This window comes from Microcoleus sp. D3_18a_C4, assembly GCF_036702415.1.
In the GTDB taxonomy this organism is placed as follows: domain Bacteria; phylum Cyanobacteriota; class Cyanobacteriia; order Cyanobacteriales; family Microcoleaceae; genus Microcoleus.
On sequence record NZ_JAUBTI010000011.1, the window covers coordinates 55,741 to 113,411 of the forward strand.

The 57,671-nt window shown below is 46.3% G+C and carries 49 protein-coding genes and 1 pseudogene (1 of these 50 running past the window's edge); 29 read left to right on the forward strand and 21 right to left on the reverse strand.

Going from position 1 to position 57,671, the window contains the following annotated elements:
* From gor to QUB16_RS08390, 10 genes are all read left to right on the forward strand, one after another.
* On the forward strand, positions 1 to 1,016 hold the 3' portion of the coding sequence (gene gor / locus QUB16_RS08345) for a glutathione-disulfide reductase (protein WP_333315442.1). Its footprint begins 328 nt before the window's first position; only the last 1,016 of its 1,344 coding nucleotides appear in the window; its start codon lies beyond the left edge, outside the window; it ends in the stop codon at positions 1,014 to 1,016.
* Between the two features lie 228 nt (positions 1,017 to 1,244).
* On the forward strand, positions 1,245 to 1,781 hold the full coding sequence (locus tag QUB16_RS08350; RefSeq protein ID WP_333315444.1) for an opioid growth factor receptor-related protein: 537 nt from the start codon (positions 1,245 to 1,247) through the stop codon (positions 1,779 to 1,781).
* A 55-nt stretch (positions 1,782 to 1,836) separates the two neighbouring features.
* The gene (locus QUB16_RS08355; protein ID WP_333315446.1) at positions 1,837 to 2,799 is read left to right on the forward strand and encodes a MoxR family ATPase; all 963 of its coding nucleotides are present in this window, start codon (positions 1,837 to 1,839) and stop codon (positions 2,797 to 2,799) included.
* A gap of 69 nt (positions 2,800 to 2,868) precedes the next feature.
* A complete protein-coding gene (locus QUB16_RS08360) occupies positions 2,869 to 4,155 on the forward strand; it encodes a DUF58 domain-containing protein (RefSeq protein ID WP_333315448.1) in 1,287 nt (428 codons plus the stop codon).
* A gap of 2 nt (positions 4,156 to 4,157) precedes the next feature.
* A complete protein-coding gene (locus tag QUB16_RS08365) occupies positions 4,158 to 6,203 on the forward strand; it encodes a transglutaminase domain-containing protein (protein WP_333315450.1) in 2,046 nt (681 codons plus the stop codon).
* Positions 6,204 to 6,753: 550 nt separating this feature from the next.
* Positions 6,754 to 7,467, forward strand: a complete 714-nt coding sequence (locus QUB16_RS08370; RefSeq protein WP_333315452.1) for a sigma-70 family RNA polymerase sigma factor — start codon at positions 6,754 to 6,756, stop codon at positions 7,465 to 7,467.
* Positions 7,464 to 7,910 carry a hypothetical protein gene (locus QUB16_RS08375; RefSeq protein WP_333315454.1) on the forward strand — a complete coding sequence of 149 codons (447 nt, stop codon included), beginning with the start codon at positions 7,464 to 7,466 and terminating at the stop codon, positions 7,908 to 7,910. Before QUB16_RS08370 ends, QUB16_RS08375 begins: the two co-directional genes overlap by 4 nt.
* A gap of 19 nt (positions 7,911 to 7,929) precedes the next feature.
* Positions 7,930 to 8,415, forward strand: coding sequence for a Spy/CpxP family protein refolding chaperone (locus tag QUB16_RS08380; RefSeq protein ID WP_333315456.1), 486 nt, complete (start codon positions 7,930 to 7,932; stop codon positions 8,413 to 8,415).
* 294 nt (positions 8,416 to 8,709) lie between these two features.
* Positions 8,710 to 9,399 carry a YqiA/YcfP family alpha/beta fold hydrolase gene (locus QUB16_RS08385; RefSeq protein WP_333315458.1) on the forward strand — a complete coding sequence of 230 codons (690 nt, stop codon included), beginning with the start codon at positions 8,710 to 8,712 and terminating at the stop codon, positions 9,397 to 9,399.
* 32 nt (positions 9,400 to 9,431) lie between these two features.
* Entirely contained in the window at positions 9,432 to 10,139 is a 708-nt protein-coding gene (locus QUB16_RS08390) for an ROK family protein (RefSeq protein ID WP_333212401.1), read from the forward strand.
* A gap of 157 nt (positions 10,140 to 10,296) precedes the next feature.
* Here QUB16_RS08390 and QUB16_RS08395 read toward each other — a convergent pair whose 3' ends face one another.
* A complete protein-coding gene (locus QUB16_RS08395) occupies positions 10,297 to 10,581 on the reverse strand; it encodes a WGxxGxxG family protein (RefSeq protein WP_333311532.1) in 285 nt (94 codons plus the stop codon).
* Positions 10,582 to 10,763: 182 nt separating this feature from the next.
* Between QUB16_RS08395 and QUB16_RS08400 the strand changes: the two genes are divergently transcribed.
* The 3 genes from QUB16_RS08400 (at position 10,764) to QUB16_RS08410 (ending at position 13,096) form a co-directional block, all read left to right on the forward strand.
* A complete protein-coding gene (locus tag QUB16_RS08400) occupies positions 10,764 to 11,936 on the forward strand; it encodes a histidinol-phosphate transaminase (protein ID WP_333315459.1) in 1,173 nt (390 codons plus the stop codon).
* Positions 11,937 to 11,989: 53 nt separating this feature from the next.
* Positions 11,990 to 12,385 (forward strand): VOC family protein, encoded by a 396-nt coding sequence (locus tag QUB16_RS08405; RefSeq protein WP_333315461.1) that lies wholly within the window; start codon positions 11,990 to 11,992, stop codon positions 12,383 to 12,385.
* A 168-nt stretch (positions 12,386 to 12,553) separates the two neighbouring features.
* Positions 12,554 to 13,096: an REP-associated tyrosine transposase gene (locus tag QUB16_RS08410; RefSeq protein WP_333315463.1), complete on the forward strand. Its 543-nt coding sequence runs from the start codon at positions 12,554 to 12,556 to the stop codon at positions 13,094 to 13,096.
* A gap of 130 nt (positions 13,097 to 13,226) precedes the next feature.
* Here QUB16_RS08410 and QUB16_RS08415 read toward each other — a convergent pair whose 3' ends face one another.
* Positions 13,227 to 13,799: a hypothetical protein gene (locus tag QUB16_RS08415; protein ID WP_333315465.1), complete on the reverse strand. Its 573-nt coding sequence runs from the start codon at positions 13,797 to 13,799 to the stop codon at positions 13,227 to 13,229.
* Between the two features lie 58 nt (positions 13,800 to 13,857).
* Here QUB16_RS08415 and QUB16_RS08420 point away from each other — a divergent pair, with 58 nt between their 5' ends.
* Positions 13,858 to 14,283: a DUF2358 domain-containing protein gene (locus QUB16_RS08420; protein WP_333315514.1), complete on the forward strand. Its 426-nt coding sequence runs from the start codon at positions 13,858 to 13,860 to the stop codon at positions 14,281 to 14,283.
* A 165-nt stretch (positions 14,284 to 14,448) separates the two neighbouring features.
* The gene (locus QUB16_RS08425) at positions 14,449 to 14,862 is read left to right on the forward strand and encodes a fasciclin domain-containing protein (RefSeq protein ID WP_333315467.1); all 414 of its coding nucleotides are present in this window, start codon (positions 14,449 to 14,451) and stop codon (positions 14,860 to 14,862) included.
* A 189-nt stretch (positions 14,863 to 15,051) separates the two neighbouring features.
* Here QUB16_RS08425 and QUB16_RS08430 read toward each other — a convergent pair whose 3' ends face one another.
* Positions 15,052 to 16,518 (reverse strand): glycoside hydrolase family 13 protein, encoded by a 1,467-nt coding sequence (locus QUB16_RS08430; protein WP_333315469.1) that lies wholly within the window; start codon positions 16,516 to 16,518, stop codon positions 15,052 to 15,054.
* Positions 16,519 to 17,280: 762 nt separating this feature from the next.
* Between QUB16_RS08430 and QUB16_RS08435 the strand changes: the two genes are divergently transcribed.
* Both QUB16_RS08435 and QUB16_RS08440 read left to right on the forward strand, forming a co-directional pair.
* Entirely contained in the window at positions 17,281 to 18,570 is a 1,290-nt protein-coding gene (locus QUB16_RS08435) for a glucose-1-phosphate adenylyltransferase (protein ID WP_333315471.1), read from the forward strand.
* 1,323 nt (positions 18,571 to 19,893) lie between these two features.
* Positions 19,894 to 20,904 (forward strand): J domain-containing protein, encoded by a 1,011-nt coding sequence (locus QUB16_RS08440; protein WP_333315473.1) that lies wholly within the window; start codon positions 19,894 to 19,896, stop codon positions 20,902 to 20,904.
* A gap of 163 nt (positions 20,905 to 21,067) precedes the next feature.
* On the opposite strand, the gene QUB16_RS08445 is transcribed toward QUB16_RS08440, so the two are convergent.
* Positions 21,068 to 21,343: a DUF1816 domain-containing protein gene (locus QUB16_RS08445; RefSeq protein ID WP_333315474.1), complete on the reverse strand. Its 276-nt coding sequence runs from the start codon at positions 21,341 to 21,343 to the stop codon at positions 21,068 to 21,070.
* 205 nt (positions 21,344 to 21,548) lie between these two features.
* Here QUB16_RS08445 and QUB16_RS08450 point away from each other — a divergent pair, with 205 nt between their 5' ends.
* Positions 21,549 to 21,716, forward strand: coding sequence for a hypothetical protein (locus QUB16_RS08450; RefSeq protein WP_333315476.1), 168 nt, complete (start codon positions 21,549 to 21,551; stop codon positions 21,714 to 21,716).
* On the opposite strand, the gene QUB16_RS08455 is transcribed toward QUB16_RS08450, so the two are convergent.
* From QUB16_RS08455 to QUB16_RS08470, 4 genes are all read right to left on the reverse strand, one after another.
* Positions 21,713 to 22,003 carry a DUF1816 domain-containing protein gene (locus tag QUB16_RS08455; protein WP_333109629.1) on the reverse strand — a complete coding sequence of 97 codons (291 nt, stop codon included), beginning with the start codon at positions 22,001 to 22,003 and terminating at the stop codon, positions 21,713 to 21,715. The genes QUB16_RS08450 and QUB16_RS08455 overlap by 4 nt on opposite strands.
* Before the next feature lie 666 nt (positions 22,004 to 22,669).
* Positions 22,670 to 23,425 (reverse strand): DUF2993 domain-containing protein, encoded by a 756-nt coding sequence (locus QUB16_RS08460; protein WP_333035730.1) that lies wholly within the window; start codon positions 23,423 to 23,425, stop codon positions 22,670 to 22,672.
* Positions 23,426 to 23,552: 127 nt separating this feature from the next.
* Complete coding sequence (locus tag QUB16_RS08465; RefSeq protein WP_333315478.1) at positions 23,553 to 24,146, reverse strand: pentapeptide repeat-containing protein; 594 nt, start codon at positions 24,144 to 24,146, stop codon at positions 23,553 to 23,555.
* Between the two features lie 255 nt (positions 24,147 to 24,401).
* Positions 24,402 to 25,811 carry an HD domain-containing phosphohydrolase gene (locus tag QUB16_RS08470; RefSeq protein ID WP_333315480.1) on the reverse strand — a complete coding sequence of 470 codons (1,410 nt, stop codon included), beginning with the start codon at positions 25,809 to 25,811 and terminating at the stop codon, positions 24,402 to 24,404.
* A gap of 766 nt (positions 25,812 to 26,577) precedes the next feature.
* Between QUB16_RS08470 and QUB16_RS08475 the strand changes: the two genes are divergently transcribed.
* Together QUB16_RS08475 and QUB16_RS08480 are read left to right on the forward strand one after the other, a co-directional pair.
* Positions 26,578 to 27,315 (forward strand): DUF2993 domain-containing protein, encoded by a 738-nt coding sequence (locus QUB16_RS08475; RefSeq protein WP_333315481.1) that lies wholly within the window; start codon positions 26,578 to 26,580, stop codon positions 27,313 to 27,315.
* A gap of 500 nt (positions 27,316 to 27,815) precedes the next feature.
* A complete protein-coding gene (locus tag QUB16_RS08480; protein WP_333315483.1) occupies positions 27,816 to 28,400 on the forward strand; it encodes a DUF6658 family protein in 585 nt (194 codons plus the stop codon).
* Positions 28,401 to 28,860: 460 nt separating this feature from the next.
* On the opposite strand, the gene psb35 is transcribed toward QUB16_RS08480, so the two are convergent.
* A complete protein-coding gene (gene psb35 / locus QUB16_RS08485; protein WP_333315515.1) occupies positions 28,861 to 29,073 on the reverse strand; it encodes a photosystem II assembly protein Psb35 in 213 nt (70 codons plus the stop codon).
* A 211-nt stretch (positions 29,074 to 29,284) separates the two neighbouring features.
* Here psb35 and QUB16_RS08490 point away from each other — a divergent pair, with 211 nt between their 5' ends.
* Positions 29,285 to 32,284 (forward strand): glycerol-3-phosphate acyltransferase, encoded by a 3,000-nt coding sequence (locus tag QUB16_RS08490; RefSeq protein WP_333315484.1) that lies wholly within the window; start codon positions 29,285 to 29,287, stop codon positions 32,282 to 32,284.
* 306 nt (positions 32,285 to 32,590) lie between these two features.
* On the opposite strand, the gene QUB16_RS08495 is transcribed toward QUB16_RS08490, so the two are convergent.
* The 4 genes from QUB16_RS08495 to QUB16_RS08510 form a co-directional block, all read right to left on the reverse strand.
* Positions 32,591 to 34,324, reverse strand: coding sequence for a chemotaxis protein CheB (locus QUB16_RS08495; RefSeq protein WP_333315486.1), 1,734 nt, complete (start codon positions 34,322 to 34,324; stop codon positions 32,591 to 32,593).
* Between the two features lie 325 nt (positions 34,325 to 34,649).
* Positions 34,650 to 35,870, reverse strand: coding sequence for an ABC transporter permease (locus QUB16_RS08500; RefSeq protein WP_333315517.1), 1,221 nt, complete (start codon positions 35,868 to 35,870; stop codon positions 34,650 to 34,652).
* Positions 35,871 to 35,985: 115 nt separating this feature from the next.
* Positions 35,986 to 37,203, reverse strand: a complete 1,218-nt coding sequence (locus tag QUB16_RS08505) for an ABC transporter permease (RefSeq protein WP_333315488.1) — start codon at positions 37,201 to 37,203, stop codon at positions 35,986 to 35,988.
* A gap of 202 nt (positions 37,204 to 37,405) precedes the next feature.
* Positions 37,406 to 39,292, reverse strand: coding sequence for an efflux RND transporter periplasmic adaptor subunit (locus QUB16_RS08510; protein WP_333315489.1), 1,887 nt, complete (start codon positions 39,290 to 39,292; stop codon positions 37,406 to 37,408).
* 516 nt (positions 39,293 to 39,808) lie between these two features.
* Here QUB16_RS08510 and QUB16_RS08515 point away from each other — a divergent pair.
* Complete coding sequence (locus QUB16_RS08515; protein ID WP_333315490.1) at positions 39,809 to 40,219, forward strand: hypothetical protein; 411 nt, start codon at positions 39,809 to 39,811, stop codon at positions 40,217 to 40,219.
* Positions 40,220 to 40,230: 11 nt separating this feature from the next.
* Here QUB16_RS08515 and QUB16_RS08520 read toward each other — a convergent pair whose 3' ends face one another.
* The 4 genes from QUB16_RS08520 to QUB16_RS08535 form a co-directional block, all read right to left on the reverse strand.
* On the reverse strand, positions 40,231 to 41,241 hold the full coding sequence (locus tag QUB16_RS08520) for an ABC transporter permease (protein ID WP_333315491.1): 1,011 nt from the start codon (positions 41,239 to 41,241) through the stop codon (positions 40,231 to 40,233).
* 365 nt (positions 41,242 to 41,606) lie between these two features.
* Positions 41,607 to 43,265 (reverse strand): ABC transporter substrate-binding protein, encoded by a 1,659-nt coding sequence (locus QUB16_RS08525; protein WP_333315492.1) that lies wholly within the window; start codon positions 43,263 to 43,265, stop codon positions 41,607 to 41,609.
* 491 nt (positions 43,266 to 43,756) lie between these two features.
* The gene (locus QUB16_RS08530; protein ID WP_333042238.1) at positions 43,757 to 44,371 is read right to left on the reverse strand and encodes a hypothetical protein; all 615 of its coding nucleotides are present in this window, start codon (positions 44,369 to 44,371) and stop codon (positions 43,757 to 43,759) included.
* Between the two features lie 321 nt (positions 44,372 to 44,692).
* Positions 44,693 to 46,174 carry a transposase gene (locus QUB16_RS08535; RefSeq protein WP_333315493.1) on the reverse strand — a complete coding sequence of 494 codons (1,482 nt, stop codon included), beginning with the start codon at positions 46,172 to 46,174 and terminating at the stop codon, positions 44,693 to 44,695.
* 67 nt (positions 46,175 to 46,241) lie between these two features.
* Between QUB16_RS08535 and tnpA the strand changes: the two are divergent.
* From tnpA to QUB16_RS08570, 7 genes and pseudogenes are all read left to right on the forward strand, one after another.
* A pseudogene (tnpA, locus tag QUB16_RS08540) lies at positions 46,242 to 46,633 on the forward strand (IS200/IS605 family transposase).
* Positions 46,634 to 47,098: 465 nt separating this feature from the next.
* On the forward strand, positions 47,099 to 48,667 hold the full coding sequence (locus tag QUB16_RS08545) for a protein kinase domain-containing protein (RefSeq protein ID WP_333315495.1): 1,569 nt from the start codon (positions 47,099 to 47,101) through the stop codon (positions 48,665 to 48,667).
* 886 nt (positions 48,668 to 49,553) lie between these two features.
* Positions 49,554 to 49,886, forward strand: coding sequence for a DUF6825 family protein (locus QUB16_RS08550; RefSeq protein ID WP_190660406.1), 333 nt, complete (start codon positions 49,554 to 49,556; stop codon positions 49,884 to 49,886).
* A gap of 111 nt (positions 49,887 to 49,997) precedes the next feature.
* Positions 49,998 to 51,764, forward strand: a complete 1,767-nt coding sequence (locus QUB16_RS08555; protein ID WP_333248853.1) for an AarF/ABC1/UbiB kinase family protein — start codon at positions 49,998 to 50,000, stop codon at positions 51,762 to 51,764.
* Positions 51,765 to 52,179: 415 nt separating this feature from the next.
* Complete coding sequence (locus QUB16_RS08560) at positions 52,180 to 52,911, forward strand: PP2C family serine/threonine-protein phosphatase (protein WP_333056054.1); 732 nt, start codon at positions 52,180 to 52,182, stop codon at positions 52,909 to 52,911.
* Between the two features lie 91 nt (positions 52,912 to 53,002).
* Entirely contained in the window at positions 53,003 to 54,205 is a 1,203-nt protein-coding gene (locus tag QUB16_RS08565; protein ID WP_333315497.1) for an anhydro-N-acetylmuramic acid kinase, read from the forward strand.
* Positions 54,206 to 54,285: 80 nt separating this feature from the next.
* The gene (locus QUB16_RS08570) at positions 54,286 to 54,735 is read left to right on the forward strand and encodes a hypothetical protein (RefSeq protein ID WP_242722026.1); all 450 of its coding nucleotides are present in this window, start codon (positions 54,286 to 54,288) and stop codon (positions 54,733 to 54,735) included.
* A 191-nt stretch (positions 54,736 to 54,926) separates the two neighbouring features.
* Here QUB16_RS08570 and QUB16_RS08575 read toward each other — a convergent pair whose 3' ends face one another.
* From QUB16_RS08575 to QUB16_RS08590, 4 genes are all read right to left on the reverse strand, one after another.
* Positions 54,927 to 55,100: a hypothetical protein gene (locus tag QUB16_RS08575; RefSeq protein WP_333315499.1), complete on the reverse strand. Its 174-nt coding sequence runs from the start codon at positions 55,098 to 55,100 to the stop codon at positions 54,927 to 54,929.
* Between the two features lie 67 nt (positions 55,101 to 55,167).
* Positions 55,168 to 55,365, reverse strand: a complete 198-nt coding sequence (locus QUB16_RS08580; RefSeq protein ID WP_006635253.1) for an NblA/ycf18 family protein — start codon at positions 55,363 to 55,365, stop codon at positions 55,168 to 55,170.
* A gap of 630 nt (positions 55,366 to 55,995) precedes the next feature.
* Complete coding sequence (locus tag QUB16_RS08585) at positions 55,996 to 56,721, reverse strand: biopolymer transporter ExbD (RefSeq protein ID WP_333315501.1); 726 nt, start codon at positions 56,719 to 56,721, stop codon at positions 55,996 to 55,998.
* Between the two features lie 15 nt (positions 56,722 to 56,736).
* Positions 56,737 to 57,522, reverse strand: coding sequence for a MotA/TolQ/ExbB proton channel family protein (locus QUB16_RS08590; protein WP_333315503.1), 786 nt, complete (start codon positions 57,520 to 57,522; stop codon positions 56,737 to 56,739).
* Between the last annotated feature and the right edge of the window lie 149 nt (positions 57,523 to 57,671).

The following is a 57,671-nucleotide window of genomic DNA, read 5'->3' on the forward strand; positions in this document are numbered from 1 at the left end:
TCTCAGGATACGCCAAATTTATTGACCCCCATACCGTCGAAGTTGGTGACAGAAAATATACCGCTGCCAAAATCTTAATTGCAGTCGGCGGAGAAGCGCAAAGAGTCCCAATTGTCGGCATAGAACACGCGATTACCTCTCGCGAAATCTTCCTACTAAAAGAGCAGCCAAAACGGTTGGCAATTTGGGGAGGAGGCTACATCGGCGTCGAATTTGCTTGCATTATGAACGGGTTGGGAAGCCAAGTAACTCAAATCATCCGCCGTGACTTAATTTTGAACGAATTTGACACAGAAATTCGCACGAACGTGCAAGAAGGAATGATTAAGCACGGCATAAACATTTTGACAGAAAGCTCGATCAACCACATTGAGAAAACCCCAGAAGGCTTAAAATTAACTCTGTCGGGAACATCCGAAGGAACGCTAATAGTAGATGCGCTGTTGTGCGCTACCGGGCGCAAACCCAACTTGGAAAAATTGGGTTTAGAAAATGCGGGAGTAGAAACAGATAAATGTGCGATCGCAGTTACCAAAGACAGCCGCACCAGTCAGCCGCACATTTTTGCAGTGGGAGATTGCACCAACCGCATCAATTTAACGCCAATTGCGATCGCCGAAGGAAGGGCTTTTGCAGATACTGAATTTGGCAACAATCCGAGAGCAATTACTCACGAAAATGTCCCGTCAGCGGTATTTTCCCAGCCGGAAGCGGCTACAGTCGGCTTAACAGAAAGCCAAGCCAGAGCACAGTTTCCCGAGTCAATTAAGTGCTACACAGCCAAGTTTCGGCCGATGTTTCACGCTTTGACAGGTGCAGATGAGAAAACTTTTGTCAAGTTAATCGTTGAGACTAATACTGACAGAGTTTTGGGCGTGCACATGGTGGGGAAAGACGCGGGCGAGATTATTCAAGGAATGGCGATCGCGGTTAATATGGGAGCTACCAAGAAAGACTTCGACGCGACTATTGGCATTCACCCATCGACTGCTGAAGAGTTTGTGACTCTGCGGTAAAGCGGGCGAAGCAGCCAGGGGTTTAAACCCCTGGCTAATAGCTAAAGTCGGTTAAAACTGACATCTTGCACCATTGTCAAGAACGGGCAAGATGCCCGTTCCACAAAGAGTAGATTTTCTTGTGGAACAGGCATCTTGCCTGTTCCTAAAAGGCTAATTGAGAATGGTGCAAGATGTCAGTTAAAACCGACTGAATATCATCTTTTTGATGTTTTGTATAGCAAATTTATGAGTAATTCAACCAAACAAAACAAAATTTTAGCATTCTACCTCGGCCAGCAGCCTGATTCACAAGGTCGTGCGATCGAGCATATTTGGTCGTGGGATTACCAGAAGCTGGAATCCGTGCACAATTACATTCAATGGCTGTTTCCCCTGAGAGAAAAGAGTCGCTTTAATTCCAGTGCTCCGACTTTAAATGATGAGGTAATTCAAGCTTTTAGAACAAGTGAAGAGTTGAAAAATCGCTTACTCCATTCGTTCAAAGTCATGCTAGCGTTTTACGGGTTGGAATGCCGCGAAGGGGAAAACGCAGAAATTGTAATTACCAAATCGGCAGAATATTTGTCAAGAAAAAGAGAGTGGATTGAAAAATTTAATCACAACTACCTGCGGCTGACTAGGATTCTTACAAGTTTGACAGAGTTGGGATTGAAAAATTACGCTTTAGCTCTTTTCAGGTGTTTGGATGAGATATATAATGAAAATCAAAAAATTATTGGTTTAAACACTTATACATATTGGAAAAATGCTGTAAATACTTAAATCGAGCGAAGCCAATCAGCGGGACAGTAACCGAACGCTACGAACACAATAAATAATGGATAAAGCAATTACAGAAAATCACGCTCAGTCGGGCAGAGAAATTTATCAAAGGATTTCCAACAACATTCAAAAAGTGGTGAAAGGGCAATCAGCAGCAATCAGGAAATTGCTGTCAGCCTTTGTGAGTGGCGGGCACGTCCTCCTAGAAGATTATCCCGGTACAGGTAAAACTACCCTAGCTAAAGCCCTAGCCTTATCTGTCGATGTCAGCTTTAAACGCATTCAATTTACACCTGACCTTTTGCCATCCGATATCTTGGGCATATCCATGCTCGACCCCAATCAACGCACGTTCCATTTCCACGAAGGCCCAATTTTTGCTAATATTATCTTGGCTGACGAAATCAATCGCTCATCACCGCGAACCCAATCCGCCCTCCTAGAAGCAATGGCAGAATTTCAAGTCAGCATTGACGGAAATTTGCACAAACTTAAAGACCCATTTTTTGTCATTGCTACTCAAAATCCAGTAGAATCTCGTGGCACTTATCCGCTTCCTGAAGCCCAAATGGATCGCTTTGCAGTTCAATTTAGTCTAGGATACATCTCCCCAGAAGACGAAGTTAACTTGCTCGGAGACCAAATTAATCAACATCCTATTGATACACTTCAAACCTGCGTTAATTTAGAGGATATAATTAGCTTAAAACAGCAGGTAAAGCAAGTTAGAATTAGTGAAGAATTGAAACGTTACCTCGTAGATATCGTCAATGCAACTCGCTCAGCCGAAGGCGTACAACTAGGGGCGAGTCCCAGAGCTTCCATAGCTTTAATGAAAATTGCTCAAGCATTAGCTTTGTTCGATGGCTATGAGTTTGTTACGCCAGAACATATTCAAGAACAGGCGGTATCAGTCATCGCTCATCGCCTAGTAATGGAACCTCAAGCGCGTTTTTCTGGCAGAATGGCCCCAGGTGTTGTTGAAGAAATTATCAAATCTATTCCTGTACCAGCCTAAAAAATGAAACGTTTTTTCTACGCTATTTTTCGCTTCTGTGCGCGTGTAAATCGCTCGCGAAAGAAGCGATTGACCAACAATGGGTTAGCAGTGCTTAGCTGCACGCTTTTAGCGGGAATTTTAGGATTAGATACTAATCAGACTGTGACTTATCAAATTTTTACTTTCCTGTTGTCAATTATAGGAATAGCCATAATTTTTAGTAAGTTTTTTCGCTTCCGCTTCAATGCAGTACGGTTCTTACCAAAGTTTGCAACTGTTGGAGTCACTTTAAAATACCGTATACTTATTCATAACAAAACTAACCAGAGTCAAAATAGCTTAAAATTGTGGGAAAATTTGGCCGACACATACCCCAGCTTTCAAGAATTTATAGAAACACCTGAACCCGGTGAAGAAAAGCGCACTTCATTGGATAAATACTTCGGCTATTATCGTTGGCTGTGGCTGATTTATAGAAAACAATGCGCCACAGCTAAAGTCATAGAATTGCCTCCTCTTCCACCCAATAGCAAAACAGAAGTGGTAGGTGAAATTACGCCGTCCTGCAGAGGTGTTGTCCGCCTCAGTGGTCTAACAGTTACTCGGTCTGATCCTTTTGGGATTTGGAATGCTTGTAAAACAAATTCCTTGCCCCAATCTATGTTAATTTTACCCAAACTATATCATTTACCACCAATTCAGCTTCCTGGCTCCAGAAGATATCAATCAGGTGGCGTCACCTTAGCTTCATCCGTAGGAGATTCCGAGGAATTTAGGTCTCTGCGGGATTATCGACCGGGAGACCCGCTACGCAAAATTCACTGGAAAAGTTGGGCCAAAGCAGGTAAGCCAATGGTCAAAGAAGAACAGGATGAATTTTTTGTGAGGCACGCCCTAATTTTGGATACATTTCAAAGTGTAAAATATAGTGAAATTTTAGAAGAGGCAATTTCAATTGCTGCTTCATTATCCTATGAAGTTCAGACTCAAGAATCCTTATTAGATTTGATGTTTGTCGTTCAAGAAGCTTATTGTTTTACCTTCGGCAGAGGGCTGAGTTCGACTGATAAAATGCTAGAAATTCTCGCCTCTGTCGGTGCCTGTCAGGATAAACTTTTTGACTCGCTCACCTCAGTTTTGATGGAAAAAATCTCTCTGCTAAGCGGTTGCATTTGTATATTTTTGTGTTGGGACGAACCTAGAAAAAGATTAGTAAATTATCTGAGAAGTCGCGGTATCCATACCTTAGTTTTAATTTTAACAGAGCGAGACGCTCAATTAGATAGCTTAAATTTAGAGTTGATTAAAGATGAATTAACAAGCTGCCATATTTTAAAGCTAGGTCAAATACAAGAGGAGTTAATGAAATTATGAAAATGCCAGTGTTTCTTTTGGGTGTTAGTGTAATTTTTTGGGGCTGGCAGACGGGACTATGGTTTTTTGCTTTGCCAATTGCTCTGATTTTAGAGGCAGCTAACTGGTGGCCTTATCGGTGGGATTTTTCAGCTAGTGATTTTAGGCGCATTGCTAATTTCTGCCTGATTTTTTTGTGCTGTTTGCTGGTTTATCTCCTGGTCGCCAACCGCTCTATTTACTTGATATATAATTTGTTGCAGTGGCTTCCTGGTGTATTTTTTCCACTGGTAGCTGCTCAGGGATATTCTGTCAAGGAAAGTCTGGATATACGCCTAATGTTTTTGTGGCTAAACAAGGCCACAAAAAAAGCACCACTTAACCCATTGATGGTGAATCTAAATTATCCATATTTTATCTGTTGTCTGCTATCCGCTAGTGCGACGAATAGTAGAGAGATATCTTTTTATGCTGGGATATTTGCATTAACCGCTATTGCTTTGTGGTCGGTGAGAACGAAAAGATTTTCATCTATTCTCTGGCTTTGTCTGATGTTAATTGCTGGCAGTATAGGATTTATAGGACAGATGGGTCTGCACCAACTTCACCTAGCAGTAGAACAGCAAGCAATTTCCTGGCTTAGTAATGGAAATTCTCAAGAAACAGATTTTTTGAAAAAACAAACGAACATCGGGTCAGTGGGATTATTAAAACAGTCAAATGAAATTATTTTTAGAGTTGCTCCTGAAGCTAAACAGACTCCTCCCCGACTGCTAAGAGAAGCCACTTATAATCGCTACAACTCTTCACTTTGGCTCGCCTTAAATCCTAACTTTGTTCCCGTACAACCAAAGATTAATGGCACAACTTGGGATTTAGGCGACCAACTACCGAATCCATCAACGATTACTATTTCGGCTACACTCCCAGGCAACCAAGGTTTATTAAAGCTGCCAGATGGAACTTTTAAAATTGACGCATTGCCTGTCAGTCAGATGGAAAAGAATAAATATGGCACAATTAAAGTGGTAGGAAAAGTTGATATGCTGGCTTATCGAAGCTACTTTAATAATAATTTTTCTGTAGATAGCCCGCCGACAGAAGACGACCTGCAAATCCCAAAATCAGAAATGGCGGCACTGAATAAAATCCTCAGCCAAATGGATATTCAAGGCCAGTCTCCACCACAAATATTAGATAAAATAGAGTGGTTTTTCCTAAAAAATTTCGTTTATTCACTGAAGCTTAGGGGCCAAGATAATGATGCTACGCCTCTATCAACATTTTTACTGAACACTCGCTCTGGACATTGTGAATATTTTGCTACTGCTGCGACACTTCTCCTGAGAAAACTCGGTATTCCAGCCCGTTATGCTGTTGGATATTCTGTTCACGAATTTAGTTCTTTGGAGAACCAATATATTGTCAGAAGTCGCCATGCTCATGCTTGGACTTTGGCTTATATGGCGGGCAAATGGCAAGCTTTTGATCCTACGCCTTCTGATTGGGAAAGCATGGAGGATGCTGCTGCTCCCCCAGGGGCATTTATCTCTGATTTATGGTCGCTATTGAGTTACAAATTTGTGCTGGGGTTGCGATATTTATCAGGTAGCAATGGATTGAAGTACGGGGGAGTCCTCCTGCTGGGATTAATATTTTTTTGGAGGTGTAATCCTAATTTTAAGAAAAATGTACGCCTTTTATCTAAGAAACAAAGCTGGCTAAAAGCTATTTATAACAAAGATTCGTTGAGTCCGAAATCGGAATTTTATTTAATCGAACAGGCGTTAAATGAGTCGGGAGTGATTCGCCCTCCTTCCGAGTCTTTGAAAAATTGGATCGAGAGGTTAAAAAAAGAAAAACCGGAGTTATATTGTCTCGAAGAGTTAGCATTGTTGATTGAGATTCATTATTGCGATCGCTTCGATCCAAAAGGAATTCAAGACGCACAAAAAGCGGAATTTAAATTGGCAATTCAATCCTGGATCGAGCAATATCGCAGGCAGGCGATCGCCTTAAACTCTCAGGTTAATAAAAGCGGTAAGTCTACTATAGCTTTTCTCAGGTAGATCATGTACAGATTTAGATTTTAAAGTGGGGGATTGAGGATTTTTTAATTGATTCGTAAATGACCAACTTATTCAATCTCAAATTGAACCTCACTTAATTGATAACCGCTATATATACCTTTTCTAAATCACTTGTACAAGACCGTCGGTTATTAGACAAGTCACAATTGCTTTATGCCTACTTAAGAGAAGAGCCTTATCAGGGTACTTATACAATTAATTTACCCTCCGATTAAGACATTGGTCGAACAGCAACAGTGGAAACTAGCTCATAACTCAGATGTTGCAGCATTGTCAAGAACGGGCAAGATGCCCGTTCCACAAAGAGTGAGTTTTCTTGTGGAACAGGCATCTTGCCTGTTCCTAAACAAGTAATTGAGAATGGTACAAGATGTGAGTCATAATCCACTTGTGTGTACGCGGTAGCCTTAAAAAGGGGGACGAAAGAGAAGATTCTTGTCCCCCCGCAACGATTCGGGGAGCGCCGGGGGATCGGGTCTTAATTGCTACACAGAAGACTCGCACTAAATTTGAGGTTAAGTTGACACCAATGGGCATTGTCATGTCCCTACCTGCCGCCTCGTCGAAAAAAAATTTTAAATCCTTTGAACCTTTTTTGCGATCGCCCTGTCTAAACACTTCAGATAACGAACTGGTGGGGGAGACTTCACAGGTGTTAGCTGTGTCAGCCAATGTTTTAATCGATGACTGTTCCGACTCGGACTTAGTTGCTCAATGTTTAAAGGGCGATCGCACTTGCTTTCGCTACCTTTACCAACGCTACCAACACAAAGTCAGGTCAACCCTTTACCAACTCTGCGGCCCGTCGCTTCTTGACGATTTAGCACAAGAAGTATTCCTGCGAGTCTGGAAAGGATTGCCCAAACTCAAGCACCAGGAAAACTTTTCTACTTGGCTTTATCGAATCACTTGGAATGTGGCTTCCGACCAAAGACAAGCATTTGCTAAACAGCATTCTTTTGACTCCAAACTCAAAAATCAAGAAACAATGGATCGGGTTATTCTCAAAGATAACACATCGGACTTGATGCAGTTGCACTATCAAGATTTAGTGCAGCGGGGACTGGAGCAATTGAGCTTTGAACACCGCAGCGTTTTGGTGCTGCACGACTTAGAAGACATCCCGCAAAAAGAAGTAGCCCAAATTTTGGGACTGCCGGCGGGGACTGTCAAATCTCGCGTGTTTTATGCCCGAAATTCTCTGCGGCAATTTTTGCAAAAAGAAGGTGTCAGCGAGCTATGAATAACCCAAGCAGCGACCAAGAGTTAGTAAATTTCTTGAAGCAACATCGCCCAAATATTCCTGAAGCTGCACCAGATTTAGAGCTAAAAATTTTAGCAGCAATAGAAAGTAATCAGGCGAGCATTGTTAATGAAATCCACCGGGAAAAAACGCGAGTAACTACGTCACCTAAGTCTAATGACAGGTTAAAAGTATCATCTGTTTCTAAGTGGGCTGTGTCGTCTGCGATTGCTGCTGGTCTGCTATTTTTTGGGTCTGGCTACCGTCCGTTTCAGACAGCACAATTGCCAGATGAGGAAACAGCTAAGTTAGAAGCATTTTTAGTTACTAACTGGGAGGGTGTCCTCCATGATTCTCCCCAAGAAAATATGACCGATCGCTCGCAAACAGGCTGGTTGACTTTCAGCCCTGATGCTGACAGCGAACCGCCAACAAATAAGTAATATCAAAGAGGCAATTTTCATGTCAATTCGTCGTATTTCTGCCCTAGCCGTTTTAATGCTGACTCTCGGCAGCACAGCCGCAGCAATAGCAGTTCCTAATCCCCTTGAACCGGAAACAATTGCCCAAAACCAGCGTCCCAATCGACCAGGTGGCCGGGAAGGTGGGATGTTCGAGAAACTTAATTTAAGCGCAGACCAAAAGCAGCAAATGCAGGCAGTGCGCGATCGCTACAAAGACCAAGTTTCCCAGCGGATGCAAGCAGTCCGCCAAGCCAGACAAGAATTGGAAACGATGATGTCCGGCACGGAAAATGCCAGCCAAATACGCGACAAACACCGTCAAATAATCGGATTGAGGCAGCAGTTGGAAGAGGTGCAATTTGAAATTACACTCGCAATGCGAGAAGTGCTCACGGCGGAACAGCGCAGCCAATTAGCTCAACTGATGCAGCAGCGCCGACAAACTGTTAAAAACCGGATGCAAAACGGTCAAAAACCGCAGTAATTGACGATTAGTGTAGAGTGAATCGCAGGGTGCTTACGCACTCTGCGATTCATTGTAAGCAGGTAGAAATCAATAAATACAGGCATCGATAAACGCTGCTTTTCTGTAATCTACGCGATGGCTTTCTATCTTCGGATAATTCGTCTAAAAAGTAAGGGATTTCAAGTCTATGCGCTGGATTTCTCTCTTGGGATAATCAGTAAATATGTTCATCTACTTAGGGTCTTATTTTTTTATTTAATAACTCATTTTAAGTTAAAATAATTAGTTGAGAAGTCTCATAAAAATTTCTGGATGAATCTACAGAACGATTGGAGTTACATTTATTTACACGGATTTGCTTCAAGTCCCGATTCCCTTAAGGCAAAATATTTCCTAGATCGCTTTTCTTCCCTAGGAATTGACCTAAAAACTCCCGATCTCAATCAAAACGATTTTTCGGGGCTCACTCTCACCCGCCAGTTGCAGCAAATAGAAACAGAATTTCTGCAAACCCAATCCTCCCAATCGGCAGAAAAGGTAAAAGAATTAGGCGGAGTTACAATAATAGGGTCTAGTTTTGGGGGGCTAACAGCGGCTTGGTTGGCCCAGCGGCAATTGTCCGTCAAACAAATAGTTTTGTTAGCACCGGCTTTTGACTTTATCTCCCACTGGCTGCCGCTGTTGGGACAGCAACAGTTAGAAAAGTGGCAGTCTGAGAAATATTTGCCCGTTTACCACTACGGCGAACAAGGTTATCTGCCGCTGAATTATCAGTTTGTGGCAGATATGGCTCAATACCCTGAAGAAAAATTAATGCGCTCAGTCCCTACGTTAATCCTTCACGGCCAGCATGATACAATAATACCGATTCAAGCTAGCAGAGATTTTGCCGCTAACCGTCCCTGGGTGCAATTAATCGAATTAGAAGACGATCATTCTTTGGGAAATGTCCTAGCGGAAATTTGGGAAGCGATTCAAAAGTTTTGCCAATTCAAAAATTAAAATTTGACCAACTTGCAAGTCTTAACAATCAAATGACTCAACAAGATCGATCGACTCGCACCTTAGCCGTTGACATTGGCGGAAGCGGCATCAAAGTTATGGTTTTGGACAATGAAGGCGAGCCCCAAACGGAACGCAGCCGTTTAGAAACGCCTCAACCACCGAAACCGGAACCCGTACTAGAGGCGATCGCCTCTTTAGCCAGTGGACAAGGGGAATTTGACCGAGTATCCGTCGGTTTTCCGGGCGTCGTGCGTCTAGGCGTTATCAAAACCGCAGTGAATTTAGATCCGTCTTGGATAGATTTTGACCTAGAAACTACCCTCAAAGATCGCTTGGGAAAACCTGTGCGAGTGGCTAACGATGCCGATATTCAAGGATTGGGAGCAATTGCTGGGACGGGGGTAGAATTAGTAATTACCCTTGGCACCGGTTTCGGTTCTGCCTTATTTGTCGATGGTATCTTGGTGCCCAACCTAGAATTAGGACATCACCCGTTTCGCAAAGGGGAAACTTACGAACAGCAATTAGGGCGATCGGCATTAGATACAGTGGGCTCCAAAAGATGGAATCGCCGTCTGGAAAAAGCGCTCACCTATCTGCAAAATCTCTTTAACTGCGATCGCATTTACATCGGCGGCGGCAATACTAAAAAGATTGCTGTTGAGTTACCGCCACAGGTTAAAATAGTACCCAATGTGAGCGGTTTATTGGGCGGGATTGCTTTGTGGCGCGATTGAATAAACTTTGTGGCTAAAATGGCCATCAATAATATCAAAGAAACCGGATTTTTTGGTTGGATTACAGGCAATAATCCAGTCTTTAGGTAAAAAACCCGGTTTCTGAATCCACGACGGTTGATTGGGTTTTTGGCGGGTGCGAGATCCGTTTAAACAATTATTCGCCCATCGGATCGCGGTAGCGTTTGGGTTCATCCTTGCGAAAGAGATTCGCCAAACCGAGGATGCCCAACAAACCCAACGCACCCCAATGATTGTTGTCTTCCTTGCTTTCTTGAAAGGGAGTTCTGTCTAGAACAACTCCATTAGACTCAGTATTGTTCTGGGCCGGAGCAGACTCCGTTTGAGCTGAGGCAGGCATAGCTGAAGGGAGAACAGCCAAACTCAAAGCTATGAGGGTAGCGGCGGCATTTTTAGATAAATCGGAAGGCTTGACTTTCATACTCGGTCTCCAAATATCAGCAGTTACTTTATCAAAATAATCAATTTGTTACAGCCGACGCATCAATCGATCGACAGAAACTAAATCCCCCTCTCCTCTTGCTTTCGAGATAGAACAAGCTCTATGCTAAGTTCAGATGCTTCTAAGCAGATAATCTAAAATAAAAAGTCGTAAATTATACCATGCTTCCCTTTATCCGAAAAGATTTAGCCGAACTTACCGCATACACTCCCCATCCGGGCGGCACATCAGGAGAACCAGCGCACTCGGAAAGTGCGATCGATCGCCTCGATACCAATGAATGCCCCTACGACTTGCCAGAAGAATTAAAAAAAAAGCTAGCTTGGACTTACCAGCAGTTAATTGAGACAAATCGCTATCCCGACGGAGGCCACGCAGCGCTCAAAGAGGCGATCGCCCAATACGTCAATGAATCAATCACAATCCCCCCGCTAGGGGGGGTTACACAGCCAAAAACCGCCATTACAGCCGACAATATTTCTGTGGGCAACGGTTCGGACGAACTAATTCGATCGCTCTTAATAGCTACTTGCTTGGGCGGTACCGGCTCTATTTTCGTTGCGAATCCCACCTTTTCGATGTATGGAATAATCGCCCAAACCCTCGGTATTCCCGTTGTGAGTGCTCAGCGGAAAGAGGAAAATTTTGAAATCGATATCGAGGCGGCTAAAAGGGCGATAGCTCAAAATCAAAATCCCCCCGTGCGCGCCGTCTTTGTCGTTCATCCCAATTCCCCCACAGCCAATGCTTTGACAACCGATGAAATAGAATGGTTGTCAACTTTACCCGAAGAGATATTAGTAGTAATTGACGAAGCCTATTTTGAATTCAGCCAAAATACTTTAGCAGACCAATTGCACCATCACCCGAATTGGATAATTTTGCGGACATTTTCCAAAGCATTTCGACTAGCATCAATGAGAGTCGGATATGCGATCGCCCATCCCGAACTCACAGCCGCCTTAGAAAAAATTCGTCTCCCCTACAACCTTCCCAGTTTCTCGCAAACCGCAGCCGAGTTAGCCCTAGCGCAGCGGCAGTTATTGCTAGCAACCATTCCCGAAACTCTATCAGAAAGAGCCAAATTAATTGCAGCGCTAACTCAGCATCAAAAATTGCAAGTTTGGCCGAGTGCGGCTAACTTCGTTTACCTGCGGGTGAAAGCCGGTGAGGGCGAATCTGCCGAACAGGAACACAAACAAATCATGCAGCAGCTAAAAGAGGGAGGTACTTTAATTCGGCATACTGGAGGAGGTTTGCGAATTACGGTGGGTAGCCCGGAGGAAAATCAGCGGACAGTCGATCGAATTGGAGAAATTTTTGACAACTCATAATATTCGGTCTCCAGTTTCTGTTTGACACAAAAATAACTTGGGAGAAGATATATATGCTTCAAGGAAAGGTTTTACGGGTTGCTCGTCCAACGGATTGCCTCGATCGAGTTGTTCATTTCTACACAGAGGGTTTAGGGCTGCAAATCCTCGATAGTTTTGAAAATCATGAAGGTTTTGACGGAGTAATGGTTGGGATACCAAGAGAAAGCCACCACTTTGAATTCATCCATCAACGGGGACATATTGTAGGTGGCGCTCCAACTCAAGACAATCTTATCGTCTTTTACCTTCCTAACCAACAAGAATGGCAGCAGGCTGTTGAGCGAATGAAAGCAATGGGATTTGAGCCTGTAAACTCCTACAATCCCTACTGGGACAAAGATGGAGTGACCTTTGAAGACCCAGATGGCTATCGAGTTGTTTTGCAGAATGCCGAGTGGAGCTTGTAGCTGGTATTCTGTAGGTTGGGTTAAGCGATAGCGAACCCTACGCAACGCTTGGCCCAACACCCAATTGATTAATAATGTTGGGTTTCGTTTCTCAACTCCACGGCTTATACAGAATGTTGGGTTTCGTGCCTCAACCCAACCTACACTATAAAAATCAGTGCTTAGACCATGCAGTATCGTCGTCTAAAAACTCCCGGAGCTACCTATTTTTTTACTATTGTTACCTATCAGCGCCAACGCTTATTTTCTGACCCCGAAATGGTAGAGCTGCTTCGCGCTGCATTCCGCAATGTTATAGGTAGATTTCCCTTTACAATTGATGCTATTGTTGTTTTACCAGACCATCTCCATTGTATTTGGACGCTGCCCGCTCAAGATGCTAATTTTTCAACTCGCTGGCGATTGAGCAAGAATTATTTCAGTCGTAATTGTCCTGAGCAATATAAACAAAGTCGTTCAGTGTCTCGTTTGAAAAAAGGTGAGCAAGCTATCTGGCAGAGGCGGTTTTGGGAGCATCAAATTAGAGATGAAGTGGATTTTGCAAATCATGTGGATTACATTCATTATAATCCGGTCAAGCATGGATTAGTTGCCGCACCACGCGATTGGGAATATTCCAGTTTTCATCGCTATGTGAATGATGGTTCTTATTCAAGGGATTGGGGCGCGAATGTTCTGATTGAATGGGACAATGAAGTTGGTCAGGAATGATGAATATTAATTTTGCAACAAATCTTGCGTAGGTTGGGTTGGAACGATAGTGGAAACCCAACATCAACATCGGTTGCGTTGGGTTTCGTTCCTCAACCCAACCTACGGCTAAAATGATGTAATAACATTTTTAATTATCAATCTGTCGCGCCGCCCGAATGGTTTGGGGAAATACGCCTACTAAAAGTGCCAAAGCTTCATCGGGAACTTGTGCCACCGTTTCCGAATCCAAATATTGTTCAAACTGAGTTAAAACCATGTGTGCGCGTTCCAAAGCTGTAGGCTTTGCCGTTAACTGTTCCATTAACCGCACCCACTGCCGCCGAATTCCCAAAGCTTTCTGTATTTCTTCGGGAGATTGAGGGCAAACCAAACAAAAATCGCCCACGGGAATCGCCTGCTGAGAGTCAACATCAAAAGCGCCCCCAACGGCAGCCCCAGGCCCGGCAAACTCCGCGTGGAAGCGTTTAATCAAAATTAGGCCGTTCCGGCGACGGCTATCTACCATCAACAGCTTGCCGCTGTTGATTTCTGCGAGAATGTCAGAGGAGTGGGGGTGTTCTGTCAAATCTGTGCCAAGGTTTCGATGTCGCAAGTCCGGGTCAGCAGAAAGGCCGAGGGGGACAATATAATTAGAGGTAAGATGAGAGCTGGATGAAGTATCAATTTTTTTCTCCTCCCGCTGCCGATCGAGATTATTCATTTAAAGTTATAAATTAATACTGTCACAAGGTGGTAGTTTGAGCGCGATCGAATATCAAATGCAGGTAGAACAAGCAGTAGACACCCTGAAAGCGGATCTCCCGACGCTTTTTGAAAAAGACATCTCCTACGACATCTACACAAAAGATGTTTATTTTCAAGACCCTGTTAACAAATTTAAAGGAAAAATCAACTATCGCATTATCTTTTGGACTCTGCGATTTCACGGGCAGCTATTCTTTAACGAGATTTTCTTCGACCTGCACGACGTAGGTCAGACAGCCCCTGATACTATTGTGGCAAATTGGACTGTTCGCGGGACACTGCGGGTTCCCTGGAAAGCTCGGATTTTTTTTAACGGCTACTCTACTTATAAACTGGATAAAGACGGCTTAATTTACGAACATATCGACACCTGGGACAGAGAGCCCGGAGAGATTTTAAAGCAGTTTTTCCGCAAGGGAGAGGAGGCGACCCAAGTATAAGCCCAAAAGGTCGATCGCGCCTCGCCATCAGGGCCGACAACCGAATTAACTTATAATGGCTAAAATAATCATCATCCCTCCGATTCATTTTCTGCTATTTGTAAATTGCTAAAATGATTGTCGCCTCTGATTCATTTTCTGCTATTTGCACTCCTGAAAAACATCATGGCTGATATTGTCCAGACTGCCACCAATGCCGGCTCTTTCAAAACCCTCGTGACTGTTATTGAAGCGGCTGGTTTGTTAGATTTATTGCAAAGTCCGGGCCCCTACACCGTCTTAGCACCAACTGATGAGGCATTTGCCAAAATTCCTACGAACACTATTACCTCTTGGCTGGAAGACATACCCAAGCTCAAGAAAATTCTGACCTATCACGTTCTGTTTGGCGAGGTACTAACTGAGAATTTGCTTGAGTTAAGTTCTGCTGAAACAGTGGAAGGTTCTGTGGTAGGAATTGATACTTCTGACGGCATTAAAGTGAATGAGGCTAAAGTTATCACTTCAGATATTCTTGCCGACAATGGCGTCATTCATATCATTGATGCGGTGCTAATACCAGCATTGGTTGCAGCATAATCAAACTTGCGGCATCTCTAAATTTAGTAGGGTGCTTATGGGCGCACATTACATTTTAAACTAGAGAACTTACGCAAGTGTCACAATTAGTAAGGTGCGTCAGGGCCCAAACCCTCGATCGTGCGTCCATAACTCGGTCTGACGCACCCTACAAGTCTATTGGCTCGTGACACTTGCGTAATTGCTGAACTAATTATCCGAACCTAAAATCAATCCCGATCGCGCCGGCAGCATCAATTCTAAAAGGCGAGTTTCCCCGTCACCTTTCCAAACAAACTCGCCTTTACCGAACAGCAATTTCTCGTGAGGAGATTTCAAATTAGCTGCCTCAAAGCTAATCTTAGCTTCTTCGGTCGCGACATTGACAGCCACAACTATTTCCTCATCCCCCAAAATTCGGGCAAAAACGTAAACCGTTCCTTCAGCAAACAGAATTTGGTACGAACCAGTGCGGAGGGCAGCGTATTTGTGCCGCAAAGCTATCAACTGCTTGTGATAATCTAAAACATCAAGTTCCCAGTGAGCTTCTAAGGGAAAACCGCGGCGGGAATCGGGGTCTAGAGCACCGGGTAAACCAACTTCATCGCCGTAGTAAATGCTGGGAGCTCCCGGAAAAGTTAACAGCAGCAAAGTAGCGAGTTCGACGCTAGCTTTATCGCCCCCAGCAATTGACAGCAACCTAGCTGTATCGTGACTGGCCAACAAATTAAGTTGAGTTAGCTGTATCGGCCACGGGTAGAGTTCCAAAACGTGCTGAATTTTGTCGCCGTACTCTTTAGCAAACAGCGGCGGATAGGGATGGTAAGAACGGCCTTCAATTTGTGCTAAATCTACTCTGTCACCCGCTGCAAAAGCAATAGTTGGGGCAGCAAAAAGATAATTCATCACGCCGTCAAATTGACTGCCATCGAGCCATTCTCTCGCATCTTCCCAAACTTCGCCGACAATGTAAGCTTCGGGATTAATTGCTTTAACTCGTTCTCGAAATTCCTGCCAAAATCCCGGGGTTTTAATTTCAAAAGGAACGTCCAGCCGCCAGCCATCGATGCCGAATTTAATCCAATATTCGGCGATTTCCATGATATATTCTCGCACTTCTGGATTATCGTGATTGAATTCAGGAAGTGCTCGATTCCCATCCCAACCGGCATAGTTAGCAGGAAAATTGCCGTCGTAGGCAGATAGCGGCCAGCCTTCAATTTTAAACCAATCCACCCAAGGAGAATGGGGGCCGTTTTCGAGGATGTCGTGAAAGAAGAAAAAGCCGCGGCTAGCGTGGTTGAATACGCCGTCTAGGACAATTTTGATGTTGCGATCGTGAGCGGCGTCTAGAAGCTCTTTAAAAGCCGGATTGCCACCCAACATCGGATCGACTTGATAGTAGTCGTGGGTGTGGTAGCGGTGATTGCAGGCCGACTGAAATATGGGGGTGAAATAAATTGCGTTAATGCCTAAGTCTTGCAAGTAGTCTAGCTGTTCCATTACCCCCCACAAGTCGCCGCCTTTGTAGCCTTGCAGGGTGGGGATTGCGTGCCATTCTTCCCACATGAAGTTTTGCAGCAGGCGTTTGCGAGGCTGTTTGCTTTTGGCGAAGCGATCGGGGAATATTTGGTAGAATACCGCGTGTTTAACCCAGTCCGGCGTTTGAATTTGCATACACTTTTTCTAGCTTTTAGGGGTTAGGCTACAGTAGCAGATGTTTGTTGCGGATCTAGCTTTTGGTAGAGAATAGACATTTGATCCCATTTTGTCGATCGACAAATTGTAAAAAATTACACAAATTTGCAGTCAATCTAAGATTGAAAACTGACTCTACCTAGAAATTTATCGTCCCGACGGGCGGTGCTTCCTGAGTCCTGTGGAGTCGCACAAACTCTGATAACAGGAACGCCAGCAAAAAAAACCGGCTCAAATTCAAGCAGAACCCGATCGCACTTTGATCCCATACAGAGAGTCAGCGGGCGTGGCGGTGCGCTCGACCTGCCTTGAAAAACACCAACAGCGCCATGAGCCTGGATCGAGAAATGGTGAAAACGGGGGATTTACCCAAAAAACTTGTTATTAACAGCCCAAACCCCGAACCTTATTCTTTCCTTAAACTGCCTTTATTTATTGAAGGGTAGTTTAACTCACAACTCAAAACTTTTTTAAATATCCATTATGGATTGATGGGTATTTTAACTCACAACTCAAAACTCCTAACTCCAGTCCCGCACACACTCCAACTCTCATAAACCGGGTTTTTTAACTCTTATTGAGGGTTTGAAGAAGTATTTGGATTAAACAACCCGGTTTGTGGGTAAGCGACTCAACTCATAACTCAAAACTCAAAACTTCCTTGCTCCCCCCCCTTGTCAAGAAGCCCTCACCATCCGACACTGTACTTGGAGAGTTAATCGACCCTAGGGAGAAAGTTCCTTGAAAAAAGTTTTAGCCATCATCCTCGGTGGCGGTGTAGGCACCCGCCTTTACCCCCTAACCAAATTGCGAGCCAAACCCGCAGTTCCCCTCGCAGGCAAATATCGCCTCATCGATATTCCTCTCAGCAACTGCATCAACTCGGAAATAGTCAAAATCTACGTCCTCACCCAATTCAACTCGGCCTCCCTCAACCGTCACATCGCTCGCACCTACCAGTTTTCCGGCTTCACCGAGGGATTTGCCGAGGTGCTCGCCGCCCAGCAAACTCAGGAAAACCCCAACTGGTTTCAAGGGACAGCCGACGCAGTTCGCCAATATCTCTGGCTGCTAGAAGAGTGGGACGTTGACGAATACTTAATTCTTTCGGGCGATCACCTCTACCGCATGGACTACCAGAAGTTTGTGCAGAGACACCGCGAAACCAATGCCGATATCACCCTCTCAGTTTTGCCTATGGACGAGAAGCGGGCGTCGGATTTTGGTTTGATGAAAATAGACGACAACGGCCGCATTGTTTCTTTCAGCGAAAAGCCAAAAGGCGATGCCCTCAAACAAATGCAGGTCGATACTACTAAACTGGGACTGACAGCGCAGCAGGCTCAGGAAAGTCCTTACATTGCTTCGATGGGGATTTACGTCTTCAAAAAAGAAGTTCTGATTAAACTCCTGAAGGAATCTCCCAACCAAACTGATTTTGGTAAAGAGATTATTCCGAATAATGCAAAAGACCACAACGTTCAAGCTTATTTGTTTGACGATTACTGGGAAGATATCGGAACCATTGAGGCTTTTTACGATGCTAACTTGGCTCTGACAAAACAGCCTCAGCCGCCTTTCAGTTTCTACGATGAAAATGCGCCGATTTATACTCGCCCGCGTTTCTTGCCGCCGACTAAGCTTTTAGATACTCACGTAACTGAATCGATTATTGCTGAAGGCTGCATTCTCAAACAGTGCCGGATCGACCATTCTGTGTTGGGAGTTCGATCGCGCATCGAAGCTGGATGTACGATTCAAGACACCCTGGTGATGGGTGCTGACTTCTACGAACCCGACGCCGAACGGCATTCGAGTTTGGACAGCGGCGGCGTCGCCCTCGGTATCGGTGCAGATACTACAATTCGCCGCGCGATTGTGGATAAAAATGCCCGCATCGGCCGCAATGTTCAAATAATTAATAAAGACCGAGTGGAAGAAGCCAACCGCGAAAACCAAGGTTTTTACATCCGCAGCGGCATTATCGTAGTTCTGAAAAATGCCACGATTCCTGATGGAACTATCATTTAGTTATTAGTCATTAGTCATTAGTCGTCAGTCATTAGTTTTTTAAGTTAAAATCTGTTACCTGCTTTTCAAGTGACTGATGATAAATAATGAAATTAGTGACAGATCACCAATGACCGATGACTGATGACTGATGACAAAATTCATTCTTTTTTTTGGTTGATTATTAATTCCCACCGCTGATGCGAGGTTGTCGAAATACTTGGCTTTATTCAAAGGCTCGCGCATTATGAATAAGCGACAGTCTCTGTTACTGTCTGCCGCGATACAGATATGTCCGCTCGCCTGCGTCTGGCGAATAGCTTCTGATTTTTGTATTTGCGCTGGTAGCACGACTGACAAATACGCTGCCCGTTTCTGAGTACCACAGCACTCTCGGAACTATCTTTCCAATCGTCGCAGCAGCCACAAGGCCAACTTAGCAAATAATTCATAATGTTAGGACCCTGGTACAGTTAAAAGCTTATCGCTCTACTATCCTATCTTAATGTTTTATAAAAGTGTGTGATGTAGCTAACAGACAGGGGAGAAATTATGTTATATTAGTTTGATTAAAATCTCTTCAGAGGTTGTAAAAATAAAATTCTCTAGCGCGGGTGTGGGGTGAATAAAAAATATCTAGAAATTTTGTGTAAAAACGGCGCAATTTAGGGTATTATATAGTCACAATTCAGACACCAGATTTGACCGAACTTGCTGATGAAAACCTGCTAAGATTTGGATTGGGCGATCGAGATCAGATCGAGAAGTTCGTAGGCGTAAGCCGGGGCGTAGCCATCGCACCGCGCCCCAGAAAAAAAGAGAAAAAAAAATCGATCGTCCGCGCCAGTCAACCCTCCTGGGCTCGCGCCCGCAACAGCAGCAGCTTTCCCCCCCTCACCTCAATCGGGCTGCCGCCTCCCGAAAGCCCTCAGCCTCATAAACTCCCCAAAAGTTATCGTCGCAGGAGTTTCACCGTCTCAAAGCTCACAGCTATAGCAACGGCCTATAGGGTAAGGACGTTCCTTAATTGAGGAAAGCATTGTTTTTGCTGTCGAATGCCAAAATCATTTCTAGAGCCCACTGCTCCGGCTCCCTTGTGCACGAGAGAGCCGAATGCTATAAAATCTTAAACAGCAGCGGAGTGCGGAAATTGCGATCGAACGCCCAGCAACAACCGAACTCGATCGAGTCCAAACCTTTGATAACCTATAATTTGAATGAGATGCCGCAGGCACTTTGGCTCCAGGCATTATACTAATGCGCCATCCTGCCGCTAATTTGGGATTTATTCTTTCTAACAACTAACAACTAACAAATAACAACTAATAAAGAGGGGATTGCTTAATGGCTGCAACAGATTTTAAAGACTATTACGCTATTTTGGGACTCAACAAAACTGCCACTTCTGACGAAATTAAAAAAACTTTCCGCAAACTAGCCCGCAAATATCACCCGGACATGAACCCCGGCAACAAAGAAGCCGAAGCTCGTTTTAAAGAAGTAAACGAAGCTTACGAAGTGCTCTCCGACCCTGAAAAACGCAAAAAATACGACCAATACGGTCAATACTGGAAGCAAGCTGCCACAACTCCAAGCGGATGGCCGGGCGGAGGCAGTACGAATGTAGACTTTGGCGGGGTTGACTTCAGCGAGTACGGCAGTTTTGACGAATTTATCAATGCCTTGCTAGGTCGCGCAGGTAGTAGTCCGGGTAGTGCCCGCAACGCCAAGTGGAATTACAGCAACTACCGCAACACCAGCGGCGGGCCCACCGGGTTTGGCGGATTTGAAGATTTCGCGGGGTACGAAAACCGCAGCGCAGGAAGCTCTCTCGACACCGAGGTCGCCATTTCCCTGACTCTGGGGGAAGCATTTCGGGGCACTTCCAAGCGAGTGGCCACGGGGGAAGTTTCGATTCCAGCAGGAGTGAAAACCGGCAGTAAAATTCGGATAAAAGGCAAAGGTCAAGTTGACCCCTACACGAAGCAACAGGGAGATTTGTACCTAAAATTAGAAGTGTTGCCTCACGCTTTCTTCCAGTTTGAGGGAGAGAATTTGGTCTGCGAAGTCCCGATAACTCCAGACGAAGCGGTGTTGGGAGCTTCAATTGAAGTGCCGGCGCCAGAAGGTACGATCACTGTGAAATTTCCCGCCGGGATTCGTTCGGGTCAGTCTTTGCGGTTGCGCGGCAAAGGATGGCCGAAACCCAAGAAAGACGAGCGGACTGATTTGTTGGTAAAAATTGCGATCGTGCCGCCGAAAGAAATTAGCAGTGTAGAACGCGAATGCTATGAAAAAATCAAAGCAAATCGCACTTTTAATCCTCGCAGTAATCTCAATCAGATGGTGCTTTGAAAAAACGTGCATTTATCGGGGGCAAATAATACCATTTCTTCAATATTCGCCAGGGACACAGCATTGTTGTGTCCCTACAGTATGCAAGCGCGATGTCATTTTAAAAAAAACCCTGTTAACAACTCAAATTTTATTCGCCCGTAATTTGCACTTTCCCACCTTCTCAAGACTCTTCACTAGCTCTTAGCTGAGTAGGTTGACTACCTTGTTTGATGTTGATGCTAATTTTTTTAGATCCTTTGTTCTCCAAGTCTCGGATGTAGTTGTTCGAGTTGTCCGAAGCTTCCTGTCTGCTGTCATAGGGCCCAAAGTAATAAGTACCCTTTGGCGAATCTGTATCCACTTCTACCCACCATCCGTCGCGTCGAGTGCTGCTAGCAGGTTGAGCTAGCACCCAAAAAGCCGTGAAAAACATACCCAACATAGAGATTTCAAACATATTTACCTCGGAGAACACTTAAGTAGTTTTTACTGTTCTCAATTTATCAACGCAACGAGAGCGATCGGCTCATCCTCAGTGCTGATTTGATCCCGATAAATTTTGGCAGTTAATGGTGGATCAAATCTGCATTTTGGTGGAGAAGAAGCCGACTTTTAAGCCACCCCTACAAATACAAAGTCCGCACGGTAAGGACTAGGACAAGATGATGCTTAATATTATTGTTGAGGCTTCAGTTAATGAAAAACGAACACAAAACTTAGGCAATCTTGACGCTCAGAAACCGGGTTATTTAACAGATACCCCTCGCGATAGATGGAGTATTTTAGTCAAAAAACCCGGTTTCTGGAGTCTGGACTATCAAAATTCTTAAGCCGCGATACTCTCGGAGAATTCACTGTCGCAAATCGTGAGTTCCGAAGGCTGACACCGTTTGATGCGGATGCTAACTCTTTTCGCTTTCTCGCTTTCCAGGTCTTCGATGTAGCCCGGAATATTGCTGGAGGCTTCTTTGTCGGTGTCGAAGGGGCCAAAATAGTAGGTACAGCGGGGCAAATCTGTGACGATTTCTACCCACCATTTCTCAGGGCTGCGGGGGCTGGAGCCAGCAAACACGGACAATACTGCGACGTAGATACAAAATAAATAAATTCCGAGCATTTTTCCTCTTTTGGGGTTATTTATTTTCTCACAGGACTTACGCCCTCGCGACTCTCATCAACCGGGTTGTTCAACTCCTGGCGATCGCCCTTTAGCAGAGACTTTCGTCCCTCAAACCCGGTTTCTGCGTTTAGGAATGTCTAAGTTTATCAAAGTAATTTGTGCGATCGCATCAACCTGAGTGCTGATTTTGAGGCGAGAATAGAATCCCAGTGAATCAACTATTTTGCCTTTAAATTTAAGCTTGATGGTGGGCTAGGAGTGGCTACCCCACAAGAGTTTAAGTACGCAGTAGTCGATCGATTAAATGGGCGACACCTTACTTCGGGAAATACGCCGGAATATATAGAATTTCTTGGGCAGATGAGGTATGAAATCAAACTTAATAACCTTGGCAACACAGGTTTGGGTGTATCCAATTTTTGTGAGAAAGGCTATATAGTCTTGGCGACTGCTTCGCGTATAGCTGACAGTGACATATAGCTTGGCCACACAGGTTTGGGTGTACCCAATTTTTGCGATCGAGACTATAGCGCGACCTTACGCTAGCAGGGCCACAGCTTAAAAACTGTCGCTAAAATAGCAAAACCCGCCTACGCGGGTTTTGCTGTTAAGCTATAAAATTTCTCAAACAAATCGGATTTGGCCAGCTCAGCAGGCTGAGGTTTACCGCTTACCTTTGGGGAACTGTTCGATACCCGCCCAACCGTAGAAAACCAGCTCGTCGTTCTGAACTCGGCAGCGGTCTACTCGCAGTTGAGTGCCTTCTAAGGCAAATTTGTCTAAGTCTAGCAAGTTATTTACGTGGGCAATTATAGCTTGACCCAAGTCTACTGCTTGCTCGTCACCGCCGTAAGTAACGCTGACAAATTGGATTTTCCGTCTGTCTTCTACTTGCAATTGAGCAGTAATATCTATTTTGACCGGTTCGCTGGCATCGCCTACGGTAATTTCGGACTGAAGCCGAATTGATTTGTCGGTTCCGAAGCTGACTTCAGTGTTTTGAAAGTGCAGAGATTGCTCTTGGTACTTCAGCTTCTGGAGTTTTTCAACTACAAAAGGTGTATTGAATGAGGTGGTTAAATCCGATCGACTTAAGACTACTCGCATATTTGCCTGGGTAGGCTGCCGTAATTTCACTTGACCTGCAAAAATCGCTCCAAAATCAATGGAGAGTGCTTGCAGGTAGAGTTCCATCACTTCTATGCGAAGGCCGTTGTACATCAACATACCTTTGCCAACGAAGTCGAAACCGTCGATGCTTCCCTGCAAGAGTTTGGCTACTGGTTCGACTCGGATGTTGGCCTCGGCCTTTTCTGAACGCTTGAATAAGGCTGCGATCGCAGCTCCTGCTACTTTACTAACAAGGCGATCGCCACTTTGACCTTGAAAGGATGTACCGCTAAACAAAGCTGCTACCATTTATTCGTTTGCTCATCTACAGTCGCCATTATAACCCTATATTAAGAAATGTAAAAATTGCTTGTGCTTATTCACCTCATAAGCAGATCTTGTTTTTTGTCTGTCTTCAAAACAACATTCTTGAAATTTAAGGGCTCAGGGGGGTGCCTTGGAGACAGGCGCGATCGAGCAAAGCTCCATCCCAAAGGGTTTTTTCCATCATGGCGCAAAGCAAATTAGCCCCCGTCAGGTTAGCGCCCCGCAGTACGGCTCCATTCAGGATCGCTTCTTCCAAGTCCGCTCCCGACAAATCAGCGCCGGACAAATTAGCATGGCTCAAATCGGCACCAAGCAAAATTGCCCTAGCCAAAGCAGCGCCCCGCAAATCGGCACCGCGCAAATCGACACCGCTCAAATCCAAATTGCCGATGGATGCCGCCGTCAAAAAAGCACCCCCAAAACTTGCGTCGCGGACTAAAGCGTTAGCGAAGGAAGCGCCCCGCAAATCGGCATTGCGAAAATCTGCGCCTCGCAAGTTGGCGCCGCTCAAGTCAGCGCCGCGGAGGTTGGCTCGCAATACGGCTCGCTGCAAGTTAGCGCCGGCGAGATTAGCTCCACTCAAGTTGGCTTGAGACAAGTTAGCACCCGCGAGATCCGCTCCCGCTAAGTCTTTGCCGGCTAAATCAGTGCCGACCAACATCAAAATTTTGCCTTTGCGTATGGCTTCGAGGTCATTAGTCATTAGTTTTTAGTCATTAGTCATTAGTCATTAGTCATTGGTCATTAGTCATTAGCGCACAGACAGGCAGGGCCTACAAGTCCCAGTGGTAGGGTGCGCTTAGCAAGCACAGGCTGATTTTTTGTAGTGTTGGAAAAGATTTTGTGCTGAGTTTTAAATACCCAATAATTCGGCTAGGCACTTCGGCTGCGCTCAGCACAAGCTCTGTACAAGTTCCCAATTACCAATTACCGATCGCCCATTACCAATCCAGTTATTTTATAATGCCGGAGCGGCCGAGGTCGTTCGATCGCCCTCCTCCAACCACACGTTAGGCAGTTGGCTCGGGCGAGTTGGTAACTCCATCAAACCCATTTCTGTCAGTCTGACGACGTTGCTGAGAGTTTCCAGCAAAGCCGGATCGAAGCGAGTGCCCGACAGTTCGCGGCACTCTTCCAAAGCTTCGCTCAAACTCAAAGCCGGACGATCGCCACGCGGTTGAGTCAGTTCTTGAAAATAAGCGACCAACCCCAAAATCCGCGAAGCAATCGGTATCGCTTCGGCTCGCAAACCCTCTGGCCTGCCGCTGCCGTCCCAATATTCGAGTTTATGCTTGACAATTTCCGCTACGGGTGCTATTTCCGGCATTGCTTGCAGCAGTTGGGAACCGATGAAACTGCGATCGCGCCAAAACGAGAAAGTTGCTGGGTCTAATTGATCGGGGGTGCGATCGAACACCTCATTCGGGGCCGAAACTAAGCCGACTCGAAATAGCAATCCAGCCAGCCGCAGCCTCCGCAACTGCAAAGCCGGCAAATCCAGCATTTGACCCAAAGTTTCCGACAAAGCCGCCACCTGCAAAGACGCTGTAGGATTGGAGGTATCGCGTTCGTCTACGCGTTGGGCCATCCGCAGAAAAGCTTGAAGTTTGTTAGCGTTCAAATTGCGGCTGACGCGCAAAGCTTGACCTTCCAATTCCCACAACTCGCGGGTTTGGCGGTTAATTGCCACCATTTGCTGCTGAGAACTTTGCAGGTAAGTGACTATCCGCGATACCACGCCACTAATGTCTGCCAAGGGCGGGCCAATGGTAGCCAGGATTTCGTGGTGCATTTCCAGCAAACTGTCGGCCAGGGGAGAGTTGTAATGTCGTGTTTGTTCTATAAAAATTTCTGCAGCAGCCGACACCAAAGACTGGTCAAACGACCACAAACCGTAGAACTTTCGTTCTATATCTACTTCCGGCTTGCCATCGGGCAAATATTCCTGGTCTGAAAGTTCGCGGCAAAGCACCATTGCTTTGTATGTAGGGGCGAGGATGATTAAATTCCATTCTTGGATTATGGGGTCATTCTCATCGAGATTTATTAAAGATACATTTTCTAATTGACCGGTTTTGTGGCTAGCAAAACCGCTGTCGGCTACTGCACCGATGACAACGCGCCGAGAGGCATTAGCAATATCTAGGTAGCGATCGGCTTCCTGTAAATACCATTTTCCCTGCTGAAACATCACCAAAACTAGGGGTTGGAGTTCGATATTCTCCCCGCCACTGGTTTGCAAAATGTGGTCTTCTAGGGCGTGACACAGGGCTACGAGGGTGTTTTTGAAGTATACCCCGTAGCTAGAAGGCAGTTTTCCGTCGGGAAGTGTAGCTTGTAGTCTGGCGAGAGTTGATTCTGAATTCATCAGAAAAATGAGCCTGAAACCCCGTCCTTCTAGGACGGCTTTACATTGGATTGGGGTGGATGGGTATGGTTGCCCCTCCGTGGAGATGTGGTCTTCTCCAAAACTCCCTTACGGGTAAAGTTAGCACGCGCCTTTGTTTTGAGAGCTTGTTAAACTTGCAGCACTGTTGAGCGTGACCTTAAAACTGTTTAACTGCAAATGACAGAGCAGGGGACTAGCTTCGCATCAAGCGGGTGTCGTGACTCAAAAAACGTAGACCTCGAAAGTATACGGCCCGTCAGGACGGCTCGCAAGAATCTCTTACAAGCCTCATGCCGTCAGGGCTGAGGTTCCTGACTGCAAAAAGCGGTGCCTGCTCTTACTTATTGTAGCGGGCGATCGAACTTCTCGAAAAGACTTTTGGCAAAAATCCGAGTTTTTGATTTTTCACCGCTTCGCAACGGATTCAATCGATTTTAGATTTGAGATTTTAGATTAAAGATTAAAGAATTGAAGCATTGACTTGCGCGAGATAAATACGTTCGGCAAGTTTCATCGGATACAGGTTTTTTATTTCTGGACGGATGAATCACGTGGCGGGTATGCTGGATGCTTGATTGTCAATGTAGAGTGCGCCGAACAGTACCTGATTAATTTTAGCCCTTTTCGGGAAACCCTCTGTCTTTGGCTGAGTTTTTTGCAGACGAGAAACCAGCCGAGAGGAAGAGGGTAAATGACTTAGGTATTAACTACTATTTGGAAAACAATATTATTAGGAATTCTGAGCGTGCTTCAACAAAATAGAAGTTTAGGGGAACAGGCGATCGACAAAGTAGCCGAGATTGCTATTGCTAGCAAATTAGACGAATCCGAAACTTTGTCTGTCACAGTTAACACCGATCCGATCCAGCTAGCCCAGGGATCAGTAGAGGCCGTTGCGGTTGAGGGTACAGGGTTGGTAATGCAACAAGATTTGCGCGTGGAAGATTTGCAAATTCACATAAAGGATATTGCTGTCAATCCCCTGACCGCTATGTTTGGCAAAATTGAACTGAACGGGCCTGCCTTCGGTGCGGCACGCGCTGTTTTAACAGAAAGCGATATCAACCGCGCTTTTAATTCCGAATACATCAGCAGGAAACTGAAAAACTTAAAAGTTACTGTTGAGGGACAACAGCAGACAATAGACGTTAAAACTATTGAGTGCCAATTGCTAGCTGGAAAAATCACTTTAAATGCTGAGGTATTGGTGCAGGAAACTGCCTCTACTGAAAAAATTTATTTTACATCAAAACCTCAGATCGCAGGGGGCGGTTGGGCAATTTCTCTTCAGGATGTCGAGTATCCCGAAAACAAGGAATTTTCGCCTGAGTTAACAGCAGCTTTGGCGGACAAAGCTGGTGAGGTTTTAAACTTGCGAAATTTTGAAATTGAGGGAATGTCCCTGCGAATTCAGCAGCTAAATGTGGAAGCTGGTGTGCTGACTTTGCAAGCTGAAGCGAAAGTCGAAAAATTCCCAGAGTAGCAGTAGGGTTCAGAGGTGAGTAGCTGGTAGGGTGCGTGAGTGGATTGAAGATTTTAGATGTGAGGTTTACTCCACAGATGAATCTGGGAGGTTGAACAATAGTCTAAAATTTTTATAACTCCACGACAGGATTCGTTCGCAAGTATCCGTTTTTGGGCGCGGTCAAAAACAGCAAAGCTTTTGTCATCGAGCAATTATTGGAACGCACGCACCCGAAGACTGCGCTTTGAAACTACCTCCGCCCTTTTCTTCTCCGTCGGGTACGCGATTTTCTCAACCGAACTTTCTCTAGAAACCCAGCTTTTTTAGCGGGTTTCTAGATACTGGGCTGTTAGTCCTACCAAAAATAATCTCTCGAAGGCGATCGCACTTTTTAAATCCCTCTAAAGTTAGAAAAAAATAGATAGCAATTAGTGGCAAAATATTACCGCCGTTAGAGGCAGGTATGGGGAGTTTATTTTTACTCTTGACAAGTAGTAGTAAAGAATCGGAAAAATTTTGTGAACACAGTAACTGCTTTTTTTAAAAGACTGCGTATCGGTCAATTTTTGACTCAATTTTTGACTGTATTGATGGCAGGTGTGCTGCTGTTTACCAGCACCGCTTGCAATGCGGGCGATTCTCGAGGTGCTCGGCCTGAGAATCCTCCCGTCCAAATGGGAGGAATGAATAACCCTCACAAGGCCGGTGGTGATGGATATACGAATTATCAAATGTCTACTGACCCTAAAGTCAATCAATCGCCTGCTAAAGCAGAAAACAATCGGGCTGATTTGTCGATCGTGGGCGATCGTCTCCTGGCCTCGACTACCGGTGAATCTAATTCCTCAAAGCTGCTTTATCCGGGTTCTGCACCGATGGAAACTGACAAGTTTGACCTCGAACTCGGCGGAGATAAAACTCTGTTAGAAGCGCCAGACGGACAGCCGGCTAAGGCTCAACCCGTATTCGATCGCAGCGATCCCGATGCCAATATTTTAGAGAGAGTAGGCGCCGCATTTAAGGATGCTTCTGGTTTCCTCAAAGATAGCGCTGAAGATGCCAAGGAAAGTTCCGTTACCAAACTTAATCCCCTGCAAAAATAAGCTAGCAGAACTTGCGCGGTATCGCCGATTTGTAGGGGCTTTTTCAGAATTGCCCCTACACAATTCCATACAAGACTTACGCAGAACTTCTATTCTATATCAGTCTGGGACGCAGAATCTGTAGGTGCGCCCCGCGCACCTTACCCTATATTAATCCTGTAAAATTACTTTTTTCGTAAGTCCTGTATATGTAGGGTACTTATGGCGCACCTTACGTTATATGTATCGTGTAAAACTACTTACTTTTTTCGTAAGTCCTGTATATGTATGGTGCTTATGGCGCACCTTGCCGATATTTTAGATTTTAAATAGGGGATTTGAAATTTATAGGACTTGCGCCAAAAATGGAAAGGTGAACCATTGAAATTGCCGATCTCCGGCTAGCAATGACAACTGGCAATGACCCAGTTTTCTCATTAATGCACAAGTCCTGCTTTTATTCCTCTAAAGAAACTTTGTTTTATTTACCTTTGGAGTCAGAAACATCAGCAATCAAATCGTCTTTATCAACTTGCGGTACAAAATCAGGGCGTTCTTTGGATTCCCAACCGGGCGGGCGCTTGGAGTTGTACCAGGCGATCGAGCCGATCGTAGTTGCGGCAATAAAGCCAGCAACAAGAACTGCTATTGGAGCGTTCAAGCTGACACTTGATTCCGGCACTGGCTGCTGCATCAGCAGCTCAATCATTACTTGCTTGATGGGTGCAACAACAACTGCTATGGGAGTGGTCAAGCTGATATCCATCATTAGGCTAAATCCTTATCTACTCTACTTTTACATTATCTTAAGTGCTAATGCCGTGTGGTTGATATATCGGAAGACAGAAAAATTGACAGAATTGCCGTCATAATGTTTAGAGCTTGAAAATAGGAGAGCAGATTTTATGCCGTTGGGGACAATAGCATTGCTGTGGGCTGCGAGTTTCAGCCTGGGTGCTTTACCGCTAACGGGATGGGCGGTGCGAGTCTTTACACGCCGAGATTTGAGGGCGCTGGGCACGGGGAATGTTGGCGTGTCGGCTGCTTTCATTCACGGGGGGAAATTAGCGGGAATTGCTGCGGTGTTGGCGGAAATTGCCAGGGGTATTCTGCCGGTTTTGGCGGGGCGATTTTGCTTCCCGGATGCACCTGCGATCGCACTTGCCCTGTTAATTCCTCTAGTTGCGGGCAGATATGCGATCGCCAGAGGTGGAGGCGTGACCAATGCTGTTTGGGGTTTTTTGGTATTTTCGCCGCCGGTGGCTGTATCATCGGGCATTTGGGGGCTGCTGGTGTGGGGTTTGGCACAGCGGTGGTGGGGTAAGGGCGATCGGGCGAGACTCTTTGCTTCCCGTTGCGGGTGTCTGTGTACCCCTATCTGGGTTTGGGTGTGGCGACAATCAATGCCCGAATTTTTAGCAGCCGCAGGATTAGCTTTGTTGTTAGCAGCAATTAATTTCAGTCAGGGTGATGATATGGCTTTATCTAAATCCGATCAATTGTTTTCTCTAGATGACTCGTTAGATGCTGCAATCTGCGGCGATAAAGCTGCTAAATTGTCTCAACTCAAACGAGCCGGATTTAACGTACCTGCTGGTTGGATATTATCACAAGAAGCGGGCATCGGGCATCGGGCATCGGGCATCGGGCATCGAGGAAATAGTGATGAATTGTCAATTCCCAATGCTTTCATTCAAAATCTAAAATCCAAAATCCAAAATCGAATTATTGTCCGTTCTTCTGCAGCAGGAGAAGATGGCGATACGAGTTCTGCCGCCGGACAATATCAAACTATTGGCCCTGTTTTCACTGAAGCAGAATTACTCGACGGCATTAATCGCTGCCGCCAGTCTTATTGGACTTCGGAAGCTGTGGCTTACCGCCGCCAGCGACAACTCCCCGATACCCAAATGGCTGTATTAATTCAGCCTTATATTGACAGCGAATTTGCGGGAGTGATGTTCAGTCGCAATCCTTTAGATGGCGGTTCCCAGGTAATTATAGAAGCTTTACCGGGAGGAGCAGAATCTGTTGTCGGCGGACAAGTTACTCCGCTTCATTTAGAAATTGATTTTAGTAAACCTGAATTATTAGAAAAAAAATTAACTGAACTTAAAAGTAATTCAATTATTGCTGAATCGATTTTAGCAGAATTGGTGAAACAAGCCCAAGCGATAGAAGCATTTTTTCACGGAATCCCGCAAGATATTGAGTGGAGTTGGGACGGGGAAAAAGTTTGGATTTTGCAAAGTCGCCCAATTACTAATTTGCAGCCTTTTTGGACGCGCACTATTGCAGCGGAAGTGATTCCCGGTGCAATTCGCCCGCTAACTTGGTCGATTAATCGGCCGCTGACTTGCGGGGTTTGGGGAGAAATATTCAAGGTGGTTTTGGGCGATCGCGCGATCGGCTTAAACTTTAACGAAACGGCAACTTTGCTGGGCTCTCACGCCTATTTTAATGCGACTTTGTTGGGCGAAATTTTTCGGATGATGGGATTGCCGGAGCAGGGTTTGGAATTTTTGCTGAGAGGGCAAAAAATGGGCAAACCGCCTTTGGGGAAGATTTTGCCGAGTTTGCCTGGTTTGTGGCGTCTGGTGCAGCGAGAGAGGGCGCTCAATGCAGAATTTAAGGGCGATCGTACTTCTATTTTCCTCCCGGCACTGCAAAGTTTGGAGAAGTCAGTTGTCAGTTGGCAGTTGGCAGTTGACAGTAGGCAGTTGACAGTTGACAGTAGTAACAATGCCCAAGGCCCAATGCCCAAGGCCCAATGCCCAATGCCCGATTACCAATATTTAACGGAATTGTTGGAGAGAGCGGAGCAAATTCAGGAGTGGCTGAAACCGATTACTTACTACAATATATTAGGGCCGATCGGGCTGGCTATTCGCAAGGCAATTTTTCGAGTTAATGATGACTGGCTGGCTAATGACAGCGCTCCTGAAATTGCTTCGGTGCGAGCTTTACAGCAGTTGGCTCATAAATTGCGACAAGCTGCTGTTTCGCAGCCTGACGAAACTGTTTCAGTCGCAGATATAGCACAGACATTTGCGGAAACTCCGGCTTTACAAGCAGATTTTGAAAAGTGGCTTGATATTTACGGATATTTGAGCGAGGTGGGAACGGATATTGCTGTTCCTACTTGGCGAGAACAACCGGAAATTTATCAAAAGTTGCTAATAAATATGGCTCAAAAAGCTGAAACTAATTTAGCTGAAAAGCGGGAAATAAAATTGAGTTTTTCGCAGAAGTGGCGATTAGAGAAATGTCAAGAAAGAGCGCTTGTCAAAAACGAAATTAGCGAAATTTACGCGCGGTTGTTGGCTCACCTGCGCTGGACTTTTTTGGAGATTGAAGCTTGCGGATTGGCAATGCAGGTGTTTCAGGAAAGTGGGGATATTTTTTATCTGGAATTTGGGGAAATTCAGCAGTGGATTCGCAGCGGCGCGAGTGTTTCTTTTCAGGATACAATTAGGGAAAGGCGCGATCGCCTCGTAGCCGATCGCGATCGCCCGATTCCCCCCGTTGTCTACGGCAATTTGCTGCCAAATTCTCAGACAAGGGCGATCGACTCCGCAACATCAGAAACTAATATCATCCAGGGAATTCCAGCAAGTATTGGTCGTGTCGAAGGCTTTGTCAAGATTTGCCGCACCGCGAGCACAGATTTAGGAGAAAATGCGATCGCAGTAGTTCCTTACACCGATGCAGGTTGGGCACCGCTGCTATTAGGAGCAACAGCAATTATCGCCGAAGTTGGCGGCCAATTATCTCACGGAGCAATAATCGCTCGCGAGTACAAAATTCCCGCAGTTATGAATATTGCTGAAGCCACAACTCGCCTGCGAGACGGTCAAAAAGTCCGAGTAGACGGGTATCTCGGCACTGTAGAATTGCTCGAATAATTAGGAACAGGCTTTCCGGCCTGTTCCACAAAGAGTTGATTTCTTGTGGAACAGGCCGGAAAGCCTGTTCCTAAAAAGATTATTTAAAATGGTGCAACATCTCAGCAATCTCGTAAACCCGGAACGGGCAAGATGCCTGTTCCACAAAGAGTTGATTTCTTGTGGAACAGGCATCTTGCGGAACGGGCTCTCCGGCCCATTCCACAATAAAATTGAGTTTTGTGGAACGGGCCGGAGAGCCCGTTCTTGAAAATGGTGAAAGATGTCAGCTCAAACCAATAATCTCGTAAACCCGCCCCAACTTTCCTAGGCTTTTAAGCCGAAATTCTGAACAACATAGTTACCCAGATTTCTACCCGCACTCAAACCATCTATGTTAGCACTCATGAAATGAATGCCTCCGTAAATGCGACTCATGCCCGATTCGTCGGCCGCTTCGCTGAAGTTTTGATAGGTTCGCAAGGTGTTGACAGTTCTGTCTCCCCGATCGGCAAAGCCGTAATCCGAACCAAATACAGAACTCATAACAGGATCAGCAGCACCGCTAAAGGTGCTGTGGCCCGACGTGTACTCAGGGAACGGCGGAGTAGTTAGCAGCGGCGTCCACAGGGGGTCGGCTGTCGTGTTGGGATTGTTGTCCGTATCAGCTTGGCGGATAGCTGTCACCGGCCGCCATAAATTGTACTGGTACTTGGCATCCCAGCAGCTAATAGCTGCATCGGCCAGAGCAATATTCAGCAGGGCGAACAAGCGGGCGCTATCTTCTAAGGATTGGCCGGTGAGAGTCGCTGTTTCTTCGGCGATTTGGTTCCAGTGGCCCGGAGGCGTAAACGTCCCAGCACCGTTGGCCCAGAATTTGGCGATGATTGTTTGGTCTGGGGTGCGCGTGAGGCTGTCACTTTTGCCGATTTCTTTGACGTAGTTAAGTTCCTCTGCGTACTTAGCGCCCTCAAGGGCGGGCGGGCCGGGCGGGCGGAACTGAGAACCGCTAGTCATGGCAAAGGGAGTAACTTGGCCCCACTGTGGCCCCAGCGCCGCGGCAAGGGCGGGGGGAGTCGGCACCCAACTGCCGGGGTCGGTTGAGGGGGTGTACTGCACTACTTTCGTGATGCCGTCTGTACTCCGCGAACTGATAATTTGGTCGGCAACTTGCTGTCCGAGGGCAATCCCGTCTTGTTTGGCTTTGCCTTCGGGAATTTTAGCTAGAGACGATGCGTATACTTCGTTGAATGTGGCTGCTTGCGCTGGGTAGACTTTGACTAAGACGCCGTGGGCGGCTGCGGCTGTGGCAGCTTCTGCTGATGTACCTGCGGGTGGGTCTATTTCCACGAGGTAAGGGGTGTATTTTTTGCTTATCGAGTTAACAGCATCGTAAATGGCTGCGTGAACCATTGCCATGTTGCGGGAGGCGAGGGGAGGCGCGGTACTGGCTGTCCGCACTGCATTCAGCAGGACTCCGTTCCACTCAATGACAGGGTTTCCCGATAGCTGATTTGTGAATTGGTCGCGGTTGATTGTGTTGCTGTTGACTCCCGGCAATACTGCTAAATACTCGCCCGTAATTTTGTCTTGAATTACGGTACTGTTGCTGTTGGCGCCGGTGCCTTGCTGGATGTTTAAATCTTCAAAGGTGAGACCGTTTAGCAATCGAATTTGGTCATTGCCGTTGCCGAAGTCGGCGATGTAGTCGGCTGTGGCTACAGTTGGGCCACCGCTGCCTTTAGCAATGGCAAATATATCATCGCCTGTGCCGCCGCTCACGGTATCGCTACCGGCGCCCGCGTAGATGAGATCGTTGCCGGAATCGCCACCAATTAGGTCGCTGCCTTTGCCTCCCCAGAGGATGTCGTCGTCCGCACCGCCAACAATCGTATCGTTGCCTAGGTCGCCGCAGATTTTGTCTTTACCTGCACCGCCTTCGAGAGAGTCGTCTCCGCTGTTGGCATAAATTATGTCGTTGCCCTCCAAGGCGTTAAATCTGTCTGGTTGGGTGGTTCCTTCGAGATAGTCAAATTGAGGACTAGGGGTCAGAGATGCCATGTTTATTTATTGGATATTTTGATTAAGGTGCAAAGGTTGGTACTTTAGGTAGATGCTTAGGTGTGTTTACCCTTGACTTAATATTAAACTTTGTGGCGGGGAAGTAAACACCACAACACAGCTTTATTGAATCTTTAATATTTAACCGACTTTTTATGAAGTTTTCTGCTCTGAATGTGCGTAAAAATACAGTTTTAAAAACTGCATCAGGTACTACAACTTTGTTAAACTTTTACAAAAAGACTGTTTTTTTTAATATTTAGAGCAAGATAATTTTTACCAGCATCAAAGGCGCGGATTGTGTCACTGAGTAAGTAGATATTTATTAAGCACTCCTCAAAGCTGCGATCGGGTCGAGTTTGGCGGCGTGGCGGGCGGGGACAACACCGAAGAAGAGGCCTACTGCACCGGATACACTGACAGCCAGGGCGATCGCCACGGGCGAAATACCAGCTTGCAAGGGCGTGAAATTACCTACAAGCAAGATACCGCCGACACCTACGCAAGTACCGACTATCCCTCCGGCAGCGGATAAAATCACAGCTTCGACAATAAATTGAAACAAGATATCTTGTTGAGATGCGCCGATCGCCTTTCTGAGCCCGATTTCCTGAGTGCGTTCGCTAACCGACACAAGCATAATGTTCATAATCCCAATGCCGCCGACTAATAGGGAAATGCTGGCAACAGCAGTTAACATCAGAGTCAAAGCGCCGGAAATTGCCCCCATTCTTGCCATTAAATCTTTCTGATTTCTGACAGTAAAATCATCTTCGGTAGTAATTTTGTGCCGCAATCTCAGCAGGTTTTCTACCTGAAATTGCGCCGCGTCCATTTGCGATTCATCTTTAATCGAAATAAATATCGACGTGACAGCCAAACCGTAGGGAGATTTGCGCCCAACTATGCGATTGGCCATTGTGGTGATCGGCACAGTGGCGGAATTATCAAAATTCGTACCAAAAGATGTGCCTTTGGGCGCCAATACTCCAATTACTTTGACGCTGACATTTTTGATCCGCACTTGTTCGCCCAAGGGATTTGTATTGCCAAAAAGTTTCTCGGCCAATTCTGAACCGAGCACTACAACTTGGTTACTTTGCTTAACATCAAGTTCGGTCAAAAACCGCCCTTTTGCCATTTCAAAGCTTCTAACTTCTAGAAACTCTGGAATTGTGCCGAAAATTAGAGACGAAACATTTTTGTTGCTGTAGCGAACTATTTCAGAACTGTTAAGTTCTGCTGACACGCCTTGAACGGAGGGGACTTGAGTTGCGATCGCCTTTGCGTCTGGCAATACGAGAGTTTGAGGCGCACTTGAGATGGTACTTCGCCTAGCGTTGGGAACTCCAGGCCTCACGATTAATACGTTTGTACCCAGGGATTGAACTTGTCCTGCTACAAATTTTTGAGCTCCTTCTCCAATTCCAATCATGGCAATTACTGAGGCATTGCCGACAATCATGCCAATCATTGTTAAACTGCTGCGAGTTTTGTTGGCTAGTAGTGTTTGACCAGCCATTTTGACGCTTTCAATAAAATTCATAATTTGGGAATTGGGAATGGGGAATTGGGCATCGGGCATCGGGAATTGGTAATTGAAACCAACAAATAACCAATGACTAATGACTAATGACTAATGACTAATAACTAATGACTTCTTAAGCACTTCTCAATGCGACGATCGGGTCGAGTTTAGCAGCTTGTTTTGCGGGTACAATGCCGAAAAATAAGCCGATACTGCCCGAAACACCGACTGCAAGTGCGATCGCCATTGGGGAAACACTAGCTTGCAGGGGAGTAAAAGCAGCGACTAAAAGCACGCCGCCGATACCGAATCCAGTGCCGATCGCCCCGCCTGCCGCTGACAAAATCACAGACTCTATCATAAACTGAATCAGGATATCTTGCTGAGAAGCTCCGATCGCCTTTCTCAATCCAATTTCCTTCGTGCGTTCGGTAACAGAAACCAGCATGATATTCATAATCCCGATGCCGCCCACAAACAGCGAAATTGCCGCCACGAAAGCCAACATCAACGTCAAAGCACCAGTAATACTGCCCAAAGTATTCATTAAATCTTTCTGGTTGCGAACAGTAAAATCATCCTCTTTAGTGATTTTATGACGCAATCTGAGCAGATTTTCTATTTGAAATTGGGCTGCTTGCATCATACTTTCATCTTTGATAGAAACCGAAATAAATGTTACTTTTGTACCGTAGGGGGACGAGCGACCAACAATTCGATTTGCCATTGTTGTCAGCGGCAAATAAACATTCATATCTTGATTGTCGCCAAAACTTGAGCCTTTCGCCTGCATGACACCAATCACTTGAAAAGTCGAGTTTTTGATGCGAATATATTGACCAATTGGCTGTGTATTACCAAACAATTGTTCGGCTGCTTCTGAACCTAAAGCAACCACATTTTCTTGTCTTTCTAAATCTAATTTGTTTAAAAATCGACCTTGGGCAACATCAAAGCTTCTGACTGTCAAAAACTCTGGGGTAGTTCCGACAATGGAAGATGAGACATTTTTGTTGCGGTAGGTAACGAGTTGACTATCATTGAGAGTTGGTGCGACTTCTTCGACAGAAGCAACTTGAGATGCGATCGCCTCTGCATCTTCCACTACTAAAGTCTGGGGCGGAATCACCGGGCGGCTTTGTGCTTCAGGACTTCCGGGAATAATAAATAGCAAGTTTGAACCCAGAGAGTTAACTTGTCCCTCGATAAATGTTTGAGCTCCTTCGCCGATACCGATCATCGAAATGACAGAAGCATTGCCGATGATAATTCCTAACATCGTCAAGGTGCTGCGAAGCTTGTTGGCCATCAAAGTTGTGACAGCCATTTTGACGCTTTCAACAATATCCATAATTCGATTTTAGATTTTAGATTTTAGATTTTAGATTAGGGGATTGGTAATTGATAAGGCGGGTAGGCACGGGGGCACTACCCCTACAAAACTCTTGTTTTCCTCCCCTTGTAGGGGCGGTGCCCCCGTGCCCGCCCTCTTGTAGAGCGATCGAGATAAATAATGCCCCATGCCCCATGCCCCATGCCCTATGCCCCATGCCCTATTTCTGATTCTTGATAATATCCTCCAGCTTTTTACCTTGAGGAAGTTCGGTAAAAACGCGATCGCCCGCTTTTGCACCCTCCAAAATCTGAATCTTGTTGCCAATAGTCGATCCAACCGTAACAGGCTTAAACTTCGGCTGTTGTTTCTCATCAGGAACCAGCACACCCGTTTGACCTTTATTAGTCACAATTGCCACCGTCGGCACAACTAAAGCATTGCTCAACTTTTCACCAACAAATCTCAAATCTACATTCATCCCCGATTGCAAGAAATCCTTGCCCGTATCAATGGCAACTCGCACTTGAAATAGCGTTACATCTCGTTCCTTAACAGCTTCCGGTGCAATTAACTTAACGCGGCCTTTAAACACTTTATCTGGATAAGCGTCAGCCACTATTTCAACGACTTGACCAGGTTTAATTTGACTAATATCTGCCTCCGGGACTTTCGCCAAAACCTCCACATCTCTAGCTAGAGCGACAATCGATGTCGAAGTTGCCGAAGTAGCTTCCGATGCCGAAGTGGCCGGAGTTACAAAAGCTCCTTGAATGGCGTATCTTTGGGTAATAATTCCAGCAAAAGGAGCGCGAACTTTCGTATCTTCTAACTGCACTTCTTGAAAGCGGACTTGAGCTTGAGCTTCCTCTAATTCAGCTTGAGCTTGAGCTATTTCTTCCGGGCGAGAACCGTTTTCTTGTGCGGCCAATTGACTTTTGGCTTCAGCAACTGCTGCTTCGGCTTTGGCGATTTCTTCTGGACGGTTGCCGTTTTCTAGCTGCGCTAATTTGCTTCTAGCTTCGGCAACTTCTGCTTCGCCTTTGGCAATTTCTTCCGATCGCGTGCCGTTTTGCAATTGGTTCAATGCTTGCTGCTCGACTTGGACAGCAGCTTGCAGTTGCTGAATTTGGGACTCCCGACTTTCTTGCAGTTGTTGCAGGCGTTTTTGAGATTCTATTAATTTAGCTTGGGCAGTGCGATTTTCTTTAATTAATTCATCGAGTTTATCTTTAGCCAGAGCACCTTCTTCCACTAGCGGCCGATTGCGTTCCACCCGTTGAGCGGTTAGTTCAGCTTGGGCTTTACTTGAGTCAATTTGCGTTTGTGCTTGGGCAATTTCTTGTCTGACACTGCCGGTTTGAGCATCTGCTAAACGAGCTTGAGCTTGGGCTAAACGAGCTCGCCCTTGGCTGACTTCTTCAACGCGGCTGCCGGCTCGCAGTCGCTGCAACCCTGCTTGAGTTTGCTGCAAGCGGGCTCTGGCTCCTGCAACTTCTTCTACGCGGCTGCCGGCTTGGGCTTGCGCCAGACTGGCTTCGGCTTGCTCTAAGCGCGCTCTGGCGCTGGCGATGTCTTCCGATCGATTTCCTGCTTCGATTTTGGCGAGTTTTGCTCGCACGCTGGCTTCGCGGGCTTTAGCTTGAGCTAGTTGAGCTTCTACGTCGCGGCTTTCCATGCGGGCAATAATCTGTCCTGCTTCCACTTTATCGCCCTGTTCGACAAATAATTCTGCGATCCGGCCGGAGCCTTTGGGGCTGAGATTCACGCGCTGTACGGGCTGCACCGTGCCGCTCGACGTGATCCGCACCGTGAGGTTTTGCGCTTCCACGGGCACTGTCATAGTGGCGATCGCATCTACTTTCGGCTGCGATCGACTTTTTGCTATATATATAGTGGTCGGTACAGCTAGCAACCCGGCTGCAACCAACCCAATCGCCCACCGCTGCGGTTTGCGCGCGGGTTTCTTCGGAGACTGCTTTTGGGCGGTTTTTTTATCTGCAATTTTGGTCTCTGCGGCCTTGGTGTCTACAGTCTGATTGGTATCTACAGTCTGAGTATCTTCCACCTTGACCTGAGCAGTTTCCTTTTTAGGGCTAACGATCATACCGACTCACCTAATTTAATCTCAGGATTACCTTAAAGGTAAAATTTTTGCTGATGCTTGGCATCGTCTTTCAGACTCATCCGATCGGGTGATTTCAAAAAAGTTCCCCAACCCGCACCTGTAAACAATTATAGCTAATCTTTGCAATTTATTAAATAATGTTAAGTTTTTTCAGCCAAAAGAGGTGGATCTAAACAAAATGGCTCCCGGCTGCGGGCAAATAAAAATATATTTTAATAAATAATATCATTGATGGGATCGAGAAGCGCGATCCTCAGCAGCAACAAAGGCGGATCTGGCAGCGGGCGATCGACTAAACTCGGTCATTGCGGACTCGCGAGCCCATCGCTGCGGGATCTGCCAGTGCGAATCTCGCAACGACAGAGTATGGACACACTTATTCTCATAAACCCGGTTTCACGGGTAGCGGTGCGTAAACCCTGAATCCATATCAGCCCTGTGCCCACAACAGGTTAAAATATTTTTCAAATCCGTTAAAAATGGAAAATCAAAACAATGAATCGTCCTCAAAGCGTTACAGTTTTGGCAATTTTGCAGCTAATTAGCGGCGTCTTCAGTCTGCTTGACGGCTTGTTCATCTTACTTTTTGCCGGCATTTTTGGCGGCATCGGTGCGGCTGTCGGCGGGGCAAAAGTGGGCACTGTAATCGGCGGCTTCATTGCCATTTTTGCGGGAATCAGTTTTATTTTAGGTCTCCTCTCCTTACTCTTAACTTGGGGTTTGTTTCAACTCAAAAATTGGGCTTGGACGGGAACGTTAATTGTCCATATCATCGCCACCCTCGCGCAAATTTTCAAAATGTTTGGCAGCGGCGGTACAGCAGTCAATTTTTTAACTCTGGCTTTTGCAGCGGCTAGCATTTACTACCTGCTGCGGCCGGATGTCAAACAAGCATTTCGTGTCTAATTTCCTTTTCATTAACGGTACTGAATTCTCGGATCGAAAAAAGCATAGGAAATATCAACCGCCAGATTAATCAGTACAAAAGTTACAGCCACAAAAATTACTCCTCCTTGGACAATTGGGTAATCCCGCGTCAGAATACCCGTATAAATCCAAGAACCAATTCCCGGCCACGAAAAAATCGTTTCAGTCAGAATAGCGCCGCCTAAAAGAGTGCCGAACTGCAAACCTATAGTTGTGACGATCGGCAAAAACGCATTTTTCAAAGCGTGTTTCAAAATCACCCAATATTCCGGCAATCCCTTCGCCCTCGCAGTGCGGATGTAATCTTGAGAAAGCACTTCCAGCATCGCAGAACGAGTGATGCGAGCTATAATAGCCAGAGGAATAGTTCCTAAAGTCAAAGCTGGGAGGATTAAATGGGCGATCGCATCCCGCAAAGCCGCCAAATCCCATCTCATCAAAGAATCCAAAACATAAACACCCGTAATCGACTTAAAACCCAACCCCAAATCTACACTAATCCGCCCGCTAGGAGGCAGCCATTTCAGATAAACAGCAAACAAATAAATCAACATCAATCCCAACCAATACACTGGTAAAGATACCCCAATTAACGAACCACTCATCGCGAGATTGTCCAGCCAGCTATTTTTCCTAACAGCAGCCAAAATTCCCGCCGGAATTCCGATAACCAGTGCCACCAACATCGCCACCACAGACAGTTCAAAAGTAGCAGGCCAGCGACTTGTAATTTCATCAATTATCGGAATACCGCTAATAATACTATTTCCCAAATCCAAGCGCAGCAAACTCCATAAAAATGCCAAATATTGCAAAGGCAAAGGCTGATTTAGACCTAATTTTGCTCTCAATATTTCTACCTGTTCGGGAGTTCCCCGTTCTCCCAAAAGCACTGTAGCTGGGTCTCCTGGTATCAAATGCAAAAATATAAATACTAGCAGAGTGATTCCGAAAAGGACTGGTAATAGTCCTAGCAAACGTTTAATAATGTAATTAATCATTTTTTTAAGAGAGATGCTATTGGCTCGGATTTTGCTGCATTTTTACATATTGTTATGGAATGAGAATTAAATAACTTCCACTCTTGAAAGTGGGATGGGCGTCCCGCCCGTCCTTTTGGGACGGGCGGGACGCCCATCCCACAATAACAATTAAAATTGTAAGTTATTTAATTCGCGCTCCTATATGGTTGGTACAGCCGGATTTTACGAAAAATATTTGTAGTAACGAAGGATATGGATAAACCCGCCTTTTCTTAGGGAACCGCGAAGAGAAGAGGGCGGGTTTATGAATCTACTAAATTATTTCATATATTTCTCGTAAAACCCGCCCCTACACCAATATATGCAGGTAAAACCCGCCGTTTTCAAGACTTACTAACATCCTCAAAAGACTCAGACCCCAAAGGACTCGGAATCCAACCTTGAATATTCTTGCGTTTCCCTAAAAGCGGCTGCGAATGTACGATCGGCAAACGCACAGCTTCCCCATGCAAAATCTCGCTAACTTCCGCATAAATTTTCGCCCTAGCTGCTTTATCGCCACTCGCCCTCCCCCCATCCAAAAGTTCCAGAACTTTCGGATTTTTCCAATTTCCCAAATCCGCCGTCGAACCCGGCCCGAAGTGAGGATAATAAAAATTGTCTGGATCGCCATAATCTCCAGTCCAACCCAACATAAAAGCTTGAAAGCCGGGAGGTTTGAGCCGATCGGCTAAATAAGCAGACCAATCCTTTGTCAGCAATTTTACCCGAATCCCGATCGCGCTCAAATCCGCCGCAAAAGCCTCAGCGATCGGCTTCGGCGTGGGAAAATAGGGACGACTGACGGGCATATACCACAAATCCAAATCAAAACCGTTCGGATAACCGGCTTTCGCCAGCATTGCTTTAGCTTGCTGCGGGTTAAATTCATAATCTTTAACTCGATCGGACGCCGCCCAATTCAGCGCAGGCGGGATAAATTGCGAATCATATTTTCCGAGTTCTCCCCAGAAAGCTTTGACTATTGCTGGCTTGTTAATCGTTTGGGCGATCGCCCGCCTGACTTCCGGTTTTGACAAAGGTGCGTAACTCGGATTTAAGGCTAAATAACCGACATTAAAAGAAGGTCGCACAACAGCTTCTAAATTAGGATCTCCTTGAACTTCTTGCAGTTGATCCGGCGTTAAATCCACAGTAAAATCAAGTTGTCCCGAACGCAACTGAGCCAGTCTCGCCGCCGGATCGTCAACAAAACGAATTACCAATTGATTGACTTTTGGCGTGCCAGTTTTCCAATAATTCGGATTTTTCTCCAAAACAATGCGATCGCCCGATCGCCATTCCCGAAACACAAAAGGCCCCGTACCCACCGCCAGCGACCCCGGAGTGCCGTACTTAGCACCCGCTTTTTTCACCGCCGCCGGACTCGCCATCCCGAAATAAGCGGAACCTATCGCCGACGGAAAAGCCGCAAAAGGTCGATTCAAAACAAATTTAATTGTAGACTTATCAACAACTGCCACATCTTTTACTAAAGAATCTTTTTCTCCCTTAAACCCGCCAAAAAGATTTTTCCAAATCGGATAATTCTTGCCCGCTTCTCGAAAACCGTTAGGATTTTTCGCATCCCACCAGCGATCCACATTAAACTTAACAGCTTCCGCGTCAAAATCCGTACCGTCGTGAAACTTTACCCCGGAACGCAACTTAAAAGTCCAAGTTTTACCATCTTTAGAACTTGACCATTCAGTAGCGAGACTCGGCTCAAGTTCCACAGTTCCCGGTTTGAAATCAGTCAAGCGATTGTAAATTTGGTCGATAACAATCACCGAATTGCCATCAGTAATATTTCCCGGTTCCAGATTTATCGGCGGCCCACCCGCACCGTACACTAAAGCCCCAGCCGGAACCGCCGCAGGAGTTGGCCCCGTTGGAGAATTATTGCTAACCGTGTTTGAAGGAGTGCCGCAATTTGATAAAATTACAGCCATCCCAAAAACTATACTTAATAAAACTAAACGCCAGGGTTTTAACAATCTCATTTCAATAGCTCCGGTTTAATATAAAATTATACTCATATCAATAAATTCTAATTTGCTCTTTCTCTCCCCTCTGTGGTCTCTGCGTTCTCTGCGGTTCATGTAGTAAATTCTCTATTAACAACCCATCTAAATTAACAAACCAAATAGAGCAGCCTGATGATATCATGCTGGAGGTAAAAATATCAAGCCACACCTTTACATTAGGCGACGCAGCCAGCATGAGAGCTAACATTTCCGGCCCCGCTAGATGGGTCATTCGATTTTAGATTGTAGATTTTAGATTTACTCCATGAATCTGGGGGGAGCATAAACATTCCTTTCCACACCCAAAATATCTTTGAATATCTGCATATAACAACCCGATTCGGGATTCAAAAACATCAATATTTCTCTCTTTTCTCTTTCTCTGCGCCCTCTGCGCCCTCTGCGGTTTGTAAAAAAAATCTACTTTACTTCAAGGAATACGATGGCTATAGGCGATCGCACCCATCCTACAAATCAAAACTCTCTTCACCAATACTTCCCAGTTCCCCGCTACCCAGAAACTCTTCCTCCTCTACTTCCTCACTCCCAGACTCGAAACTTTCCACCACAAACGGCAAACCAGCCGCCATCAAACCCCGTTGAATCAGTTCCGGCGTTTCCTCAAACAAAACAAATAGCGGATGAACAGCCTCAGCTTCATCGCTGTAAATATGTCTGTAGCGCTGCGGCATCACCCATTCGTAACCTTTATCCAGCCAAACTTGAGACTGCCGCCAGCGGCCGAGCAACTCAGAAAACTCTTCGCCCGGACGATGAATGAAAATCAAAATTTCCACTCCAATTTTAACTTTCCATTCAGGATCGCACATCAAAATCGCCAAATCGCAGGGCAAACAGACTGCCTGTCCGGGCGATATGCTAGTGCCGCTGCTTCCCGCATAAGAAACCCCGTCCCGCAAGCGCGCAATTGGCAAAGGAATTGTGATTAAACTCTCATGGGCGCGGCGGATACTCGGAATCATTTCCATGTAAACCCGATATTTTTTCAGCAGGGCGATCGCGGCAGAAGATTCGCTGTACTCTGCTAGTAAAGTCTCGTAATGTGATTGTTTAACAGACATTTTCAAACCAAAGAATAAGTAATTACTAATTGCTGCTAATTGCTAATCGATCGCTTCTCGTTACTAGGAAGACCCCATTTGTGACAACTTAAGCTCAAGTTCCCCCCTTCGGAGAACTTGAGCTTGCCTCCAGGCCTTGCTGTGTAACGCGAACAGCGATTGAAGCATTGATGGCTATGGGCTACAAATGTCGGGAGAATGCTTACAGCCTTTTTATTTACAAGGTTTGAGCCATGTGCAGTCTCAAGATTAAGCCCGATACGATGCCTCTTTTTGACACTCCCACCCCTAAAGGGGATGGGATTCTTTAGAGATTTCGCTCTAAATATCCCAAAGAGACAATTGCTTGCCCTGTGAGTTCTCGCCCACACGCCGTTTGCCTTTTAAAGGCAGCGTGTTAACTGACGAGCGTTCGTACAATTCAACCTCAAAGAGATTCAACTGTACTGGTTTCGACGAGTCCCGCCGTACCATTTTCGATTTAATCTTTTTGACAATATTCAACTTGTAGGTTTCTATCGCCTTAACTTTCACATTCCTTGCAGCTTGCAAATTTGCATCATCAATATGCCCACAATTGGTACAGATAAACTTTTCACCATTGCGGCTATCTTTATCAATATGCTTACACTTGCTACAAGTTTGACTGGTATGCCTTGGGTTAACTCGGTACAGCTTCTTGCCTGACTTCACAGCCAGATATTCAAGTTTTTGAGTTAACGCATACCAACTCGCATCAGCGATAGAACTATTTAAACCACGTTTAGCCGATTGACCGTTGGGGAGAAATCTACCAGATTCAGATTTAACAGGTTTGCACCGCTTCATCATGTTTTGTATCTGTAAATCTTCAACTACAACTGCATCGGATCTTTTAATAATCCGATTAGCTACATCCCACTGGTAAGATTCGCGACGCTGTTGAATTTTATTGTGCAGCTTGCTCACTCTAAGTTGAGCTTTACTGCGATTCTTACTACCTTTTTGCTTACGGCTAACCCGTCGCTGTCTGATTCGCATCAAACGCTTAGCTTTGTTGTTGGTAGCAAATCGCGGATTATCAATGGCGCTGCCATCAGAGAGATAAACCAATTTACCTAACCCCATATCGCACCCAGTGATAGTTTTGATTTCACTATCTGGAATTACTGGGAAGCCTGGCATATCTTTGTTTTCTATCCTGACCGAGATATACCATCCATCAACTTTCTGTCTGATGGTTACGGTTTTAATCTCAAATCCTTCGGGGATAACGCGAGAGTTGTAGAAACGCAGCCACCCAATTTTAGGGAGGTAAACTTTGTTACCTTTAATCTTGATTCTTCCTGGTTTGTAGCTCAACGATTTGAAATCGTGACGGCGCTTAAACTTCGGAAACCCTGCGCCATTAAAAAACTTATTAAAGGATTCATTAACTCTGGCTGGAATTGACTGCAATACTCCAAGATCAATACTTTGATACCAAGGTCTTGCCTCTTTTAACTCTTGCAGATTTGCATCTTGCATTAATGATGCTGACCGCTTAGGAGATTTATCTTTATCTCCTTCTTTTTGGGCTTTACCGCCGCCCTCCTTCCAGGGGTTGGCGAGTTGGGTTCCTTTAGTAATACCGCAAGTCAAAGGCGTTATTTCTACCTGAGTCCTCAAGTCGCAATAATCACCCCAAATAAACTGCTGATGCCAACCATCAATCCTGTCACGCAAGCACCAATTGTAATTCGCTCTCAACATATCGAGCCACTGGATTAGTTTTTGGGATTGCTGCTGATTAGGTCGAAGTTTGTATTTGAAGCTTAAAAGCAAATTGCACCACCTCCTTAAATTATTGTACGAGGTTATTGTAGATGTTGACGACTTAACGACAATCGATATGCAAGATAAATACAGACCAAAGATTACATCAGTAACGCTTATTAGATACCATTTTGTTTGGATTCCAGCTAGACGCAAGAAGGTGTTGATTGGTGCAGTGTCCGAACGCTTAAAACAACTACTGACAGATAAGTGTAATTAGCTCGTTGTTCTATTGTGGCAATGGAGATTATGCCAGACCACGTACATTTGTTGGTTGATGCACCACCTAATTTAGCTCCCGATCAAATTATGTTTCGGCTCAAAGGATTTACTTCGTTCCAACTTCGCAGCGAATATCCGTATCTTAAGAAAATTCCCTCTCTTTGGACTACAAGCTATTTTTGCGGTACAGTCGGTAACGCCTCCGAGGAAACTGTTAGAAAATATATTGAGAATCAAAATACTTGAATGCGACTAAAGTCGCAGCGCCTATCCCAACCCCTGAAGGGGTGGGCACGGGCGAGCGCGGTCAAATTCTGTCAATACCCCAAGCTCAAGAGCGCGATGCGGCAATCTTATATATCATAAGATTGCTCACAAGTCAACATAAAACCTAAATCTTTACAAAACTCGGCTAATTTTAAAGACTTGCTAAAGCACTGAGGGGTTGTACCCCCCATAAGTTAAAGTCAGATATTATAGATGCACCCTGATGGCTTTCCCGTTCCACAAGAGCGGGATTTTTATTATGGGAAAGCCGGAGGGTTAAGTTTCACAATACCTTTTACAGATAAAATGACGTGGGGATGCCAAGATTAAAGATATAGCAGAGCTAAAGCTCAAACTAGGGCGCCGATCGATCGAACCTCACCCCTAACTCTGCGAAATAACCCAAAGGCGGTAGCATAGTTTGGGAAACGGCATCAACTGAAGATGAACTTAGCGCCAGCAACAGTCCTGCAACAGGGCAAATACAAAATTAACGCGACTTTAGGGATAGGAGGGTTCGGCATCACTTACCGAGCTATCCACACCCATTTAAACCAAACCGTCGTACTCAAAACCCTCAACGAAAGTCTGCGCCAACACCCAGAATCTGCCCAATTTCAGCAGCAGTTTATTGCCGAAGCCCAACGCCTGTCGCGGTGTCAGCATTCCAACATAGTCAAAGTAATCGACTTTTTTGAAGAAGCCGGACAGTCTTTTATTGCAATGGACTACATTCCGGGTCAAACTCTCGCCCAAATAGTTGAAACCGATCGGCCGCTGCCAGAAGCCCAGGCCCTGCACTATATTCGGCAAATAGCCTCAGCCGTAAGTACAGTTCACCACAGCGGATTGCTGCACGGAGATATCAAGCCAGAAAATATTATCCGGCGAGCCGATTCTCACGTAGTAATGTTAATAGATTTCGGAATTGCGCGCGGCTTTACCGCCGGCACCAAACAAACCCACACTAACTTGCTCTCCCCTGGGTACGCGCCGATCGAACAATACCTCTATGACGGTAAATGTACACCGGCCACTGACATCTACGCGATCGCAGCCACCCTCTACTACTTACTCTCCGGCGTGGCGCCCGTAGCAGCACCCCTGCGCGATCGCATTCCCTTGACTGAGTTGCGGCAATTTCAGCCCAACCTCAGCCCGGGAATCGAGCGAGCCATCCTTCAGGGACTCGAAATCGACCCCCACAACCGCCCTCAGACAGTCGAAAATTGGCTCACCATGCTGCAAGAAACAGAGCGAGTATCAGTAAAAAGAAAAGGCAAGCAAAGTCTAAGATTGCCCGCACCTCCCCCGCCGCAGTTGACTTTTATGGCGTTTGTCGTAACGGCTGCAATTGCAGGCTGGATGGGTTTTGACCTAGCATCGCACTACAACAGCACCAGTCTCAGTAATAGTCCCAAAATTGAATCCTTCCCATCTCTCGAAGATTTGCTCAAATCCCGCGATTTATCAGAGCCGATGTTCGGACAGCCGTCTGTCGAAAGCACCCCTCTCTACCCGATCGAACTCAACAAGCGTCCCAAACCCCCCTTAGACACCAGCAACATTCCCGAACAGATCGAGCCCTCAGAAACTAGCGCCGAACCCTCTGAGTCCCCAAACCTGGAAACTCCCGCCCCAGAGCCCGAAGCGGAACCGGAGTCCTCCCCGACGCCCGAACCCGCAGAGGAGCCTTCTGAGTCCCCCATTCCAGAGCCTCAAGCCCAAATCGAGCCAGAGCCCCAACCAGAAGCCGCACCGGTACCGGAAGTTGCGCCCCTGCCTGCAGAACCGCCCGCCGCACCCGCCTCCCCTGCCCCTGAGAGTGCTAGCGCTGAAACCCTGCCGCCCTCGGACTCCCCGTCGCCAGTAATAGCGTCGCCGATCGAGCGATCGCCTGAACCTGCGATACCAAGTCCCAGTGGCAACAATTCAGATAGTTCGATCGCACCTGATTCACCACCCCCTGTGGCAGATCCCACGATGCCTTTTCCCGAACCTGCGACAAATTAGTATGGTTTTTGTTGGTTAAAAGTGCGACAAATACTTGGTTTTATGAGTCAGCAAATATCCGCTCAGTAGTTGAGATAATAAGGCCCTACCTAGCCAACGACTATCTTCCAAAAACTTCCGTCGAATCTGAAAATCCCACCAGTCGCCGTCTGAGTTTATCGAATATTTCCTATTCCCTCTGCAATCCAAATGCCCGCAAAAAAATGCAGGAATGTTTTCTATTTTGATTTAAATTATGTTAGAATATGTGCGCGGCGCTAAGGTGGTGTGATGTCGCGTATTAATACTGCCAAGCTGCAAACATTTTGGTACAAAGCAACCCCAACCTCGAATTTGAGCCAGTCTAAGCGAGGCTTTTGGGCTAAGCTGTGGCGCGTTAGACTGTTCTAACTCTCAACAATCCCATCCTCGACACTCGGGGTGCGAGTGTCAATTCCCCCAAAATTCCTTCCTTTGGGAGCAAGCATCATTGGGGACAAGCAAGTTATAATTTGTTGCGGAAGCGCACAGAGATTTTTTGTCAGGAACTCAGGGCTAAAGCCACTGAGCTTGTAAGAAATTACAAGCTGTTCTGACCAGACCCCTCTTTTGAGGAGGCGTTATTCAGGTCACGACACTCCTTGAGTGCGACGCCAGTTTTCCGCTCTGTCATCTGCAATTAAACAGTTTTAAAGTCACTGAAACAGTGTTGCAGGTCTAACAAGCCTTTATAACCAGGTCGAGGCGAACATTACCCCGCAAGGGAGGAAGGAGACAACTGTATCTCCATTGGAGGGGCAACCATACCCCTCTAACCCCGAAAGGGGATTCAAGGCGGTTGAAACCGCCGAGTCGTTTTCCTCTCAGGTCTAAAGACTCTGAGTTTCCCACTTACCGAATATTTTTTATGAGTAAACCCCCAGTTCATGCTTTTTTTGTAGGCAGAGCACTTGCCGAAGCACTGTACGAGCAATTAGAAAGCGCGGCCACCAACGCTTTCTCTGAACTCGGCAAATTTGACGCAGAACAAAGAGAACGCCTGCGGCAGTTCACCGATCGAGTTGTGGAACGGGCAAATCGAGCTTCGGATGAGGCGATGCAGACCAGAACTGGCACTGCAAGCACCACAACTATTCAAGACATCCATCCCGCTGATTTGCAAGCGACTATTGACGAGCTGCGCGCCGAAGTGGCTCTGGTGCGATCGGAATTGCAGCGTTACCGCAGCAGTTTGCCCTAGCGATCGACTCGACCACAACTATTATTTACTACGTGAGCGCATTGCTTTGCGCTCCTGCGCTCCTACTTTCAATCAAAGCAACAACATAAAATAAGCAATTTGGGAACCCAAGTGTCTGCTCTCCTTGATGACTCTGTTAATCGCCAGCGCTCCCCCAAGCACACTGGCGAAGCCGATGAGCAAAAAACTGCTAGTAAATCCTACAAAAGTAAAGCTTATCGCTGGAATCGCGAAAAATACTCCCGGAAGCGGCGCTTCTTCGACATTTGGGCCTTTGTCTTGCTCTGGCTGGCTTCCCTCTGGCTCGACAGCAAAAATTGGAGCTACTGGGGAGGCGTGACTGAAGAAAAGAAAGTTGCCAGACGCCGCTTTCAAGCTATCTGGGTTCGAGAAACACTCTTGGATTTGGGCCCCACTTTCATTAAAGTCGGCCAATTATTTTCTACCCGCGCCGATTTGTTTCCCGCAGAGTTTGTCGAGGAACTTTCTAAGCTGCAAGATAAAGTGCCTGCTTTCAGCTACGAGCAGTTAGAGGTAATTGTTGAGCAAGACTTGGGCAAGACAGTTCAAGAACTCTACCGCAGCTTTGACCCGGTGCCCCTGGCCGCTGCCAGTCTGGGTCAGGTACACAAAGCTCAACTGCATTCGGGCCCGGAAGTGGTCGTCAAGGTGCAGCGACCTGGACTGCGGAAACTGTTCGAGATCGATTTGCAAATTCTTAAAGGAATTGCCCGCTACTTTCAAAACCATCCTAAGTGGGGCCGCGGTCGAGATTGGATGGGGATTTATGAGGAATGCTGTCGCATTCTGTGGCTGGAAATAGACTATCTCCATGAAGGCCGCAATGCTGATACTTTTCGCCGTAATTTTAGCAACTGTGACTGGGTGCGGGTGCCGAGGGTTTATTGGCGGTACGCGGCTCCGCGAGTGCTGACTTTGGAATACCTGCCAGGGATTAAAATCAGCCACTACGAAGCTTTGGAAGCGGCCGGTATCGATCGTAAATTAATCGCTCAGTTGGGGGCAAAAGCTTATTTGCGCCAGTTGCTCAACGACGGCTTTTTCCACGCTGACCCACACCCCGGCAACATCGCTGTTAGTGCTGACGGTTGTCTGATTTTCTACGATTTTGGCATGATGGGGCAAATCCAGTCCAACGTCCGCGAAGGACTGATGGAGACGCTCTACGGCATTGCTTCCAAGGATGGACAGCGGATTATGGATTCTCTGATCAATTTGGGAGCTTTGGTGCCTACGGGTGATATGAGTCCGGTGCGCCGCAGCATCCAGTATATGCTGGATAACTTCATGGACAAGCCTTTTGAAAATCAGTCTGTGAGCGCGATTACGGACGACCTTTACGATATTGCCTACAACCAACCTTTTCGCTTCCCAGCTACTTTTACTTTTGTAATGCGAGCTTTTTCCACCATCGAAGGGGTGGGCAGAGGTTTAGATCCCGAGTTCAACTTTATGGAGGTGGCACAACCTTTTGCCATGCAGCTTATGACTAATGGAAATGGCCATGATACAAGTAGCAGCATTTTTAACGAAATCGGCCGTCAGGCGGCTCAGGTGAGTTCGAGTGCTTTGGGTTTGCCCCGCCGGATTGAGGAGACTATTGATAAACTCGAACAGGGAGATTTGCGGATTCGCGTCCGTTCGGCCGAAACAGAACGCTTGCTCCGCCGGATGAGCAGCGCTCAAATGGGCACGAATTATGCTTTGCTGATGAGTGCTTTTACTTTGTCGGCGACAATTTTGTTTGTCAGCAATCAAGTCTGGCCGGCTGTCGCTGTTGCCGTGCTGGCTGCGGGTGCAGGGTTTGCTCTTATGCGTTTGTTCAAGCGGATCGATCGTTTAGACAGGATGTCATAATGGGGCAATTTAGGATTTGAAATTTCAGGTTTGAGATTTCTCGCCAGCCCAAATTTGACATCGAATGTTAAGTTTTGGCTGGCAGACCACAGATTGCTCAAATTTACAACACTTACGCGCTTTGAGGCGAAAAACCCGGTTGCTGCCTAAGTTTTTCGCCAGCTAAACCTCTGATTTTGGGTAGAAATCCTGTTTTTTTTGCAGGGGCTGCTTAATTTACTGGGTTTACCGAAATTTTAAGACGGGATTACCATCATATCGATCTACAATATGAGGTCAAGGAACTGCAATTTTTCCAAAACTCGCGATCGCGGGCGGCAGAATTTCAAGTTTGTTCGGGATTTAAGTTTTGGCATAAAAAATTGCACCCCATTAAATCAAGCTTTCAAGTTCGATGAGTCCAATCACCCAATCTATGAAACGCTCTTTCGCAGGTAAGACAGACACAGGGCTAGTTCGTTCCGTAAATCAGGATTCGTACTACATAGACTCTGACGGGCGATTTTTCATAGTGGCCGACGGAATGGGAGGACACGCCGGAGGTCAAGAAGCCAGCCGGATTGCGACTCAGGCGATTCAATCTTATTTGCTCGAACATTGGGAAGGGCCAGAGGATTCTCCGCTGTTGTTGGAAAAGGCTTTTTTAATTGCCAATCAAGCAATTTTGACGGATCAGCTCGACCACCCTGAGCGTGCTGATATGGGAACTACGGCTGTGGTTCTCATGTTTAGGGATGAGGGCCGACCCTGGTGCGCTAATATCGGGGACTCTCGCTTGTACCGACTGCACGGATCTCGCTTGGAACAGATTACTGAAGACCAGACTTGGGTGGCTCAGGCTGTGAAAAGAAAGGCCCTAACTCCTGACCAAGCTCGCAGTCATCCTTGGCGTCACGTTTTGTCCCAGTGTTTGGGCCGCGATGATTTGCGGGAGATAGATATTTTGCCGGTGGACGTGCAGCCTGGGGATCGCTTGCTGCTCTGCAGCGATGGCTTGACTGAAGAACTTTCCGATCCTTTGATAGCTTCGCCTCTGAAGTCGATTCGCGCCTGCGAGGGCGCTGCAAATGCTTTAATTCAAGCAGCTAAGGATAAAGGTGGACGCGATAATATTACTGTGGTGATCGTGACGATCGACCTCAAATAATATTCGATCGCCCGATCGCACCCGACCATCTAAAATCGAAAAATCGAAAAAGTGAACAATCTAAAATCTAAAATCTAAAATCTAAAATTGAATGACCCGCGTTATCGGTTTGATCAGCGGCACGTCGGTGGATGGCATTGATGCTGCTTTGGTGGATGTGGTCGGTTCCCAAACAGACTTGAAAGTGCAATTGGTGGCCGGCAAGACTTTTTCTTATCCTGCTAATTTGCGATCGCAAATTCTCTCGGTTTGCAGTGGTTCAGCTTTGTCAATGGCTGAACTAGCCCAATTAGATGATGCCATCGCCCAAGAATTTGCCACGGCGGCCTTGACAATTCAAGCAAAATATGATAAAGCCGAATTAATCGGCTCTCACGGTCAAACCGTCTACCACCGACCTGCTGGGAAAGCCCAGAAAGACAGCGCCGGTGCGTTAATGGGCTACAGCTTGCAACTCGGACGGGGCCCGCTAATTGCGGAATTGACGGGAATTACTACTGTGAGTAACTTTCGATCGGCAGACATTGCTGCAGGGGGTCAAGGAGCACCCTTAGTGTCAATAGTTGATGCCTGCCTGCTGGCGGAACCCAACCTCAGCCTCTGCATCCAAAATCTCGGCGGAATTGGCAATGTTACCTATCTTCCGGCAAGGGGAAAAAGGGGGAAAAATGACGAGTCTGAGATTTTCAGTCTTGGGGAGGGCATATCGGGGTGGGATACAGGCCCGGCGAATTCCCTGTTAGATTTGGCAGTACAGCACTTCTCAGGCGGCACTAAGACGATCGACGAAGGTGGAGCTTGGGCGGCATCGGGCACTCCCTGTCAAGCTTTAGTCGAGGATTGGCTCGCCTCAGAGTTCTTCCGCCAAGCACCGCCGAAATCAACGGGGCGAGAGCTATTTGGTGTAGACTATTTTGACAGGTGTTTGGTCGAGGCCGAAGGTTACAACCTCAGTCCTGCTGACGTGCTGGCTACTCTGACAGAACTGACTGTTGCCTCGATCGTTCACAGTTACCAAACTTTTTTACCGGCTATGCCCGATCGAGTTTTACTATGCGGGGGCGGCAGCCACAATCTCTACTTAAAACGCCGATTGCAATCTCAATTGCATCCAGTGCAAGTGTTGACTACTTCGGAGGCAGGCTTGAATGTAGATTTTAAAGAGGCGATCGCTTTCGCGGTTTTAGCCGCATGGCGGGTTCGGGGCATTCCCGGCAATCTGCCTCAAGTGACTGGTGCCCGGACATCGGTACTTTTAGGAGAAATTAACTCTTGTTGGCACAGTTGGGCGTGATAGCATAGAGTCTGAGGGACAACGGCTGTGCGTTGTTGCACCAGCATTGTAGCCAGCAGGAAAAGCATAGGAACAGCACTGTGGCTCACACGTTTTTAATGGAATCTGGCCAATGGACGCTCGAAGGAAGCTGGATTGAGCGCAATGGCGTGCCAATTACGGTTAAAGGCAAAACTTTAGTGAGCTGGAACCGAACAGATTGGTTCAGTATGGTCACCAAGCTCGTATTTCCTGGAGGCGATCGCGAAGAGATTATTTTGCAGTACCGAGGACACCTCAACAGCGATGAACGGCAGTATACTTTTGTACTCCAACACAGCGAACTCGCCCGCGTCGAGGGCGAAGGTTGGATTGCTCCCCAGTCGATCGTCCAGCGTTATTGGGTATTGGGAGACGAACGCCAGCGGCGGACGGGTTTTGATACCCTTCACCGGGTTGATGACAACCGCTACTACCAATCTAGCGGCATCATGTCTGGTCATTACTTGACGAGTACAATGGAAGCAACTCTCGAACGTCAGGGCGAATAACTGTTTCTAGAGTCCACATTTGCGAGTTCTAGGGTTTGATGTGAAAACTGAAGGTTGTGCTAGTCGGAGGTCGCGCTCAGATGTCCGACTAGCGCCATTGCTGTCAAACCTCATCCGCTGCAACTAAGGACAAATATATTAAATAGTTAAAAATTTTAATGGGTTAAAAAATTAACACTTATTATTAAGAGTTATCCAATTTTCGAGGCGCGGCGCGATAAATTATCTTTGCGATCTCCGGTGGTGTCGATCGACAAACTGCTGACCTCGACTTCCACATTCAGTGAAATCCACAAAGGAATTGTCAAATTTTCCTCACGTCTGTACAGATGCCTTCTACCTTCTGCCTTCGAGTGACGCCCCATCACCCCCAACTCCTTTCCGCATGAGGGAACAGAGTAAGAGACGGAGGTCGCCGACTGCGACTCTTGGTTACTCAACGCCTGGGTTAGGTTCTAAACCCCAGTGGTGTTTCAGAAAATGGCGGTACATGGTTTCTCGTAGCATCATTTGCTCGTAAAGCTTGACCAAAAACTCCTGAGCTTGTTCGCGGCTCATGTCACTTACCTGTGTTTTGAAGGAACACAGGCTAAATTGCTGTTCCAAAGACAATTCTGCTGGTTGGCTCATGACTTTGACTCCTCTGTAAGTAAAGGTGACTTAAAACTGAACACCTGGATTAACCAGATTTGTAAGTTGTTTCAGCGATCGACAGTTGGTTTCGGGATGCCCGATGGCCCATCTGGCTTTAGTCTATATTACAAAAGGTAACAATAATTTGACAAAATTACCATCTCTCTTAGGAAATAACTTACTTAGCGATAGAGATGGCGAGATGTCTGCAAAAGTTCCTTCTGCAGGCACATACAAGTGTATCTACTTGTCAAGAGAAAAAAGGCTCAGTACGAACCAAAAGAATTGAAGCCGTTTATACCAAATCGGGTGGAGCTTCTCTCGGCGAGGGGGAGAAGGGGAGAGGAGGAGAGGGGGAGATGAGGAGAGGGGGATAGCGGGAGAGGGGGAGATGGGGAGAGGGGGAGATGGGGAAAGGGGGAGATTGAAAGATGAGGAGATGAGGAAAGGGGGAGATGAGGAGAGCCCAAGAGCGGGAGAGCGGGAGATGAGGAGATTGGGAAAATTTCTATTTCTCAGTTCCCCCTTCTTCCTTCTCCCTTCTTCCGACTTCCATCGGACTGACATCCGTTACATCCGTTACATCCGTTACACAATCCGTTGCCGAACCTTCTTCCTTCTTCCTAACTAATTCGAGGGCCCGCCATCCTGCGGTGGATTGGCGATTCCGGGTCGGAAATTGGGAGCAGCGGGTGCAGGCGAAACAGGAGGAATGCCCTGATTTGCCCCAAAGTTACTAGGCTGCTGTGGAGCGGGGAGAGGGGATTGAAACTGATTGGGATTGAACTGCTGCTGTGGAGCCGGGAGAGGGGATTGAAACTGATTGGGATTGAACTGTTGCTGCTGTGGAGGCACAGGAGACGGCAGGGGTTGACCGGAATTGCCGATCGCAGGTGCCGCAGGAATGCCAGAATTGGGAAGCGAGGTATTGGGCAATGGGGAGGGAGCCGAACTAGGAAGAGTTGCCAGGGCAACTCTATCGCCCCCTACCTCTCTCAATTTGTCTAAAACCTCCACAACTTTGGCATATCTCGCATTTTGAGGAGCGTACAGCACCATCAACCCCGTAGGATTTTGGCTTTGGAAACTCTTTAAAACTCGATCGAGCTGTTGGAAATTAACAGGCAATTGGTCGATATAAGTTTGCCCGAAATCGTCAATGCTGACAATCAGCATCTCTCGCATCTGCGTTTGTCCAGTCTTCGCTTTAGGCAAATCGACATTAATGGCTTGCTGCCGAGTCAATTGCAAAGCCGCCAGGAGAAAAAACGTCAGAATGCAAAAGATCACGTCAATTAAAGGCACCAGTTCAATCCGAGCCTCTTCAGCAGGAGTATCTAGATTAATCTTCATCAGTTCTCAGGAGTTTTAATTATTAGAAGGTGAATCTTCAGCCGGATCGGAACCTTTCAATTTCGGCTCCCGATTCCGTTCTCCCGATTCTTGAGAATTGAGAGAACGCCTGTTCAAACCATCTGCACCAAAAGAAGAATTGCTGTATTCTGCACCGGACACTCGACCCTTAGCATTAGCAGCAGGCCAGTATTGTCTGTAAAGCAATTCCAGTTCATTTCCAGCTTTGCGAAATATTTTTGCCTGGTTGAACAAAAAAGCTTGAAATATCCGATAAAACACCAAGGTAAAAATTGCTACTACCATCCCAGTAGCAGTCGTGATCAGCGCCTCGCTAATCCCCAAAGTTACGCCAGTTGTTGCCGCCGTGCCGATGTCGCCCAGACGGATGGAACTGAGCGAGTTAATCAAGCCCAAAACTGTTCCCAGCAAGCCCAGCAACGGGGCTAGAGCGATCGTAGCTTCTAAGATTTTGTCACCGCGACGCATCGAAGCCAACTCTTCATCGGCTGCAGCTTCGAGTGCGAGTCGAAATAAATCTGGTTCGGGATTGTAGAGCCGCAGGGGTGCAGAAAGAAATCGCCCGATCGGCTGTCGGTTAGCTTGTCTGGCAATCTCGTTAGCCGCCCCCCAATCGCTGCGAGCCGCTTCCAGAATGCGGTTCACTATCTGCTTTTCTTTGCTCAGGAGGCTCGCCCAAAACCACAAGCGCTCGATAATGGTACTCAAAGATAGAATCGATAACAGCAACAGGGGCCACATGGCGGGGCCGCCTTTTTGAAACAGTTCTTGAATATTCACAATATTTTTGCTCCTGCAGTACCCGCTAACTTTTGCTTCTGTTCTACTTTTTTTAACAAATCTAAGGCCATTTAATTTTAGCTATTAATGTACTCAGGACTTACGCACTCGCCACTAAAGAAAGCCGATTTTGGGAAATGGGCATCGGG

Coding starts and splice junctions, on each gene's coding strand:
- QUB16_RS08560 (WP_333056054.1), top strand. CDS start 52,180: ATGAAACGCTCTTTCGCAGGTAAGACAGACACAGGGCTAGTTCGTTCC.
- QUB16_RS08440 (WP_333315473.1), top strand. CDS start 19,894: ATGGCTGCAACAGATTTTAAAGACTATTACGCTATTTTGGGACTCAAC.
- QUB16_RS08460 (WP_333035730.1), bottom strand. CDS start 23,425: ATGGTAGCAGCTTTGTTTAGCGGTACATCCTTTCAAGGTCAAAGTGGC.
- QUB16_RS08525 (WP_333315492.1), bottom strand. CDS start 43,265: ATGAGATTGTTAAAACCCTGGCGTTTAGTTTTATTAAGTATAGTTTTT.
- QUB16_RS08385 (WP_333315458.1), top strand. CDS start 8,710: ATGAATCTACAGAACGATTGGAGTTACATTTATTTACACGGATTTGCT.
- QUB16_RS08390 (WP_333212401.1), top strand. CDS start 9,432: ATGACTCAACAAGATCGATCGACTCGCACCTTAGCCGTTGACATTGGC.
- QUB16_RS08355 (WP_333315446.1), top strand. CDS start 1,837: ATGGATAAAGCAATTACAGAAAATCACGCTCAGTCGGGCAGAGAAATT.
- QUB16_RS08500 (WP_333315517.1), bottom strand. CDS start 35,870: ATGAATTTTATTGAAAGCGTCAAAATGGCTGGTCAAACACTACTAGCC.
- QUB16_RS08530 (WP_333042238.1), bottom strand. CDS start 44,371: ATGTCTGTTAAACAATCACATTACGAGACTTTACTAGCAGAGTACAGC.
- QUB16_RS08455 (WP_333109629.1), bottom strand. CDS start 22,003: ATGCTCGGAATTTATTTATTTTGTATCTACGTCGCAGTATTGTCCGTG.
- QUB16_RS08410 (WP_333315463.1), top strand. CDS start 12,554: ATGCAGTATCGTCGTCTAAAAACTCCCGGAGCTACCTATTTTTTTACT.
- QUB16_RS08520 (WP_333315491.1), bottom strand. CDS start 41,241: ATGATTAATTACATTATTAAACGTTTGCTAGGACTATTACCAGTCCTT.
- QUB16_RS08470 (WP_333315480.1), bottom strand. CDS start 25,811: ATGAATTCAGAATCAACTCTCGCCAGACTACAAGCTACACTTCCCGAC.
- QUB16_RS08375 (WP_333315454.1), top strand. CDS start 7,464: ATGAATAACCCAAGCAGCGACCAAGAGTTAGTAAATTTCTTGAAGCAA.
- psb35 (WP_333315515.1), bottom strand. CDS start 29,073: ATGCAGCAGCCAGTGCCGGAATCAAGTGTCAGCTTGAACGCTCCAATA.
- QUB16_RS08505 (WP_333315488.1), bottom strand. CDS start 37,203: ATGGATATTGTTGAAAGCGTCAAAATGGCTGTCACAACTTTGATGGCC.
- QUB16_RS08370 (WP_333315452.1), top strand. CDS start 6,754: ATGGGCATTGTCATGTCCCTACCTGCCGCCTCGTCGAAAAAAAATTTT.
- QUB16_RS08400 (WP_333315459.1), top strand. CDS start 10,764: ATGCTTCCCTTTATCCGAAAAGATTTAGCCGAACTTACCGCATACACT.
- QUB16_RS08575 (WP_333315499.1), bottom strand. CDS start 55,100: ATGGGGCGTCACTCGAAGGCAGAAGGTAGAAGGCATCTGTACAGACGT.
- QUB16_RS08365 (WP_333315450.1), top strand. CDS start 4,158: ATGCCAGTGTTTCTTTTGGGTGTTAGTGTAATTTTTTGGGGCTGGCAG.
- QUB16_RS08545 (WP_333315495.1), top strand. CDS start 47,099: ATGAACTTAGCGCCAGCAACAGTCCTGCAACAGGGCAAATACAAAATT.
- QUB16_RS08495 (WP_333315486.1), bottom strand. CDS start 34,324: ATGGCATCTCTGACCCCTAGTCCTCAATTTGACTATCTCGAAGGAACC.
- QUB16_RS08580 (WP_006635253.1), bottom strand. CDS start 55,365: ATGAGCCAACCAGCAGAATTGTCTTTGGAACAGCAATTTAGCCTGTGT.
- QUB16_RS08430 (WP_333315469.1), bottom strand. CDS start 16,518: ATGCAAATTCAAACGCCGGACTGGGTTAAACACGCGGTATTCTACCAA.
- QUB16_RS08585 (WP_333315501.1), bottom strand. CDS start 56,721: ATGAAGATTAATCTAGATACTCCTGCTGAAGAGGCTCGGATTGAACTG.
- QUB16_RS08395 (WP_333311532.1), bottom strand. CDS start 10,581: ATGAAAGTCAAGCCTTCCGATTTATCTAAAAATGCCGCCGCTACCCTC.
- QUB16_RS08415 (WP_333315465.1), bottom strand. CDS start 13,799: ATGAATAATCTCGATCGGCAGCGGGAGGAGAAAAAAATTGATACTTCA.
- QUB16_RS08425 (WP_333315467.1), top strand. CDS start 14,449: ATGGCTGATATTGTCCAGACTGCCACCAATGCCGGCTCTTTCAAAACC.
- QUB16_RS08465 (WP_333315478.1), bottom strand. CDS start 24,146: ATGACTAATGACCTCGAAGCCATACGCAAAGGCAAAATTTTGATGTTG.
- QUB16_RS08445 (WP_333315474.1), bottom strand. CDS start 21,343: ATGTTTGAAATCTCTATGTTGGGTATGTTTTTCACGGCTTTTTGGGTG.
- QUB16_RS08420 (WP_333315514.1), top strand. CDS start 13,858: ATGCAGGTAGAACAAGCAGTAGACACCCTGAAAGCGGATCTCCCGACG.
- QUB16_RS08515 (WP_333315490.1), top strand. CDS start 39,809: ATGAATCGTCCTCAAAGCGTTACAGTTTTGGCAATTTTGCAGCTAATT.
- QUB16_RS08490 (WP_333315484.1), top strand. CDS start 29,285: ATGCCGTTGGGGACAATAGCATTGCTGTGGGCTGCGAGTTTCAGCCTG.
- QUB16_RS08510 (WP_333315489.1), bottom strand. CDS start 39,292: ATGATCGTTAGCCCTAAAAAGGAAACTGCTCAGGTCAAGGTGGAAGAT.
- QUB16_RS08565 (WP_333315497.1), top strand. CDS start 53,003: ATGACCCGCGTTATCGGTTTGATCAGCGGCACGTCGGTGGATGGCATT.
- QUB16_RS08550 (WP_190660406.1), top strand. CDS start 49,554: ATGAGTAAACCCCCAGTTCATGCTTTTTTTGTAGGCAGAGCACTTGCC.
- QUB16_RS08450 (WP_333315476.1), top strand. CDS start 21,549: ATGATGCTTAATATTATTGTTGAGGCTTCAGTTAATGAAAAACGAACA.
- QUB16_RS08350 (WP_333315444.1), top strand. CDS start 1,245: ATGAGTAATTCAACCAAACAAAACAAAATTTTAGCATTCTACCTCGGC.
- QUB16_RS08380 (WP_333315456.1), top strand. CDS start 7,930: ATGTCAATTCGTCGTATTTCTGCCCTAGCCGTTTTAATGCTGACTCTC.
- QUB16_RS08405 (WP_333315461.1), top strand. CDS start 11,990: ATGCTTCAAGGAAAGGTTTTACGGGTTGCTCGTCCAACGGATTGCCTC.